Genomic DNA, 54,184 nt, shown 5'->3' with positions numbered 1-54,184 from the left:
GCCGCCGCCACTTCGCCCGCATTGGTGCCCGGCGGCATCGCGGCCATCACGACCGTCTCGAACACGCCGACGCCACCCGGGACGTGGCTCATCACGCCGACCATCGTCGCTGCGGCATAGATCGCAAGGAAGGTGACGAAATCCGGCGTGCCCGCAGGCATCAGGACGTAAAGCGTCAGCGCCGCCATGGTCGAATTCGAACAGCGCGACGACCATCTGTCCGGTCAGGATCTTCGCATTCGGCATCGACAACTCGAACCGGCGCAGTTTCAGCGTCTTGCCCGAAAAGGCCAGCGCATAAAGCAGCCCGAGCGTGCCGCCCCCGCCCAGCAGCGCCAGCAGGCGGATCGTGCCTTCGGAAAGCGGGATCAGCCCGGTGAGCGCGCCGGGGTGCAGCGACAGCGCGAAAACGCCGACAAGGCTCAGCCCCGTACCCATCGCGATCGCGATATAGGAGGCGAGCGCCGCCACCTCGAACGCATTGAGGCCGAAGGCGGAATAGATCCGGTAGCGCACCGCGCCCCCCGACAGGACCGAGACCCCGATCGTATTGCCGAAGGCATAGCCCAGGAAACCACCAAGCGCGACGACCCGCAGCGGCAGCTTTTTCTCCAGGAATATCAGCGCCCAGAAGTCATAACCGATCAGCGCCATATAACCGAGCGCCGTCGCCCCGAAGGCCACCCCCAGCACATGCCACGGCGTCGCGCGCATCTGACGCAGGATGTCGCCCGGATTCACCGGCGCCAGAAGGTGATGCAGCGCGTAAAGGCCAAGCCCGAACAGCCCGAGCCCCACCAGCGCCGGCACGATATGGCGCAGCCTGCCGCCTTTGCCGGACCCGCTCATGCGGTGCGCCTCCCTCATTCCATTCCTGTCCCTGAGTTGCAAAATTCCCCGGCAGAGGCAAGCCTCAGGCCGCCTGCCGGATCGGGAACTCGGCCAGAGCAGCGGCCTGTTCGGGGCTCAGCGCCTCGGGCGCGACGACATAGGTGTGGATCGAAAAGCACACCAGCCGCGTCACCGGCAGCCGCAAGAGTACCTGCCGCTCGACCCGGATGAAGGGCAGATCGCCGCCCGGCGTATGGCCCATGGCCTCGGTGCGGGGGTTGTGCAGCGCGGCGTTGGAATGATGCGCCGTGCCCCGCATCAGGGGCCGCCCGGGCTGCACCCCATCCATCAGCCGCTGCACCCGGGCGCCGATGTCCTCGGTATATTTCGCGACGGGGCGGTGAATGCCCATCATCGCGCGGCCGAATTTCTCGGTGAGCGTCCAGCCCGCCGGAAAGCACAAAACCGCACCGACGAGGACATGCCCCTGCGGCCCCTCGCGCATCAGACACAGGTCTTCCTGCACCAGCCGCCCGAGGGTTTCGAGCGGTCGTGCCCGGTCGGGTGTCACCGAGAGGCCATCGGGGCGGCGGATCGTCGCGCCCTGCGTGAACCCCGCGGGCAGATGAGCCAGCACCAGATCGAACAGCTCCTCCGCCGCAGGGCGCGCGGTTTCGTCGAGCGCAAGGACACGCCCCGGATGCCGCGCGATCAGATCGTCGCGCAGCGCCATCTGCCCGGCATAGGCATCGTCCACCTCCAGCCAATCCGCCATGCCGACCGGCACCACCCCCGGCAGGCGGCGGGTGCGCGGATCGGCCCAGGGGGCAAAGGACAGGCGGGTCTGGCGAATTTGGCTCATGGGGCGCGGCTGTAATCCGAGGTCATCGTATAGTTCTTGCGCGGGCCGCGCACCCGCCATTCCGCACGCCACAGCGGCCATGCGGCGAAATCGTAGCGCACGCGGTAATCGTCCGGGTCGCACCAATGGCTGGCTTCGGGCGCGTCGGGGGCGAAATCGTGGAAGGGGCGGCCATCGGCGAAGGCCACGGCGATGCGCCCGCCCTGCTGTGTCCAGAGATAGCGCCGCGCCGCCGGGAACTGTGCTCCGCCGAGCATCAGCACCCCGCTTTCGGCCCAGACCCCATCCGCCAGCACGGCGCGGCCGGTGAACTGCCCCACCTGCCCCGCAAGCCGGTCGTCGATCTGCCGCCGGATCAGCCATTCGCCTTCGAAATCCGCCAGAGTCCTCATGCCCGCTTCCTATCCCGGATCCGCGCGCGGGAGAAGCCTTGCCCCATGGGCGCGCGCGGTCTAGAAGCCCGGCAACCCCCATAACCGAGAGGCCCGCCATGATCCCGCGCTATTCCCGCAAAGAGATGGTCGACATCTGGGAACCCGCCACGAAATTCAAGATCTGGTATGAGATCGAGGCCCATGCCTGCGATGCTCAGGCAGAGCTCGGCGTGATCCCGAAGGCAAACGCGCAAGCCGTCTGGAAGGCGAAGGACGTGGAGTTCGACGTCGCCCGGATCGACGAGATCGAAGCGGTGACGAAACATGACGTGATCGCCTTCCTGACCCATCTGGCGGAGCATATCGGTTCGGACGAAGCGCGCTTCGTGCATCAGGGGATGACCTCTTCGGATGTGCTCGACACCACGCTGAACGTGCAACTGGTGCGGGCGGCGGACATTCTGCTTGCCGATCTGGACAAGGTTCTGGCGGCGCTGAAGAAGCGCGCCTATGAGCACAAGGACACCGTGCGGATCGGCCGCTCGCACGGCATTCACGCCGAACCCACGACGATGGGCCTGACCTTCGCGCGGTTCTATGCCGAGATGGACCGCAACCGCGCGCGGCTCGCGCGGGCGCGGGAGGAAGTGGCGACGGGCGCGATTTCCGGCGCGGTGGGGACCTTCGCCAATATCGACCCGCGGGTCGAGGAACATGTCTGCGCGATGATGGGGCTGAAGCCCGAACCGATCAGCACGCAGGTGATCCCGCGCGACCGGCACGCGATGTTCTTTGCCACGCTGGGCGTGATTGCCTCGTCGATGGAGAATATCGCCATTGAAATCCGCCACATGCAGCGCACCGAGGTTCTGGAGGCGGAGGAATTCTTCTCCCCCGGCCAGAAGGGTTCCTCGGCGATGCCGCACAAGCGCAACCCGGTGCTGACCGAAAACCTGACCGGGCTGGCGCGGCTGGTGCGGATGGCGGTGGTGCCCGCGATGGAGAATGTGGCGCTGTGGCACGAGCGTGACATTTCGCATTCGTCGGTGGAACGCGGGATCGGCCCGGACACCACGATCACGCTCGATTTCGCGCTGAACCGTCTGGCGGGCGTGATCGAGAAGCTGGTGATCTATCCCGAGAACATGTTGAAGAACATGAACAAGTTCAAGGGTCTGGTGATGAGCCAGCGGGTGCTTCTGGCGCTGACGCAGGCCGGTGTGTCGCGCGAGGATGCCTATCGTCTGGTGCAGCGCAACGCGATGAAGGTTTGGGAACAGGGCGCGGATTTCAAGACCGAACTGCTGAACGATCCGGATGTGACCAAAGCCCTGAGCCCCGCGGAGATCGAGGAAAAATTCGACCTCGGCTATCACACCAAGCATGTCGACACGATCTTCCGGCGGGTCTTTGGCGCGTAACGGAAGCGTGATGCGGAGATCGTGGTGATTCGTGGTCAACTTTCCCTTTCAGGAAAGGAGACGACCATGAAGACCACGATCCTCGCGACACTGGCGCTGGCGTTCCTGCCGGCCCTTGCCTTTGCCGATTGCCCCTATCGCGAAAAGACCGCGATGGCCTGTCCCGCCGGGCAGCACTGGGATGGCAGCACGCATCAATGCGTGTCGACCAACAGTTGACGGAGCGGCGCTAACCCGGCCTTAACGCAACCCTGTCAGCCTGCCCCCAAGGATAAGTCGTTGGAGGTCCAGGTGCAGGTTCTGGCGCATATGAAGACGGATTCGATGGCGGAGCGGGGTGCCCTCCGGCCTATGTTGTCTGCCCGGCAGAAGGCGGCGGTGATCGTCCGCCTTCTCAGCACGGAAGGGGTGAATATCCCGCTGTCCGATCTGAGCGACGAAACGCAGACGCTGCTGACCGGGCAGATGGCGCAGATGCGCGCGATCGACCGGGAGACGCTGAAGGAAGTGGTGGACGAGTTCTGCGAGGAACTGGATCGGCTCGGGCTGACCTTCCCGAAGGGGCTCGACGATGCGCTGAACATGCTGGACGGGCAATTGTCGAACACCGCGAGCAGCCGTCTGCGCCGGATGATCGCCAACAGCGCGGGATCGGATCCGTGGCAGCGGATCTCCGGGCTGCCGGTCGAGGTACTGGCGCAGGTGCTGCTGGACGAAAGCCCGGAGGTCGGGGCGGTGGTGCTGTCGAAACTCTCCGTCGCCAAGGCGGCTGATCTGCTGGGCAAACTGCCCGGCGACAAGGCGCGGCGGATCGCCTATGCGGTTTCGCTGACGGGCAGCGTCGCGCCGCAGACGGTCGCGCGGATCGGCGTGGTGCTGGCGCAGCAGCTCGACTCCCTGCCCGAGAAAGCCTTCGACACCGGCCCGGTGGAGCGGGTCGGCGCGATCCTGAACCATTCTGCCTCGGCTGTGCGCGATTCGGTTCTGGAGGGGCTGGAACAGGAAGATCAGGCCTTTGCGGAGCAGGTGAAGAAGGCGATCTTCACCTTCGTGCTGATCCCGGAGCGGATCGCGGCACGCGACATCCCGAAGGTGTTGCGCGGCGTCGATCAGGCGGTTCTGGTCACTGCCCTCGCCTCGGCCCTGCAACCGGATGCTCCGGACAATGCGGTCGCGGAATTCATCCTCGCCAATATCTCGCAGCGCCTAGCCGCCAGCCTGCGGGAGGAGGTCGAGCAGAAAGAAAAGGTCAAGGAAAAGGACGCCGAGGCGGCAAAGGCGGCCATCGTCGCGGCGATTCGCGATCTGGAGAGCGCTGGAGAAATCAGCTTCATTCTCGGGGAAGACGAGTAGGAGGCGTTCCTTGCAGGTTCCGGAATCCTGGAATTGTATGAGCCGCTCCCGTGCCGCCATGGGTCCAGTTGTGATGTATGGCTGGCACGGGAGGCCTGCGATGATACGCGCCGAAGCCGGAGTGTACTCATGACTGTTCCCATCGGGATCAGCGGAGCTTCGGGCGCTTCGGGCGCTTCGGGCGCTTCGGGCGCTTCGGGCGCTTCGGGCGCTTCGGGCGCTTCGGGCGCTTCGGGCGCTTCGGGCGCTTCGGGCGCTTCGGGCGCTTCGGGCGCTTCGGGCGCTTCGGGCGCTTCGGGCGCTTCGGGCGCTTCGGGCGCTTCGGGCGCTTCGGGCGCTTCGGGCGCTGAAACGGTGCGCAATGTCGTCCGGGTGGTCAAGATCTGCGGTAGCGGCACAATCGAAACCGTTGGGTATCTGTGGAAACACGACACGGCTCACGGTCGCTTCACCGGCCCGGTCAAGATCAAGGGCACGACGATCACCTCCAGCCTCAGGGGCTTGAGCTGCCGCCCGGAAGAGGGGGACTGGGGCCGCTGTGATGTTGGAAGCGAAGCCGCCGGCGAGCTCAATGGATTCGATAGAGTGCGGGCTCTCCTTCGGCGCGGGGTGATGCGGATCATGCTTCTCAACCACCCATGCCGAAACGACCATCGTCCACGAGGCCGACCGCCGCAGATTGCGGCCTGAATTTCCGGTTCTCTTGATCGGCTCCGGTCCGACAAATCGTCAGACACCTCTCCTGCATGCCGCAATCAGCACCGAATCGAGGATCATGGATGCTCTCCATAGCCATACCGACGAGCATCCCAGGCCGGACCACCATCGCAAGAAGTTCAACTGCGGGTGCCGTCACGGCGGTGATAATCCTGACCGGCGCGGTGAGGACGGTCGGAGAGGCGTTACCGGAACGCGAGGTCGACTCGGCGGATCCGCGATTCGGGCTCCGGCACCCAACGCCTCCACGGCGGACCTGGCCTTCATCTCCCCTCTGAACCGGCTCTTCATCTCCACCTTGCACTTGGCCCGAATCTCTACCATCGACCGGACCCTGGCCCCGGAAAGAACCATGACGCAGCCGACGAAATTCTGCGCAAGGGCGCAAGGCTGCGCTGCACGACCGGTCCCGGATATTTCAATCGACTTCAGCCATGTTCGACAATTCACGGGCTTTGCGCTGAAACAGGTGGGCATCACGTGCGGCACGCTGGTGCGGGCTGTTCAGGAAATGAATGGGCCCCATGGCAGATGGCGGATGGCGGATGGCGGATGGCGGATGGCGGATGGCGGATGATGTCGGCACCATGGGGCACCTGTTGCAATGACCTTCGGTAATGGCGAGGCGAACGGAAAATCATGACCAACTCTGTGGCTATCTGGCTCGCCGCGCTGATCCTGCTGCTGCTCGTGGTCGATGGCGCGCTCAACCACTGGGCTGCGACAATTTTTCTGTCAGGAAAGACGCTCGACCTTATTGAGTGGGTGGCGTTCTGGCGCTGATTACGGCAGTGTGCGCGTGACCTTTCACGCGCAATCAATCTGTTAGCGCAAAAGGCATTTAATCGCGGGTGAGCCAGAGGAGGCAGTCATGACGGTCAAGGTGGCAATCAACGGGTTCGGGCGGATCGGGCGCAATGTGCTGCGCGCGATCATTGAGTCGGGTCGGACCGACATCGAGGTGGTGGCGATCAACGACCTGGGCCCGGTCGAAACCAACGCGCATCTGTTGCGCTTCGATTCGGTTCACGGTCGTTTTCCGGCCGAAGTGACCACGGGCGATGACTGGATCGACGTCGGTCGCGGACAGATGAAGGTCACCGCGCTGCGCAATCCGGCGGAACTGCCGTGGTCGGGCGTCGATGTGGTGATGGAATGCACCGGTATCTTCACCTCGAAGGAGAAGTGCCTGGCCCACCTCGAAAACGGCTCGAAGCGCGTTCTGATCTCGGCCCCCGGCGACGGCGCGGACAAGACCATCGTCTTCGGCGTGAACGACAAGACGCTGACGAAGGATGACATCGTTGTCTCGAACGCGTCCTGCACGACGAACTGCCTCAGTCCGGTGGCCAAGGTTCTGAACGATGCGATCGGCATCGAAAAGGGCTTCATGACCACGATCCACAGCTACACCGGCGACCAGCCGACGCTGGACACGATGCACAAGGATCTCTACCGCGCCCGCGCGGCGGCGCTGAGCATGATCCCGACCTCGACCGGCGCGGCGAAAGCGGTGGGCCTGGTCCTGCCGGAACTGAAGGGCAAGCTGGACGGCGTGGCCATCCGTGTGCCGACGCCGAACGTCTCGGTCGTCGATCTGGTCTTCGAAGCGAAGCGCGCGACCTCCGTCGAGGAAGTCAACGCCGCGATCAAGGCCGCTGCGGACGGCCCGCTGAAGGGCGTTCTGGGCTACACGATGTTCAAGAACGTCTCGGTCGACTTCAACCATGACAGCCATTCGTCGATCTTCCACATGGATCAGACCAAGGTCATGGACGGGACGATGGTGCGCATCCTGACGTGGTATGACAACGAGTGGGGCTTCTCCAACCGGATGTCCGACACGGCCGTCGCCATGGGGAAACTGATCTGACATATCTTGCCGCCTGCGGGCCTTGGGTCCGCAGGTGACGAATGACGGTTCAGACGATTCCGTCCTGCGATAACGCGGGGCGGAATTTTTCATTCCCGGTTCTGATGAAGCAGTCTGGCACGCGGAAACGCCACGGGTTCGCCTCGCCGCCCGGGACGATACCACTGAGCGTAGGTGAAGCTGTTCGTGAACTGTCCTGCCTCCGGGCCTTCCGGCTGCATCACCCCCCCCGCAGCCAACGACCGCGGAACCTGTTTTGACGCAATAGAAACGCCCCGGAAGGGGCAGTTTCTATTTTCGCGAAAGGGGATGGTGGGCGATAACGGATTTGAACCGCTGACATCTTCGATGTGAACGAAGCGCTCTACCGCTGAGCTAATCGCCCCCTTGCGCGCCTTCTAGCGTCCCGTTCCGGGGGACGCAAGCGCAGAAATGCACGAAACATATTTTCTCTGAAATCCAGCGCCGGGAGGTGATGCCACGGGCCTGTGCGTGGACAAAACGAAGCCACCCCTCCCGTGAAAACATATGCCGGGGCCTGAAATGGCGGCCCCGGGACGGGTCGTCAGCGCCGCGCGAGAGCGTCCACCAGAACCGATTTCAGGACGTCGCGCGGAACATCCGAGGTCACGAAGGCCTCGCCGATTCCCCGGGCGAGGATGAAGCGCATCTTGCCGTCCAGAACCTTTTTGTCCTGCGCCATCAAGGTGATCAGCCCATCGGCATCGGGCAACTCGCCCGGGATGTCGGACAGGTCCGTCTTCATCCCCATCGCCTTCAGATGCGCACGCACGCGCGACGGCGCCTCCTGCGAACACAAGCCGAGCCGCTGGCTGAGTTCAAAGGCCAGTGCGCAACCGATCGCCACGCCCTCGCCATGCAGCAGCCGGTCACCATAACCCGTCGCCGCCTCCAGCGCGTGACAGAAGGTATGGCCCAGGTTGAGCAGCGCCCGGTCCCCCTCCTCGGTCTCGTCGCGGGCGACGATCTCGGCCTTCATCTCGACCGAACGCTTCACCGCGCGCAGCCGCGCCGCAGTATCCCCGGCGGCCAGCTTCGGCCCCATATCCTCCAGCCATTCAAAGAACAGCGGATCGCCCAGCAGACCGTATTTCACCACCTCGCCATAACCGGCCAGAAAATCGCGCGCGGTCAGCGTGCCCAGCAGGTCGATATCGGCCAGCACCAGCGACGGCTGATGAAAGGCCCCGATCAGGTTCTTCCCCGCCGCGACGTTGATCCCGGTCTTGCCGCCGACGGAACTGTCCACCTGCGCGAGCAGCGTCGTCGGGATCTGCACGAATCGCACGCCCCGGCGCAGCACCGCCGCCGCGAATCCCACCAGATCGCCGATCACCCCGCCACCGAAGGCGATAACGATGTCCTTGCGCTCGACCTTCTGCGCCAGCAGCCATTCGCAGGCGCGCTCGAAATGCGGCCAGCTCTTCGTGCCTTCGCCGGCGGGCAGGGTCAGCGCCTCCATCTGCACATCACCAAGGCCGGCGCGCAGCGCATCGAGATGCAGCGCCCCCACGGTTTCGTCGGTGATCACCGCCACGCGCGGACGGCGCAGCAGCGGCGCGATCTCCGCCCCGGCCCGCGCCAGCAGCCCCGTCCCGATCCGCACGTCATAGGCCCGTTCGCCCAGTTCGACCCGCACCGTTTCCCGCATCATGTCTCTCCGATCACTCCCGGCTGCGCCTTCAGCGTGCCGATCACCTTTTCCGCCATCTGTTCGATCGACAGCGCGGGCTCCGCCTCCACGGCCAGTTGCGCCAGCGCATAGACCGGCGCGCGCTGTTCCAGCAGCCCCGCCAGCGTTGCCTTCGGATTCGCCGTGCGCAGCAGCGGGCGCGTGTTCTTGTGCCGCACCCTGCGCCAGAGCAGGTCCAGATCCGCCTTCAGCCAGACCGAGACGCCATGCCGCGCGATCAGATCCCGGTTCGCCCCCGCCAGGAACGCCCCGCCCCCGGTCGAGATCACCGCCGGGCGGTCCGATAGCAGCCGGGCGATCACCTCGGTCTCGCGCGCACGGAAGAACGGCTCGCCGTCGCGGGCGAAAATCTCGGCGATGGACATCTTGGCGGCGTTGACGATTTCCTCGTCGCTGTCGACGAAGGGCACACCCAGCATCCGCGCCAAAGCAGTGCCGACAGCGGTCTTGCCTGCCCCCATCATGCCCACCAGCACGACCGGCTTCAGCAATGCACCCTGCCCCATTCTTGCGATTCCTCCGCGCGACCACTTGCGCAATCGTGATTTTCCTGTCCCTGAATGGCGTGAACTTCTCGGAAATGCCATATATAATCGTCGGCGCATCCGCGGCATCCGTCCGTCCGGAGCCGAAGGACAACGAAAACAACAACGACAAACGAGAGACTTACATGGGGCGCATTCTTCTGGCGATCGCAATTCTTCTTGTCCTGGGGATTCTGGGCGTGATCGGCTATGCCTATCTGGGCGACATGACGCCTGCCTCGCAGCAGCAGCGGCTGGAGGTCACCCTGCCCGGCATGACGGCGCCCGGAGGAACGGGTGGCAACTAAGCCGATGCGGGGTCTTGGGCGGCTGTTTCTGGTGCCGGGGCTGGTGCTTCCGCTTGGCGCACTGGCCGAGGACCGGCCGATGTCCGCCATCGACTGGCTGTCGCGTTCCGTGGCAAAGCCCCCCGCCGTCGCGCCATCGAACGGATCGGTGTCGCTGCGCGCGCCGGTGCCGGGCGAACCGCCGGTCAGCGGCGTCACCGACGAGCCGGTTGCGGTCAGCCCGCTGGACGCTTCGGCGGGCAATGCCAATGCGATCGGGCTGGTTTCCGCCGCGCGCTCGGGCCTTCCCGCCGATCTGTGGGGCGACACGCCGGAGGCCGACCTTGCCGCGCAGTTGCGCAAGGAGCGGGTGGACACCCTGCCCTCGGTCCAGGCGTTTCTGATGGAACTGCTGCTCGCCGAACTCGACCCGCCCCGGATCCCGGCTCCGGGTGGGCGCAATGTGCTGTTCCTCGCGCGGGTGGACCGGCTTCTGGACATGGGCGCGCTGGATCAGGCGATGGCCCTGCTGGAACAGGCGCCCTCGAACGATGCCGAGATCTTCCGCCGCCGGTTCGACGTGGCGCTTCTGCTCGGGCAGGAGGACAAGGCCTGCGAGATCATGACGGACACGCCTGCGGTGGCGCCTTCGTTCCCGGCGCGGATCTTTTGCCTTGCGCGGCGGGGGGACTGGAACGCCGCCGCGCTGAGCTATCAGACCGGGCGCGCGCTTGGCCAGATCGACGACGAGATGGCCGGGTTGCTGGAGCGGTTCCTGGACCCCGAACTGGCCGAGGAGGAGGCGCCGTTGCCGCCGCCGACCCGGCCGACGCCGCTGGTGTTCCGGATGCTGGATGCGATCGGCGAGCCGATGCCCACGGGCACGCTGCCGGTGGCCTTCGCGCAGGCGGATCTGCAATCTCATTCCGGCTGGAAGGCGCAGATCGAGGCGGCCGAGCGGCTGACCCGGGTGGGGGTGCTGTCGCCGAACCAGTTGTTGGGCCTTTACACGCAGGAAAAGGCGTCGGCCTCGGGCGGGGTCTGGGACCGGGTGACGGTGATTTCCGGGCTCGACCGGGCCCTGACGGCGGGGAAGACCGCGCGGGTGGCGCAGTTGCTCCCCGCCGCCTGGGACGCGATGCAGTCGCAGGAGCTGGAACCCGCGCTGGCCGATATGTTCGCCGAACGGCTGGCGGCGCTGGACCTGCCGGACGAGGCCGGGCGCCTGACCTTCCGGCTCGGGCTGCTGACGCGCGACTATGACGATGTGGCGCGGGCCCGGACGCCCGAGGATCCGGACGAGGCGCTGCTGCGCGGCATCGCGCTTGGCGATACCTCGGGTGCGCAGGCACAGGACCGGCTTGGGCTGATGCTGAAACGGGTGTTCGATGCCTCGCCCTCCGGCCCCGATCTTCCGGCGAACCGGCGGGGCGCGGCGCTGCTGAACGCGATCGACGACATCACCGAGGGCGCGAAGGGTGATTACCGGCGGGTGGAAAGCGGCCTGTCGCTCCTGCGGCGCGGCGGGTTGGAAACGGTGGCGCGGCGGACGGCGATCGAACTGGTGGTGCTGGAGCGCGACGGATGAGCCCGCCCGATGCCCGCTGGATCTCCACCTTTCTGGAGGCCGAGGCCGCCGAGGCCGGGGCTGCACGCAATACGGTGCTGTCCTATGGCCGGGATCTGGCGGATTTCCTGTCCTTCACACAGTCGCGGGGGCTGGCGCTGGCGGATCTGACGCGGGCCGACATTGAAGCCTATCTGATCCGTTGCGAGGCCGAGGGGCTGGCGAAATCCACCCGCGCGCGGCGGCTGTGTTCGATCCGGCAGCTTTACCGTTTCGCCTATGAGGAGGGCTGGCGCGCGGATAATCCGGCGCTGCGGATCGCCGGGCCGGGCAAGGCGCAGCGGCTGCCGAAGACCCTTGCGATCGAGGAGGTCGATGCCCTGCTTGAGGCGGCGGGCACCGTCGGGCGGACCGAGGCCGACCAGATCCGCAACCGCTGCCTGATGGAACTGCTTTACGCCACCGGAATGCGGGTGAGCGAACTGGTTTCCTTGCCCGTCGCGGCGGCGCGGGGTAATCCGCAGATGCTGCTGGTACGCGGCAAGGGCTCGAAGGAACGGATGGTGCCGCTGAGCCCCCCCGCGCGCGAGGCGCTGGCCGCCTGGCTGAAAACCCGGGACGCGGCGGAGGAAGAGGCCCGGCTGAAACGGCGCGCGACGCCCTCGCGCTTCCTGTTTCCCTCGGGGTCGAAGGAAGGCTTCATGCCGCGCCAGACCTTCCACGCGCTGATCAAGGACATCGCCGTTGCCGCGAATGTCAGCCCGGCGCGGGTGACGCCCCACGTCCTGCGCCATGCCTTCGCCACCCACTTGTTGCAGGGCGGCGCCGATCTGCGCGCGATCCAGATGCTGCTGGGCCATGCTGATCTGTCGACGACCGAGATCTACACCCATGTTCTGGAGGAACGCCTGCGCGCGCTGGTGCTTGACCATCACCCGCTGGCGAAGCCTTGAATGACGCGCGCCGCCCGCGCATAGTGCCGCCCCATGGACAACTCCCTAGACCTCGTGTTCTGGCTGACCGCCGGGGCGATCCTTTGCCTGCTGCTGCTGTCGGCGTTCTTCTCCGCCTCCGAAACGGCCCTGACGGCGGTCAGCCGCCCGCGCCTGCGCGCCCGGGCCGATCGTGGCGACAGGGCGGCGGAGACCGCGCTTTCTGTGGTCGAGGACAGCGAACGGCTGAGCGGCGCGATCCTGCTGGGCAGCAATGTCGTGAATATCCTGTCGGCCGCCCTGGCGACGGCACTGTTCACGCGGGCCTTCGGGTCTTCGGGCGTCGCGCTGGCCACGCTGCTGGTGACGGTGCTGGTGCTGATCTTCGCCCAGATCCTGCCAAAGACCTATGCGGTTTCCTTCGCCGAACCGGTGGCCGTCCGGGTCGCCCGCCCGATCCGGGGGCTGATCCGCGTGCTGGCGCCCGTGGTCTCCGTAGCGCGTGCGATCGTGCGGCTGATCCTGCGGATCTTCGGCCTGCGGGCGGATGCCGAACAGATGTTTTCGATCAAGGAGGAGATCGCCGACGCCCTTGCCATCGGCGCCGAGGAAGGCACCGTCGACAAGGAGGAGCGCGACCGGCTGCTGGGCGCGCTCGACCTCGACAACCGCACCGTCGCGGAAATCATGCGCCACCGCAGCCAGATCGAGATGCTGGATGTCGAACAACCGCCCGACGATCTGTTGGCGGCGGTGCTGAATTCGCCCTACACCCGGCTGCCGCTCTACAAGGGAGAGCGCGAGAATGTGGTCGGCGTGATCCATGCCAAGGATCTGCTGCGCGCCGTCGACAGGTTCTTGCGCACGGGTGATGGCAAGCTCGATTCGATTGAGGATCTGGACGTGATGAAGGTGGCGATGAAGCCCTATTTCATCCCCGACACCACGCCACTGAACGAGCAGATGCGTGAATTCCTCAAGCGCCGGATGCATTTCGCGCTGGTGGTGGACGAATATGGCGACCTGCGCGGGCTGGTGACGCTGGAGGACATCATCGAGGAAATCGTCGGCGAAATCACCGACGAGATGGACCCGAAAGCGGACCGGCAGCTTCGCCCCACCGAAACCGGCGATTATGTCGTCGACGGCGCAATGACGATCCGCGACCTGAACCGGGAGACCGACTGGACCCTGCCCGATGACGAGGCGAACACCATCGCGGGCCTTGTCATCCACGAGGCCCAGACCATCCCCGAGGAAGGCCAGGTCTTCGCCTTCCACGGCTTCCGCTTCGAGGTCATGAGCCGCAAGGACAACCGCATCCTGCGCCTGAAGGTGACACCGCTGCGGCCCGCGTGACCGGCCTTGCGCCGATGCGCGGTGTCGGCGCGGGAAGCCGTGCTAAAGGGCCATGACCTCGGCGACCAGGGCCTGCACCTCGCCGCTGGCCGGGCCGTTGCGCGGCGCTTCGACCACGCCCAGCCCCTGCCCCAGCGTTTCGGCATAAACCACCCGATGCGCCAGCGCGACCGGCAGCAGATCGCCCTCCAGCGCCGAGGCCGCCGCGCGCACCTCGCCATCCAGCCGCGTCCCGCCACGCACCCGGTTCAGCACCAGCTTCGGCCGTTTCCCCTCGCGCCGCGCCAGATCCAGCACCCCTTCGGTCGCCCAGAGGTCAACCAGGCTCGCCGCGATCGGCACCACGATCACATCCGCCTCGCGCAGCGCGGGGCGCAGGTCGCTGTCCACCTTGGGCGGAGTGTCGATGATGATGACATCCACCAGTTTCCTCAGCTTTTCGACCTCGTAGCTGACGCCCCAGGCGGAAGAGGTGGAGAATTCCAGCCCCGCCGCGCCCAGCGTTTCGCGCCGGGTCATGAACCAGCGGCCGAGCGAACCCTGCGGATCGGTATCCAGAAGCGCCACCCGCAGCCCCTGCCGCAGGAGCGCGGTCGCCATGTTCACGGCCAGCGTCGTCTTGCCGGCGCCGCCCTTCTGCTGCGCCACAGTGATCACCTTGCCGACCATTACCCGCCCCCTCCGCACCCGGAATGCCGCGTCGCAGCATAGCCCGAGTCGCCTCCCTTTGCATCCCCGTTGCGGCGATGGAGCCAGATAAGTGCCCGCAACGCAATGCCGCCCATTGCCGCGCGCGGAAAGCCATGTCACGAAACCATGACAGATTTGTTGCATTGCCGCAAAAACCGCGCAAGTGTTGACGTGCCGATCAACAAAACCGGCGCAAAGGTGCCCGTGTCGCAAGACTGTCACAGAAGGCGCCTACGCCATCCGAGCCCGTCCCGGGCCCGGAATCCGATAGGGGAGAAGATGAGAATGAGCATTTATCCGATGCGTTGGCTGACCGCCTGCCTCGCCGGAGCCGCGACCCTGATGGCCACCACGGCCCTGGTCCAGGCGCAGGATCTGGCCGCGCTGGAGGCCGCCGCGAAGAAGGAGGGGATGCTGACCACCATCGCCCTGCCGCATTCGTGGTGCGGCTACGGCGGCGTGATCGAAGGCTTCAAGGCCAAATACCCCGAAATCAAGGTGAACGAGCTGAACCCCGATGCCGGTTCGGCGGATGAGCTGGAGGCGATTCGCGCCAACAAGGGCAACACCGGCCCGCAGGCGCCCGATGTGATCGACGTCGGCCTGTCCTTCGGCCCGCAGGCACAGGCTGAGGGGCTGCTCGCGCCCTACAAGGTCGCCGCGTGGGACGAGATCCCGGCCGAGGTGAAGGATCCCGAGGGCAATTGGTATGCCGGTTACTACGGCGTTATGTCCTTCATGGTGAACAAGGATCTGGTGGATACCGTTCCCACCGACTGGTCGGACCTGCTGAAGCCCGAATATGCGGGTCAGGTGGCTCTGGCGGGCGATCCGCGCGCCTCGAACCAGGCGATTCTGGCGGTGCTGACGGCGGGTCTCGCCGAAGGTGGCAAGCCGGGGAAGGAAGCGGGCGAAAAGGGTCTTGAGTTCTTCAAGAAGCTGAACGCCGCGGGCAATTTCGTTCCCACCATCGGCAAGGCCGGCACGCTCGCGCAGGGCGCGACGCCGATCGTTATCGCCTGGGACTATAACGCGCTGGTCTGGCGCGACGGGTTGCAGGGCAACCCCCCGGCCGAAGTCGTCGTTCCGGCGTCCGGCGTTCTGGCGGGCGTTTATGTTCAGGGCATTTCCGCCCATGCGCCGCATCCAAACGCGGCGAAGCTGTGGATGGAATACCTTTACTCCGACGAAGGCCAGACCGCCTGGCTGAAGGGCTACTGCCACCCGGCGCGGTTCAACGCGATGTCGGCGGCGGGCAAGATCCCGAAGGACTTGCTCGACGCGCTGCCGCCCGCCGAAGCCTATGCCAAGGCCTATTTCCCGACGCTCGACGAGCAGGAGGCGAACAAGGAAGCGGTCACCGGCGGCTGGGACAAGGTCGTCGGCGCGAACGTGCAGTAACGCGGGTGCCGCGCCTTTCGGGGCGCGGCGCTCCCCATTTGAACCGGACCGTTCCGCGTGCGTGACACCCCTCCCCCCAAGGCCCGCCTGCCGCTGGCCTGGCTCGGGCTTTTGCCCTTTGCCCTGTTCATCCTGCTGTTCCTGATCGCGCCGACGATGAAGATCGTCATCGGCGCCTTCCAGACGCCCGACGGCGGCTTCACGCTGGAAAACCTGCGCGGGCTGTTCACCCCCTCGATCCTGTCGAGCTACTGGATCTCGATCAAGATCTCGGTCGCCTCCTCGCTGCTCGGCTGCCTCGTCGGCTTCCTGATCGCGGCGGCGGTGGTGCTGGGCGGGCTGCCAAAGCCGATCCGGGCGCCGCTGCTGACCTTTTCCGGCGTCGCGTCGAATTTCGCGGGCGTGCCGCTGGCCTTCGCCTTTCTGGCGACGCTGGGGCCGCTCGGGCTGATCACCGTCTTCCTGAAAACGCAGTTCGGGATCAACCTGCGGGCGATGGGGTTCAACATCCTCAGCTTCTGGGGCCTGACGATCACCTATCTGTTCTTCCAGATCCCGCTGATGATCCTGATCATCACCCCCGCGCTCGACGGGCTGAAGCGCGAATGGCGCGAGGCGTCGGAATGCCTGGGCGCGACGGCGGCGCAATACTGGCGGATGGTGGCGCTGCCGATCCTGTTTCCGGCGATCCTGGGCACCTTCGCGCTGCTGTTCGCCAATGCCTTCGGGGCCATCGCCACCGCCATCGCGCTCACCGGGTCCAGCCTGAACATCGTGCCGATCATGCTGTTCGCGCAGATCCGGGGCGATGTTCTGGGCAATCCGCATCTGGGCTATGCGATGGCGCTTGGCATGATCATCGTCACCGGCGTGGCGAATGTGATCTACATCTGGCTGCGGATGCGGTCCGAAAGGTGGCTGAAATGAAGAAGGCGGCGGCCTGGTCCATCCTGATCCTGGGGATGCTCTATTTCATCCTGCCGCTGATCGGCATGGTGGAATTCTCGCTGTCGATGAAACGCGGCATATACAGCCTTGAGGCCTATCGCGTCGTTCTGGCCGATCCGCAGTTCCGCGCGACCTTCGGCTATTCGGTGCTGATGGCGGTGCTGACCATCGTCTTCGGCGTGCTTCTGGTGGTGCCGACGGCGTTCTGGGTGCAGCTGAAGATGCCGTGGCTGCGGCCGTGGATCGAGTTCATCACCCTGATGCCGCTGGTCATTCCGGCCATCGTCATCGTCTTCGGCTATATCCGGCTTTACAACACCTCTAGCTGGCTGCCGCTGACCGGCACGACCTTCGGCACCAATGTGCTGCTGCTGGTGGGCTATATGACACTCTCGCTGCCCTATATGTATCGCGCCATTGATACCGGGCTGCGCACGATCGACGTGGCAACCCTGACCGAGGCGGCACAGTCGCTCGGCGCCGGTTGGGTGACGATTCTGGCGCGGGTGATCCTGCCCAATACGCTGGTCGCGGTGCTGTCGGGGGCCTTTGTCACCTTCGCCATCGTGATGGGCGAATTCACCATGGCGGCGCTGCTGAACCGTCCGGCCTTCGGCCCCTATCTGCAACTGATGGGCGCGAACCGCGCCTATGAGCCCTTCGCGCTGGCCACCATCGCCTTCGTCATCACCTGGGCCTGCATGGGGCTGATCCAGCTCGTCACCCGTTTCTCCAAATTCGACAAGGCGCGCGCATGACCTTCCTGTCCCTCCGGAATCTCCAGAAATCCTTCGGCGCGACGCGCGTGGTCAGGGATTTCAACCTCGACGTGGAAAAAGGCGAGTTCATTTCGCTGCTCGGACCCTCGGGCTGCGGCAAGACCACGGTGCTGCGCATGGTCGCGGGGTTCGAGGTGCCGACCTCGGGCAATATCGTGATCGACGGCAAGGACGTGACCGCCCGCCGCCCGAACCAGCGCAACATCGGCATGGTGTTTCAGGCCTATGCGCTGTTCCCGAACCTGACCGTGGCGCAGAACGTGGGCTTCGGGCTGAAGGTCAAGGGCACCCCCGCGCGGGAGATCGCGCAGCGGGTGGAGGAGATGCTGGCACTGATCGGCCTGCCGGACCTTGGCGGGCGCTATCCGTTTCAGCTTTCGGGCGGGCAGCAACAGCGGGTGGCACTGGCCCGTGCGCTGGCGCCGAAGCCGCATGTGCTGCTGCTCGACGAGCCGCTCTCGGCGCTCGATGCGAAGGTCCGGGTGAGCCTGCGCAACGAGATCCGCGCGATTCAGCGCGACCTCGGCATCACCACGATCTTCGTCACCCATGACCAGGAAGAGGCACTGTCGATGTCCGACCGCATCGTGGTCATGCACGCGGGCATCGCCGATCAGGTCGGCACGCCGTTCGAGATCTACAACCACCCGGCGACGAAATTCGTGGCGGGCTTCGTCGGCACGCTGAACACGCTCGATGCCGAGGTGCTGGACCCCGAAACCGGCCGGATCCGCATCGCGGGGACGGAAACCATCCTGCACCGCCCGTTGCCGGCTGGCCGGGTGTCGCTGGGCCTGCGTCCGGAGGCGGTGAGCCTTGGCCAGAACGGCCATGACATCGGCCTGACCGGGCGGATCGCGGAGGTGGATTTCCTCGGCTCGGTGATCCGGCTGCGGGCGGAACTCGGGGGGCAGATGATCGCCTTCGACACGTTCAACACCTCGGTCGGCGTGCCGCCGAAGGTGGGAGAGACCGTGGTTCTGGGGCTGCGCAGCGCTGATCTGATGGTGATCGGCGACTGAGGTTGCGGTCGGCGGCGGGACGTGATCCCCTGACCGAAAGGAGTAGCCCATGCGAGTCATCCCCGCCTTCGTCCTTCCCGTCCTGCTCATGGCCTGCACCCTGCCCGATAGTCCGGGCAGCGCGCGGCAGGATTACGAGACCTATTGCGCCACCTGCCACGGCACCGGCACCACCCCCGGCCCGCTCGCGCGGGAAATGAAGCTGAACCCGACACCGCTGGCCGATCTGACGCAGATGAATGAAGGCAATTTCCCCGAGGCGCGGGTGATGTCGAAGATCGTCGGCTATCGCGAGCATGGCCGCGTGGTCGGCGCGCAGCCCGGCCAGATGCCCGCCTTCGACGAGATGCTTGAAGGGCGGACGGTGCTGTATGACACCGGCGACGGGATCGACACGCCCACACCCCTGCGGCTGGTCCGGCTGATGGAATATATCAAGAGCATTCAGGAATAGTCTGGCCTGCGGCCCGGCACTGTGGCATCTTCTGCCAAAGGGCCGGGAAACGGCCGCAGGCATGGGGCAGCAGCATGACCCGCAAGGGCAGTCCGTTCATCTTCGTTTTCTTCTTCTTCGCCTTCGTTCTGGGGTTCTACTTCACCTTCGCGGCGTTGCAGGGCAACTACGGCATGTTCCGGCGGGTTCAGATCGACGCGGAAATCGCCAGCCTGACGGCGGAGCGCGACGCGCTGAAGGCCGAGGTGGGGCGGATGGCGAATCTGACCCGGCGGCTGTCCGACGATTTCCTCGACCTCGACCTGCTCGACGAACGCGCGCGCGAAGTTTTGGGCACCGTGCGCCCGGACGAAATCGTCATCCGCTGAGCCCCCGTTCACGGCCTCCGGCCCGCGCCATTCCGCGCGGGCTTTTGCATGTCTGCGGGCATCGGTGATTGCGTCTCGGGGCGCCTTGCTGTAAGGAATGGTTTAATGTTGAACTATTTCGGCAATGGGGAGGAAGCCAGATGGCTGCTCGCAAGCCCACCGAGACCGCCGCGCCCGAAGGTGCGAATGTCTCGAAGGACGATCTTCTGAAATACTACCGCGAAATGCTGCTGATCCGGCGGTTCGAGGAAAAGGCCGGCCAGCTTTATGGCATGGGTCTGATCGGCGGGTTCTGCCACCTGTATATCGGGCAGGAAGCGGTGGTCGTCGGGCTCGAAGCCGCGGCGAAAGAGGGCGACAAACGCGTCACCTCCTACCGCGACCACGGCCATATGCTCGCCTGCGGCATGGATCCGAAGGGCGTGATGGCGGAACTCACCGGGCGCGAGGGCGGCTACAGCCGCGGCAAGGGCGGCTCGATGCACATGTTCTCGAAAGAGAAGCACTTCTACGGCGGGCATGGCATCGTCGGCGCACAGGTGCCGATCGGCACCGGGCTGGCGCTGTCGGACAAATACAAGGGCACGGATAACGTCACCTTCACCTATTTCGGCGATGGCGCGGCGAACCAGGGCCAGGTCTACGAAGCCTATAACATCGCGGAACTGTGGGAACTTCCCGTGGTTTATGTGATCGAGAACAACCAATATGCGATGGGCACCTCGGTCAAGCGCTCGACCAAATCGCAGACGCTGTTCGGCCGCGGCATCGCCTTCGGCATCCCGGGCGAACAGGTCGATGGCATGGACGTGCTGGCGGTAAAGGCGGCGGGCGAAAAGGCCGTGGCACATTGTCGCGCAGGCAACGGGCCGTATATCCTCGAAATGATGACCTACCGCTATCGCGGGCATTCGATGTCCGACCCCGCGAAATACCGCACCCGCGAAGAAGTGCAGAACGTCCGGGAACATCACGACGCGATCGAGCATGTCCGCGCGCTGCTGGTGGACGGCGGTCATGCGACCGATGACGACCTGAAGGCGATCGACAAGGACATCAAGGCGATCGTCAACGAGGCCGCCGAATTCTCGAAGGAAAGCCCAGAGCCCGCGCTGAGCGAACTCTGGACCGACATCTACGCGTGAGGGACTGACCGATGGCAACCGAAATTCTGATGCCCGCCCTGTCGCCGACGATGGAGGAAGGCACGCTCTCGAAATGGCTGGTGAAGGAGGGCGACACCGTTTCCTCCGGCCAGATCATCGCCGAAATCGAAACCGACAAGGCGACGATGGAATTCGAAGCGGTCGATGAAGGGACCGTGGCGAAGATCCTGATCCCCGAAGGCACCGCCGGCGTGAAGGTCAACACCCCGATCGCCGTCCTGGCCGATGAGGGCGAAAGCGCCGCCGATGCGGTGAAATCCGCGGTCTCCCCCGTGGCGGCCGCCCCTGCCCCGGTCGCGGCGGCTGCCGCCCCCGTGGCGGAGCCGGTCGCGGTGGTGTCGAAGGCTTCGCCCGACTGGCCCGAAGGCACGCCGATGAAGACGCTGACCGTGCGCGAGGCGCTGCGCGAGGCGATGGCCGAGGAGATGCGTGCGAACGAGAACGTCTTCCTGATGGGCGAGGAAGTCGCCGAATATCACGGCGCCTACAAGGTCTCGCAGGGGCTGCTCGAAGAGTTCAGCGCGAAGCGGGTGATCGACACGCCGATCACCGAACATGGCTTCACCGGCATCGCCGTCGGCGCGGCCTTTGGCGGCCTGCGTCCGATCGTCGAATTCATGACCTTCAACTTCGCGATGCAGGCGATTGACCAGATCGTCAACTCGGCGGCGAAGACGCTGTACATGTCCGGCGGTCAGATGGGCTGCCCGATCGTGTTCCGTGGCGCGAATGGCGCGGCGGCCCGCGTGGGGGCGCAGCACTCGCAGGATTACGCGGCCTGGTATGCCTCGGTCCCCGGCCTGAAGGTGGTGATGCCTTATTCGGCAGCCGATGCGAAGGGCCTGCTGAAGACCGCGATCCGCGACAACAACCCGGTGGTCTTCCTCGAAAACGAAATCATGTATGGCAAGTCCTTCGAAGTGCCGGACCTGCCCGATTTCACCATCCCCTTCGGCAAGGCCCGGATCTGGCGCGAGGGCACGGATGTGACGCTGGTCACCTGGGGCATCAGCGTGGGCCATACGCTCGACGCCGCGGACAAGCTGGCGGAGCTGGGCATTTCGGCCGAGGTGATCGACCTGCGCACCCTGCGCCCGGTGGATTACGACACGGTTCTGGCCTCGGTGATGAAAACCAACCGCTGCGTCACGGTGGAGGAAGCCTGGCCGGTGGCCTCGTTCTCGCACCACCTGTCGGCGGTGATCATGGAGCGCGCCTTCGACTATCTGGACGCCCCGGTGATCAACTGCACCGGCAAGGACGTGCCGATGCCCTATGCCGCAAACCTCGAAAAGCTCGCGCTGGTGACGGTGGACGAGATCGTCGAGGCGGTCAAGAAAGTCACCTACCGCTGAGGGGTATGAGAGATGGCAACCGAAATTCTGATGCCCGCGCTGTCCCCGACGATGGAGGAAGGGACGCTTTCGAAATGGGTCAAGAAGGAAGGCGATACGGTCAAGTCGGGCGACATCCTCGCCGAGATCGAGACCGACAAGGCGACGATGGAGTTCGAGGCGGTCGATGAGGGCGTTCTCGGCAAGATCCTGATCCCCGAAGGCACCGCCGGCGTAAAGGTCAACACCCCGATCGCCGTCCTGCTGGAAGAGGGCGAGGATGCGAGCGCCGTGCCCGCACCCAAGGCCGCCGCCGCTCCGGCGCCGAAGGCCGAAGTGGCTGCGGCGGCCCCGGTGGCTGCGGCTCCGGCTGCGCCGAAGGCCGGCGGGCAGCGGATCTTCGCTTCGCCCCTCGCCCGTCGGATCGCGGCGGAAAAAGGTCTGGACCTGAGCGCGGTGAAGGGCTCCGGCCCGCATGGCCGGATCGTCAAGGCGGATGTCGAAGGCGCGCAACCCGCGCCGAAGGCGGCCCCGGTGGCAGTGGCTGCGGCTCCGGCCGCTCCGCAGGCGGCTCCGGTGTCGAACGTCGCGAAGCTCTACGAAGGCCGTGCGTATGAGGAAGTCACCCTCGACGGCATGCGCAAGACCATCGCCGCGCGGCTGACCGAAGCGAAGCAGACCATCCCGCATTTCTACCTCCGCCGCGAGGTGAATCTGGATCCGCTGCTGGCCTTCCGCACCGAACTGAACCAGAAGCTCCACGCCCGGGGGGTGAAACTCTCGGTCAACGACTTCATCATCAAGGCCTGCGCGCTGGCGTTGCAGGAGGTGCCGGATGCCAATGCCGTCTGGGCGGGCGACCGGATCCTGAAGATGAAGGCGTCGGATGTCGCGGTCGCCGTGGCGATCGAGGGCGGGCTGTTCACGCCGGTGCTGCGGGATGCGGAAACGCGCTCGCTCTCGGCGCTGTCGACGCAGATGAAGGATCTGGCGAAACGGGCGCGCGACCGCAAGCTGGCACCGCAGGAATATCAGGGCGGCAGCTTCGCGATCTCGAACCTCGGCATGTTCGGCATCGACAGTTTCGATGCGGTCATCAACCCGCCGCATGGCGCGATCCTGGCCGTGGGCGCGGGGATCCGCAAACCCATCGTCGGCAAGGATGACCAGATCGAAGTGGCGACGATGATGTCGATGACGCTCTCGGTCGACCACCGGGTGATCGACGGGGCGCTTGGCGCGAAGCTGCTGGCGGCGATCGTCGAGAACCTTGAGAATCCGGTGGCGATGCTGGCCTGAACCGCGCGGCATCCCAGTCATGGCCCGCTCCCTTCCGGGGGCGGGTTTTTTCACATTTGCATGATTTGTATCAAATCATGCGGCGCGCATTCCGGTTAGCCTTGGGAAAATTCGAGGAAGCCATATGCGACTGACCATAAGAACCAATCTCGCCATGCGCACCTTGATGTTCTGCGCCGTCAACTCCGGACGTATCGTGCGCAAACATGACATCGCAGCGGCCTGCAACGCCTCCGAGAATCACTTGGCGCAGGTCGTCAACACGCTGGCGCAGGAGGGGTTCATCGAGACCCAGCGGGGACGTTCCGGTGGCCTGCGTCTTGCGCGCCCGATGGAGGAGATCTGCGTCGGGCAGGTTCTGCGCACCTTTAAATCGACCCTGCCCTTTGCCGAATGCTTCGATCCGGCGGCGAACACCTGCCCGCTGCGCGAGGCCTGCCTGTTCCGTGGCGCACTTGAAGCGGCGGTCGAGGCTTTCTATGCGGCGCTGGACAAATGGACATTGGCCGATCTGGTCACCGACAATCTGGCGCTGGAACGGCTGTTGCAAATGCCCGGTACGCGGACGATGGCCATCTGCGGGCGCCCGGCGGCTTTCCCGGAATCCTCCGGTGTCGCCGACATGGCAGAATTGTAACATCCTCGCGAGAGCACCCCGCGCCGCCTGCGTCCGTCTTGACGGAAGGTGGTTGCTCAGCCTAACTGCCTATTTAGGTCGCAGTTTTCAAACCGCCTTATTTCAAGGCAAATGCGACCTGAATGAGGCACGCAATGCAGAACTCGCAACAGATGGGCGCGCAACAGCAGGCGACCCAATCGGCTGTGCAGCAGCCGGGCGCGCAGACGGCCCCCGTGGCACAGCAACAGGCTCAGGCGCCGAAACCCGCGCAACAGGGCGCGGCGCAGATCCGGGATTGGGCGTCGATCTGAGCCCCGCGATCTGATCCCCAGAATGGGTGACAGCCCGCGCCGACATCCGCGATGTCGGCGCTTTTGCATATCCGGAAATGCAAAGGGCCACCTCCTTCTGGAAGCGGCCCGATCCGAGCGAAATCGCGGGCCTTAGCCGACGAGTTCCAGTCCCGAGAAGAAGAAGGCGATTTCCTGCGCCGCGGTTTCCGGAGCATCCGAACCGTGGACCGAGTTTTCGCCCATCGACAGTGCGAATTCCTTGCGGATGGTGCCGTCTGCGGCCTGCGCCGGGTTGGTCGCGCCCATCACTTCACGGTTTTTCAGGATGGCGCCTTCGCCTTCCAGAACCTGCACGACGACCGGCTCGGACGCCATGAACTCCACCAGTTCGCCGTAGAAGGGGCGGTCCTTGTGGACTTCGTAGAACTTGCCGGCCTGTTCCGGGCTCAGCTTGATGCGCTTCTGCGCGACGATGCGCAGGCCCGCTTCCTCGAATTTCGCGTTGATCTTGCCGGTCAGGTTGCGGCGGGTCGCGTCGGGCTTGATGATGCTCAGCGTGCGTTCGATGGCCATGAGGGGAGCCTTTCCAAAATGCCCCGGGGTTTGTCTGCCCGGTCAGGTTTCACGCGCGACTGCTACCATGGCCGCTTGCGCTTGAAAACCCCCGCTGCCGCGCATGAACCGTTGACGGCACGCATGGGCTCGGGCAGGACTGCGCCATGCTGAAGATAACTGACATCTCCTATGCGGTCGAGGGCCGCCCCCTGTTCGATCACGCTTCGGCGGTGATCCCGGACGGCCACAAGGTCGGCCTTGTCGGTGCGAATGGCGCCGGCAAAACCACGCTGTTCCGCCTGATCCGGGGCGAGCTTGCGCTGGAATCGGGAGAGATTTCCCTGCCCTCGCGCGCGCGCATCGGCGGCGTGGCGCAGGAGGTGCCGTCGTCAGCCACCTCGCTGATCGACACGGTGCTTGCGGCCGACACCGAGCGCAGCGCGCTGATGGCCGAGGCCGCAACCGCGACCGACCCGCACCGCATCGCGGACATCCAGACCCGGCTGGCCGACATCGACGCCTGGTCCGCCGAGGGGCGCGCTTCGGCGATCCTGAAGGGGCTGGGGTTCGATGCCGAGGCGCAGCTACGCCCCTGCTCGGACTTCTCCGGCGGCTGGCGGATGCGGGTGGCGCTGGCGGGGGTGTTGTTCGCGCAGCCGGACCTGCTGTTGCTGGACGAACCGACGAACTATCTCGACCTCGAAGGGGCGCTGTGGCTCGAAAGCTACCTGGTGAAATATCCCCATACGGTGGTGATCATCTCGCACGACCGGGAGTTGCTGAACCGCGCCGTGGGGTCAATCCTGCATCTGGAAAACCGCAAGCTGACGCTGTGGAACGGCCCCTACGATCAGTTCGCCCGGCTGCGCGCGGCGCAACGCGCCAATCAGGCCGCCGAGGCGAAGAAGCAAGACGCCCGCCGCGCCCATCTGCAAAGTTTCGTCGACCGCTTCAAGGCCAAGGCCACCAAGGCCGCGCAGGCGCAGGCACGCGTCAAGATGCTGGAGAAGATGGAGCCGATCACCGCGCCCGAAGAGGCCGCGAAGGTTGCCTTCAGCTTCCCGTCGCCCGAACAGCTGCACCCGCCGATCATCGCGCTGGAAGGCGCTTCGGTGGGCTATGACAAGCCGGTGCTGCGGCGGCTGAACCTGCGTATCGACCAGGATGACCGGATTGCGCTTCTGGGTCGGAATGGCGAGGGGAAATCCACGCTTTCCAAACTGTTGGCGGGCAAACTTCAGGTGATGGATGGAGCGATTACCCGGTCATCGAAACTGCGGATTGGTTATTTCGCACAGCATCAGGTGGATGAGCTCGACCTGAACGCCACGCCGCTCGTGCATCTGCAACGGCTGCGGCCGGAGGAGCATCAGTCCAAGCTGCGCGCCCGGCTGGCGGGGTTCGGCCTGTTCGCCGATCAGGCCGAGACCGAGGTGCGCAAGCTCTCGGGCGGGCAGAAGGCGCGGCTGTCGCTGCTGCTCGCCACGCTCGACGCGCCGCATCTGCTGATCCTCGACGAACCGACCAACCACCTCGACATCGAAAGCCGGGAGGCGCTGGTTGAGGCGTTGACCGCCTATTCCGGCGCCGTGGTGCTGGTCAGCCACGACATGCACCTGCTGGGGATGGTGGCGGATCGGCTGTGGCTGGTGAAGGCTGGTCAGGTCGCGCCCTATGCCGGGGATCTGGAACAATACCGGGCCGAGCTTCTGGCGGGCGATCCGGCGGAACGCCCCGCGCCGAAGAAGGACAAGCCCGCGAAACCCTCGCGCGATGCGGTTCTGGCACTCCGGGCCGAGGCGCGCAAATGCGAGGAGCGTGTCAAAAAGCTCTCGGAAATGATTGAAAAGCTGGATGAAAAGCTCGCCGATCCCGGGCTTTACGAAGCCGCGCGGGCGGTGGAGCGGGACAAGTGGCTGCTCAAGCATGCCGAGGCGCGCGAGGCGATGAGCCGCGCCGAAGACCTCTGGATTCAAGCGCTCGAAGCCCTCGAAGCCGCGGAGCAGGACTGACATGCAGCGGATCATCATCGACACCGACCCGGGGCAGGACGATGCCGTCGCCATCCTGCTCGCCCTCGCCAGTCCGGAGATCGAGGTTCTGGGCGTGACCTGCGTTGCGGGCAATGTGCCGCTGGCGCGGACCGCCCGCAATGCCCGCGTGGTGCTGGAACTCGCCGGGGCCGACATCCCGGTCTTCGCGGGGTGCGACCGGCCGATCACGCGCGACCTGCTGACGGCGGAACATGTCCATGGGCCGAGCGGGCTTGACGGCGCGGACCTGCCTGAACCCACGCTGCCGCTGCAACCACAACATGCCGTCGATTTCCTGATCCACACGCTGCGCCGCGAACCACCCGGGACGGTGACGCTGTGCCCGCTTGGCCCGCTCACCAATATCGCCACGGCGTTGCGACGCGCGCCGGACATCGCGCCGCGGATCCGGCAGATCGTGCTGATGGGCGGCGCCTATTTCGAGGTGGGCAACATCACCCCCGCCGCCGAATTCAACATTCATGTCGACCCAGAAGCGGCGGAAATCGTTCTGAAAAGCGGCGTTGACGTGGTGATGGTCCCGCTCGACGTCACGCATCGGGTGCTCACCACCCGCGCCCGGATCGCGGCGATCCGCGCCATCGGCACGCGGGTGGCCGGGGTGGTCGCCGACTGGCTCGCCTTCTTCGAGCGGTTCGATGAAACGAAATACGGATCGGATGGCGCGCCGCTGCATGACCCCTGCGTCATCGCCTGGCTGCTGCGCCCGGACCTGTTCGCGGGCCGCCGGATCAATGTCGAGATCGAAACCCAATCGCCGCTGACCCGGGGCATGACCGTGGCCGACTGGTGGCGCGTCACCGATCGGGCGCCGAACGCGACCTTTCTGGGCCAGGTCGATGCCGAGGGGTTCTATTCCCTGCTCACGGAACGGTTGGCGCGGCTGCGGCCCTGACCTATATTGGCGGCATGACCCTGCCCTTTGACAACAGCTATGCCCGCCTGCCGGAACGGTTCTTTGCCCGCCAGCCACCGGTTCCGGTTGCCGCGCCCGCGCCGCTTGCGGTGAACCGGGCGCTGGCCGAACGGCTTGGCCTCGATCCCGACTGGCTGGAAAGCCCTCAGGGCACCGCTGTTCTGGCCGGGAATGCGGTGCCCGAGGGGGCCGCGCCGCTGGCGCAGGCCTATGCCGGGCATCAGTTCGGCGGCTGGGTGCCGCAGTTGGGCGATGGGCGGGCGGTGCTGCTCGGGGAAATCGTCGCTCCCGATGGCGCGCGGTTCGACCTGCAACTGAAGGGCGCCGGGCAGACACCGTTTTCGCGCCGGGGCGACGGGCGGGCTTGGCTTGGGCCGGTGCTGCGCGAATATGTCGTGTCGGAGGCGATGGCGGCGCTTGGCCTGCCGACCACCCGCGCGCTGGCGGCGGTGACCACGGGCGAGCAGATCTGGCGCGACGGCTTCCCCCGGCCTGGCGCGGTTCTGACGCGGATCGCGCGCAGCCATATCCGCGTCGGCACCTTCCAATATTTCGCGGCGCGCGGCGATACCGAGGCGCTGCACCTGCTCACCGATCACGTCATCGCCCGGCATTATCCGGGGGCCGAGGGGCCGCTCGGGCTGCTGGATGCTGTTGTGGCGGCGCAGGCGCGGCTGATCGCGGGGTGGATGTCGGTGGGTTTCATCCATGGCGTGATGAATACCGACAACATGGCGGTTTCGGGCGAAACGATCGACTATGGCCCCTGCGCTTTCATGGATGCCTATCACCCGGCGCGGGTGTTTTCGTCGATTGATCAGTTCGGCCGCTATGCCTATGCCAATCAAGCACAAATCGCGGCGTGGAACCTCGCGCAGCTGGCCACCTGCCTGTTGCCGCTGATGGGCGAAGGCGCGGTCGAGGCCGCCACCAACTCGGTTCAGGGGTTCGTGCCGGTGTTTCAGGCCGAATGGCTGCGCCGCTTTGGCGCCAAGATCGGCATCCAACAGGCCACCGATGCAGACCGCCCGCTGATCGAGGGGCTGCTCGGGCGCATGGCCTCGGAAGGCGCCGATTTCACCCGCACCTTCCGGGGCCTGATCACCGGCACCGCGCGGGATGAATTCACCGACCCGGCGGCCTTCGACACCTGGGAACCGGGCTGGCGCGCCCGGATCGCGCAGGAGCCCGCCGGCCTGATGGAGGCCGCGAACCCGGTGCGGATCCCGCGCAACCACCGGATCGAACAGGCGATCGAAGCCGCCGTTGCGGGCGACCTCACCCCGTTCCACCGCCTGAATGACGCGCTCGCCACGCCTTATGTGCCGGACCCGCGGTTTGCGGATCTGGAAGCCGCGCCCCGGCCCGAGGAAATCGTCAGCCGCACCTTCTGCGGAACCTGAACAACGCCGCATAACGCACGGATAACATGACCTTCCGCATCGCTTCCTATAACCTGCACAAATGCGTCGGCACGGATGGCAAGCGCGATCCGGAGCGGGTGCTGAGCGTGATCAACGCGCTCTCTGCCGATGTCGTCGCGTTGCAGGAGGTCGACCGGCGGATGGGCAACCGGCCCGCCGCGCTGCCTGCCGATCTGATCGCGCGGGAGACCGATTTCCGGCTGGCCGACCTGCCCCGCACCGGCCCCGAATCGCTGGGTTGGCATGGGCAGGCGGTGCTGCTGCGCAAGGATGCGAAGGTGCTCGATACAGCCGGGTTCGACCTGCCGGGGCTGGAGCCGCGTGGCGCATTGCGGCTGTTGGTGGCGCCGCCGCAGGATCCGCCCTTTCTGCTGATCGCCGCGCATCTGGGCCTGCGCCGCACCGACCGGCGCGACCAGTGGACCCGCATCGCGCATGAGATGATGGCCGCGCGCTCCCCGGCGCTGGTGATCGGGGATTTCAACGAATGGTCGCAGCGCAACGGGTTCGAGGCGCTGCACGGCTATGACCTCCACCTGCCGGGGCCGAGCTATCCGTCCCGCGCGCCTCTCGGGCGGCTTGACCGGCTGGTGACAAGCCCGGGGCTGCGCGTGCTGCGGATGGGGGTGTTCGACAGCCCGCTCGCGCGGCGCGCCTCGGACCACCTGCCGATCTGGGCCGATCTGAGCACGCGCTGATTGTCCCGGGCACAATCGCCCGCTGGACCGCGCGCCGCGCTTCGGGCAGATCCGGAGGGACATTCGCCGGGAGACGGATATGGAAAACCTGCGCGGCAGCCTGCTGATGGTCGCCTCGATGCTGGCCTTCGCGCTTGAGGACACGGCCATGAAGGGGCTGAGCGTGGATCTGCCGGTGGGGGAGCTGCTTTTGCTGCTCGGCGGCCTCGGGGGCGGGGCCTTCGCGGTGGCGACATGGATCAGCGGGCGGCGCCTGACGGAGCGGGCGCTGTTCACCTTCCCCGTGATGCTGCGCAGCTTTTCCGAACTCGCTACCGCGATGCTCTACCTCGCCGCGCTGGCCAGTATCCCGCTCGCACAGGCCTCCGCGATCCAGCAGGCGACGCCGCTTGCGGTCACGATGGGCGCGGCGCTGTTCCTGCGCGAACAGGTCGGCTGGCGGCGATGGCTCTCGATCGGGGTCGGGTTCATCGGCGTGCTGATCGCGCTGCGGCCGGGGACGGATTTCTCGCCGATGGCGCTCTGCGCGGTGTTTTCGGTGTTCTGGCTGGCGGTGCGCGATGTGGTGACGCGCAAGGTTCCGGCCTCGGTCTCCTCGCTGCAACTGGCGACGCTGGGGTTTCTGGCGGTGGTGCCTGCGGGGGCGTTGGTGCTGCTGATCGAGGGGCGCGCGCTGGTGCCGCCGACCCCGGCGCAATGGGGCCTGATCTGCGGCGCCGTGCTGTGCGGGGTGGTCGGCTATTACATGCTGATCGCCTCGGTCCGGATCGGCGAAATGTCGGTCATCACGCCCTTCCGCTACACCCGGCTGATCTTCGCGCTGATCCTCGGCTGGCTCGCCTTCGGCGAGGCGCCCGATGCCGCGACGCTGATCGGCGGGGCGGTGATCGTCGGCTCCGGGCTCTATGTGCTGTGGCGGCAGGCGCGCAGAATGGCCACTGTCCGTCGCTAACAGGTGCGGCGCCCCTTTTCGCAGGCGGGGCCCCGGGGTATAGGTTCAACCGAAACGCTTGACCGGAGATCTTCCATGAGCACGATCATCGACATCCACGCGCGCGAAATCCTCGACAGTCGCGGCAACCCGACCGTCGAGGTCGACGTGATCCTCGAAGACGGCACGCTGGGCCGTGCCGCGGTTCCGTCGGGCGCCTCGACCGGCGCACACGAAGCGGTTGAACGCCGCGACGGCGACAAATCCCGCTACATGGGCAAGGGCGTTCTCGAAGCCGTCATGGCCGTGAACGGCGAAATCGCCGAAAATCTGGTGGGCGAGGACGTGACCGAACAGGTCGCCATCGACCGCATGATGATCGAACTCGACGGCACGCCGAACAAGGGCCGGCTGGGCGCGAATGCCATCCTCGGCGTCTCTCTCGCCTGCGCGAAGGCCGCGGCCGATTTCACCACGCAGCCGCTCTACCGCTACGTCGGCGGCACCTCGGCCCGCGTCCTGCCGGTTCCGATGATGAACATCATCAACGGCGGCGAACATGCCGACAACCCGATCGACATTCAGGAATTCATGATCATGCCGGTCAGCGCGGGCAATATCCGCGACGCCGTGCGGATGGGTTCCGAAGTGTTCCACACGCTGAAAAAGGAACTGTCGTCCAAGGGCCTGTCGACCGGCCTCGGCGATGAGGGCGGCTTTGCGCCGAACATCGCTTCGGCACGCGAGGCGATGGACCTGATCCTGAAGTCGATCGAAAAGGCGGGCTACAAGCCGGGCGAAGATATCTACCTCGCGCTCGACTGCGCCTCGACCGAATATTTCAAGGGCGGCAAGTATGAGATGAAGGGTGAGGGGCTGTCGCTGACCTCGGCCGAAAACATCGACTACCTGGCGAAGCTGGTGGCCGATTATCCGATCATCTCGATCGAAGACGGCTGCGCCGAAGACGATTGGGAAGGCTGGAAGCTGCTGACCGACACGCTCGGCGGCAAGGTGCAGCTGGTGGGCGACGACCTGTTCGTGACCAACCCGGCGCGTCTGGCCGAGGGGATCCAGAAGGGCGTCGCCAATGCGATGCTGGTGAAGGTGAACCAGATCGGCACGCTGACCGAAACGATGCAGGCCGTCGAAATGGCGCATCGCGCGCGCTACACCAACGTCATGTCGCACCGTTCGGGCGAAACCGAGGATGCGACGATCGCCGACCTCGCCGTGGCGACCAACTGCGGCCAGATCAAGACCGGCTCGCTCGCGCGCTCCGACCGGCTGGCGAAATACAACCAACTGATCCGGATCGAGGAAATGCTGGGCGAAACCGCCGAATACGCGGGCCGTTCGATCCTGAAGTGACCCTTGCCGCGCGCCCCACACCGGGGCGCGCGTCTTCCCGAAATACCCGAACCCGGGCGCTATTTCGCCTGCGGATAGGTGATGATCGACAGGTAGCGCGCCGGGAGTTGCACCAGGCTTTCCGGTCCATGCGGCGCATCCGCGTCGAACAGCAGGCTGTCACCCGGTTCCAGCCGGAAGATCTGCTCGCCGTGGCGATAATCCACCACCCCCTCCAGCATATAGAGCATTTCGATCCCCTCATGCTGAAAGGTCGGGAAACGGTCGCTCTCGGCATCCAGAACGATCAGATAGGGTTCCACCACCACGCCCGAATTGTTCGAGCCGATATGGCCCAGAAGGTGATATTGATGCCCGGCGCGGGTGCCCGCGCGTTCGATCTCGACGCCCTGCCCGGCCTTGACATGCATCGCGCCGCGCGGTTCCTCGTAGCCCGAGAACAGTTGCACCAGCGGCACCCGCAGTGCATTCGCCAGCGCCTGCAACGTCGTCAGCGAGGGCGAGATCACTCCGTTCTCGATCTTCGACAGCATCCCCACCGACAGGCCGGTCTGCTGCGCCAGATCGGATCCCGTCATCCGCTGGCGCTTGCGCAATTCGCGCACCTGACGCCCGATCGCCACTTCGAGGTTCTTCTCCCGCATCTCCCGCAGGGCATGGGGGTTCTGCGACAGGCGTTGGTTCGCCTTCGGTGTTTCGTTCATTCCGTTTTCCTCTGGGGAAATTCACCTGAGTGTCACGGAAATCCCGGCAGGGGTCAAGCGCGCGTCAGAACTCGACCTCAAGTTCCGCGATTTCCTCCGGCTCGGCCAGCGCCGCCGCAGTCCATTCCTGCATCGGCGCCCAGTCGAGGATGGTCTCGACATAATCCTCCAACCGGGTTTCCAGGGGCACAGCATAGGTCCGGAACCGGGTGCAGACCGGCGCATACATCGCATCGGCCACGCTCGGCGCGGCGCCGAACAGGAACGGCCCGCCATGGCGCGCCAGGCATTCGCGCCAGATCATCCTGACCCGCTCGACATCCGGGCGCGCACCGGAAAAGATCTTGAACCGCTCGTGCCGCGCCTTCAGGTTCATCGGCAGCGCCGAACGCAGGTTGTAAAAGCCCGAATGCATCTCTCCCGAAATCGACCGGCACTGTGCACGCGCGGCCGTGTCGGCGGGATAGAGCCCGGCCTTCGGGAAGGTCTCGTGCAGATATTCGGCAATCGCCAGCGTGTCCCAAACCTCGACCGCGCCATGGGTCAGCCGGGGCACCAGCACCGTGGGCGTGAGCAGCAGCAGTTCCTGCCGCGCGCCCGCATCCTGCAAATCGACCGGCTGCTCCTCGAAAGCGATGCCCGACATCTTGCACAACAACCAGCCGCGCAGCGACCAGGACGAGTAGTTTTTCGATGAAATCGTAAGCGTTGCCTGTGTCATGGGCTCCTCCGGATGGGAACAGACTGCACCTTGGTCCAATTCCGTCGCAGGGTATCGGGGGCTACCTTGGCCGCCTGCCGACAGGAATCGGGAAACGCATCATGCTTTATGCAACCTACCAGGGTCTTGATGATTTTTTCGCCCCTTTGCGAACCGCGGCGAATCTGGCCCTGTCCTTCAGCCCGCGCCCGCAGGGGCCCTTCGCCGGGCTGATGCGCCAGCACTCCGCCGCGCTGGAAATGGTCAGCCGGTTCCGGCTGCATCACCGGCGCCCGAAATTCAACATCGGCTCCGTCAGGGTCGACAACCGCGATGTTCCGGTGCGCGAGGAAGTCGTGCTCGACCTGCCCTTCGGCAAGCTGCTGCACTTCCGGCGCGACATCGACACGCCGCAGCCGAAGGTGCTGGTGACCGCGCCGCTCTCGGGCCATTTCGCGACGCTGCTCGAAGGCACGGTGCGGACACTCCTGCGCGACCATGACGTCTATATCACCGATTGGGCCAATGCGCGCGACGTGCCGGCCTCTGCCGGGGCCTTCGGCGTCGAGGATTATATCGCCTATCTGATCCGCTTTCTGGAGGAGATCGGCCCCGGGGCGCATATCCTCGCCGTCTGCCAGCCCTGCGTGCAGGCGCTCGCCGCCGTGGCGGTAATGTCCGAAGACGGCAACCCGGCGGCGCCGCGTTCGATGGTGCTGATGGCCGGTCCGATCGACGTGCGCGAAAGCCCGACCCAGGTGAACCGGCTGGCGCATGAAAGGCCGCTCGACTGGTTCGAGAAGAACGTGATCGCCACGGTGCCGCTGCGCTACCCGGGGGCCGGGCGCCGGGTCTATCCGGGTTTCGTGCAACTGACCGCCTTCATGATGATGAACATGGACCGGCATCGGGACCAGCACCGCAAACTCTATGACCATCTCGCGGCGGGCGAGGTGGAAGAGGCGAAGAAGATCAAGGAGTTCTACGACGAATATTTCGCCGTACTGGACCTGACCGCCGAATTCTACCTGGAGACGATCGAGCGCGTGTTCCAGAAGGCCGAGCTTGCCACCGGCACGTTGATGTGGCGCGGGCGGCGCGTGAACCCGGGCGCGATCCGCAAGACCGCGCTGCTCACGGTCGAGGGCGGGCGCGATGACATCTGCGGCCTGGGCCAGACCGCGGCGGCCCATGACCTGTGTTCCGCGCTGCGCCCGCATCTGAAGCGCCACCACATGCAGGCCAATGTCGGCCATTACGGCACCTTCAACGGCCGCAAATGGGAGAACGAGATCTATCCCGTCGTGCGCAACACGATCCTGGCGATGGACTAGCTATTCCCGGTTCAGCGCCACCACCGGATCGAGCTTCGCCGCCGCCCGGGCGGGCAAGAACCCGAAGGTGATGCCGATCAGCGTCGAGGACAGGAAGGCCACCACGATCGCCACCCCCGAAAACGCCAGCCGGATTTCGGAGGTCAGCGCCCCGATCACCTGCCCCAGCCCGACCGCCGTCAGGATGCCCAGCACCCCGCCGACAAGGCAGACCAGCACCGCCTCGATCAGGAACTGGCTGACGATATCCGCCCGCCGCGCGCCCACCGCGACACGCACGCCGATCTCGCGCGTGCGTTCGGTCACCGAGACCAGCATGATGTTCATCACCCCGATCCCGCCGACGACCAGCGAAATCACCGCGATAGCCGCGATCAGCAAGGTCATCGTCTGCATCGTGGAGGTCAGCGTCGAGCGGATCGTGTCGCTGTTCTGGAGCCAGAAATCCTCGGATCCATGCCGCTGGATCAACAGTTGGGTGATCCGTTCCTGCGCGTCCTGCATGTCGTAGTTGTCGGCGATGCGCACGCCGATGCTGCTCAGGTAGCTCTGCCCGGTCACCCGCGACATCACCGTGGTATAGGGCAGCCAGACGTTGAGCGCCGTCGGCCCGAAGGTCGCGCCCCCCGCCCGCACGACACCAATCACCCGCGCCGGAACCTCGCCGATCATCAGCACCTGGCCGATCGGATCCGCCCCGCCCGGAAAGAAGGTGCTGCGAGCGTCTTCGTCGATCACCGCGACCTGGGACAGCGCCTGCACGTCGCTGTCGTCGAAAATATCGCCATCGACCGTGGTATAGTTGTGGACCGAGAAATAATCGCCGCTGACACCATTGATCTGCGTCGTCGCGCTGACACTGCCAACCACGACCGTCCGCGACATGTTCACCGCAGGCGAGGAGCCGAGCGCATAGTCCTGCTGCGCGATCGCGCGTGCGTCCGAAGGCATCAGCGTCCGGATCCGCCCCGAATCCCGCCGCCCGAAGCCCGATCCGGGGCGGACCGTGATGGTGTTCGTCCCCAGCGAGGAGATGTTTTCCAACACCTTTTCCTGCGACCCGTTGCCAAGCGCCACCACCAGCACCACCGAGGCGATGCCGATGATGATGCCGAGCATGGTCAGGAAGCTGCGCACCCGATGCGCAAGCATCGCCTTCAGCGCCATATGGAAGGATTCCCCCTGCCGACGCAGCGCCGCCGCCAGACCGGTGCCGGGCTTTGGCGGCGCGGGCAGCGGCTCGGGGATGGGGCTGGTGGCGCCGTTGTCGGCGATGATCCTGCCGTCCGAAATTTCGATCACCCGATGCGCATGGGCCGCGACCTTCGGGTCGTGGGTCACCACGATGATCGTATGCCCCTGCCGGTTGAGATCGAGCAGAAGCTGGATCAGTTCCTCGCCGCTGCGGGTATCGAGCGCGCCGGTCGGCTCGTCGGCAAGGATCACCTCGCCGCCGTTCATCAGCGCGCGGGCAACGGAAACCCGCTGCTGCTGCCCGCCCGAAAGCTCGCCCGGGCGGTGGTCCATCCGCTCGGCGAGGCCCAGCTTGCGCAACAGCTCCTCCGCCCGCAGCCGCCGCCTGCCCCGCGCCTCGCCCGCGTAAATCGCCGGAATTTCGACGTTTTCCACCGCATCGAGATCGCCCAAAAGCTGATAGCGCTGAAAGATGAAGCCGAAATGCGCGCGCCGCAATTGCGCCTGTTCGTCGGGTTCCAGTTCGGCCACGTCGCGCCCGGCGAACCGGTAGCTGCCCGTGCTCGGCCTGTCGAGCAGCCCGAGGATGTTCATCAGCGTCGACTTCCCGGACCCGGACGCGCCGATGATCGCCACCAGCTCGCCCGCCCGGATGTCCAGATCGACGCCCTGCAACACCGGGATCGTCTCATCCCCCGCCTGAAAGCTGCGGCCGATGCCACGCAGCGAAATCAACGGCTGCGTCATCTCAGAACCCCATCGGCGTCATCCGCCGCGGCACGCCCGAGGCCGTGGCGGGCGCGCGCGAGCCCAGAACAACGCGGTCGCCCTCCTTCAGGCCGGTGCGGATTTCGGCGGTCACCCGATCGTTCAGGCCAACCTCGACGGGCGTGCGCGTGGTGCCGGTCAAGCCCGCGACATCGACGTAATAGCTCCGCCCCTCGCGCCGCAGCGCCGATGCGGGCACCGTCAGCACGTCCTCCGCCCGGTCGAGTACAATGGTGACCTGCGTCGTCATGCCGATGCGCAGCGTGTGGTCCGGGTTCGGCACCTCCAGGATGCCGTTGTAGTAAATCGCGCTGTCGGTGGCGATCGTGTCGCTGTCCTTGATCGCCGAGGGTGCCGGTTCGAGCGCGGTGACCTTCGCGCGGAACACCTCGCGCGGGGCGCCGAGGATGGTGAAGGTCGCGTTCATCCCGGGCTTCACGCTGACCACATCGGCCTCCGAGATTTCGGCCTTGACGATGACGGTATCCAGATCGGCCAGCTTCACCATCGTCGGCGCCTGCTGCGTGGCGTTGACGGTCTGGCCCTGCTGGACGTTCACCGCCACCACCGTGCCCGCGATCGGCGCGGTGATCGTGGTGCGGCCAAGCGCGATTTCGGCATTGCCCACGGCGATCTGCGCATTGGCCTTCTGCGCGTCGAGCGCATCCAGATTGGCGGTATAGACCTCAAGGTCCGCCTCCGCCGTTTCCAGCGTCTGCTTCGAACTGTAATCCGATTTCGCCAGCCGGCGCTGCCGTTCCAGTTCCAGTTCCGCCTTGCGCTGATTGGCCTGCGTCGCGGCGATCTGCGCCTGGATATTGGCAAGGTTGGCCTTCGCCTGGGCGACGTTGTTTTCCTGATCGCGCGAGTTCGATCTGCACGATCAGGTCGCCCGGCTTGACCGTATCGCCGAGCGCCACGGCCAGCGTCTCGACCTGCCCGGATACGCGGCCGCCCACGCTGACCAGTTGCTTCGCCTGAATCTGCCCCGTCGCCAGCACCGCAAGCTGCACCGTTCCACGGGTGACCTGCGCCGTCTGGGGCGCGCTGGCCTTGTCGGAGGCGCCGCCCCGGCCCCAGGTCCAATACCCGCCCGCCGCCAGAACCGCCGCCACAAGGGCGATCACGACCCAGTTTCTTGTTTTCATCTCGTCTCAGCCTGAAACACTGTCTTTGCTGGGCCGAACGGCGGGGCCCGCGCTTTCCGTCGCTTATCCCGCATCCGTGATCGCGGGGCCAGCCCCGGCGGCGCGGATTCGGGCGTTTCCGGCCCGGATGCCCGCGCAGGCATCTTGTCTTTGCCCAGGATTATTCTTATCAATTCAGTCAACTATATATCCCGCGCGAAGACCCACAGGAGAGACCAATGTCCGAATCCCTGCCCCCCGAGCGGATCCGCGCCCTGCGCGCCGAGGATCCGAAGGCCCGCGCCCGCGATTTCGCCACCCGCCACGGCCTGAGCGAAGCAGCGCTGGTTGCGGCGCATGTCGGGCATGGCGCGGTGGCGATCGACCCGCATCCGGATCGGCTGATGCCGCTGATCCACGATCTGGGCGATGTGCTGGCGCTGACCCGCAACGAAAGCTGCGTGATCGAAAAGCGCGGCACCTATGTCGAATATCACTCCGGCAATCACGCGCAGATGGTGCTGGGGCCGGAAATCGACCTGCGGATCTTTGCCCGCCACTGGCTGCATGCCTATGCGGTGGCGGAGGGTGACAAGCGGTCGGTTCAGGTATTCGATGCGGCGGGCGATGCGGTCCACAAGGTGCATCTGAAGCCCGAATCCGATGTCGCGGCCTTTGAGCGGCTGGTAGCCGCGCTGCGCCTGGACGATCAGGCCGATACCGTCACCGTCACCCCGCGCGTCCCGCCCGAAGGCGCCAAGGGCGACCCGGCCAAGGCCGAGACCCTGCGCGCCGAATGGGCCGAGCTGACCGATACGCATCAGTTCCTGGCGATGGTGTCGCGGCTGAAGATGTCGCGGCTCGGGGCCTATCGGATGGCCGGGGAGCCGCTGGCGCAGCCGCTCGCCCCCGCCGCGGTTCAGGCGCTGCTCGAAGGTGCCGCCGCGCAGCAGGTGCCGCTGATGATCTTCGTCGGCAACATGGGCTGCATCGAAATCCACGGCGGCCCGGTGAAGGATGTCGTGCTGATGGGGCCGTGGGTGAATGTGATGGATCCGCGCTTCAACCTGCATCTGCGCGCCGACCATATCGCCGAGGTCTGGCTGGTGGACAAGCCCACCCGCCACGGCGCGGTGCTCTCGGTCGAGGCGTTCGACAAGGACGGCGCGCTGATCGTGCAGATCTTCGGCTCGCGCAAGGATGGCGGGATTCCGGAATTCAACGCGCTGGCCCGGTCGCTGCCGCGCCCGGCGGAGGTGGCATGATGCGCTGGCTGGTTCTGGCTGCGCTGCTGGGCACACCCGCGCTGGCTGAACCGCAGCGCGTCGTGTCGTTGGGCGGTGCGGTGACGGAAATCGTCGTGGCGCTTGGAGCGCAGGGGGATCTGATCGGGCGCGATACCACGTCGGAATATCCGGCCTCCGTCACCGCGCTGCCCGATGTCGGCTATGTCCGCGCGCTGAACCCCGAAGGGGTGATGGCGCTTGGCCCCGACCTGATCCTGGCCGAGGACAATGCCGGGCCGCCGGAGGCGATCACGGTCCTGCGCGCGGCGGGCATCCCCTTCGTGCAGCTTCCCGATCCGCATACGCCCGAGGGCGTGGTCGAGAAGATCGCGCGGGTCGGCGAGGCCCTTGGCCGCAAGGCCGAGGCGGACCGTCTCGCCGCCGATTTCCGCGCCCGGATGGCCGCGATCCCGGCCCGCGAAGGCCCGCCGAAGCGGGTGCTGTTCATCCTGAGCACGCAGGGCGGCAAGGTGATGGCCGGGGGCGAGGGCACTTCGGCCGAGGCAATCATCCGGCTGGCGGGGGCCGAAAGCGTCGCCACCGGCTTCAAGGGCTACAAGCCGATGACCGACGAAGCCATTCTGAACGCCGCGCCGGATGTGATCCTGATGATGGACCGCGAAGGCGCGCTCGATGACGTGCTGGCCCAACCCGCGCTGGCCTCGACACCGGCGGCCAAGGCGGGCGCGGTGGTGCGGATGAACGGGATGCTGCTTCTGGGCTTTGGCCCGCGCCTGCCGGAGGCGGTCGAACAGCTGAATGCGGCGCTTTATGGCGGCTGAGATGTCTGTCGCCCTGCCGCTCCGCGACAACCGCGCGCATCGGGTGCGGATCGGGCTGGTGGCCTTGCTGGTGCTGGTCTGCCTCGCCTCGGTGGCGGTGGGGGCATCGGGGGTGTCGCCGGTGCGGGTGCTGGGCGATCTGGTTTCGGGCCGGGGCGTGGCGCTGCTCGATAAGGTCGTGCTGCTCGACATCCGGCTGCCCCGTCTGGCGATGGGGGCGCTGGTGGGGGCGGCGCTCGCGGTCTGTGGCACGCTGTTGCAGGGGCTGTTCCGCAATCCGCTGGCCGATCCGGGGATCATCGGCATCAGTTCGGGCGCGAGCCTTGGCGCGGTCGCGGCCTTCGTACTGGGTGGGCTGATCCCGGGGGCGGCGCTGCTTGGCGCGTGGCTGGTGCCGATCATGGCGGCGGTTACGGCCTGGGCCACGGTGACGCTGCTCTATCGGGTGGCAACGCGGGGCGTGCAGACCTCGGTCGCGACGCTGTTGCTCGCCGGGATCGCGCTGGCGGCGATGGCCTCGGCGCTCACCGGGATCATGGTCTATCTGGCCGATGACCGGCAGTTGCGCGACCTGACCTTCTGGAGCATGGGCTCGCTCGCCGGGGCGAGTTGGCACAAGATCGGCCTTGGCGCGGTTCTGGTGGCGCCGGTGCTGCTGCTCGCGCCGCGTCTGGCGGCGGGGCTGAACGCGCTGGCGCTTGGCGAGGCGGCGGCCGCACATATGGGCACGGATGTCGAGCGGCTGAAGCGGCACACGGTGCTGGCGGTCGCGGCGGCGGCGGGGGCTTCGGTCGCGCTGTCGGGCGGGATCGGTTTCGTCGGCATCGTCGTGCCGCATCTGCTGCGGCTGGCGAACGGGCCGGATCACCGGCGGCTGCTGGTCGATGCGGCGCTGCTGGGGGCGGCGCTGCTGATCGCGGCGGATATGGTCGCGCGGTTGATCGTGGCACCCGCCGAACTGCCGATCGGGATCGTGACGGCCATTCTCGGCGCACCGGTGTTCCTGTGGATCCTGATGCGGCGGCGCGGTTTCGGAGGACTTTGAATGCTGCGGATTTCGGGTCTTTCGGTGCATCTGGGCCGGCGTGCGGTGATCGGGGGGCTGGACCTTGCGGCCCTGCCCGGCGCGGTGACGGTGATCCTCGGGCCGAACGGTTCGGGCAAATCGACGCTGATCCGCGCGGCGACGGGGGAGCTTCCCTATACCGGCTCGATCACGCTGGCGGGGGAGGAAATCCGGGCCGCCCCGGCCTGGCGGCTGGCGGCGCGGCGGGGCGTTCTGGAACAGGCGACGCAGGTCGCCTTCCCCTTTACCGTGGCCGAAATCGTCCGCCTTGGCCTGCAATCGGGCCTTGCGGCGGGGCGCGAGGGGCTGGTGATGCAGGCGCTGGCCGAGGTCGGCATGGCCGATACCGCCGCCCGTCCCTTTCACGAACTCTCCGGTGGGCAGCAGGCGCGCGTCCACCTCGCCCGGGTCCGCGCGCAGGTGTGGGAGGCCGTGGATGCGGAGGGTCCGCGCTGGCTGTTCCTGGATGAACCCGTCGCCGCGCTCGACATCGCGCATCAACTGGCGGTGATGCGGATCATGCGCGACTTTGCCGATGCGGGCGGCGGCGTGGTGGCGGTGATGCACGACCTCAACCTGTCTGCGATGATCGCGGATCGGATGGTGCTGCTCTCCGAAGGCCGGATCATCGCCGAGGGTCCACCCGATGCGGTGATCAGCGACGGGCCGCTGTCGCGCGCCTATGGCTGTGCGCTGCGGGTGGGTCAGGTGCCGGTGTCGGGCCCGTGGCTCCTGCCGCAGGCCGCGCGGATCTGATCGCGGAAGGCCCCCGGTGCCTGCCCCGTCCAGCCCCTGAAGGCGCGGTGGAAGGCGCCGGGTTCGCTATAGCCGAGGTCGGTGGCGATGGCGGCGATGGGGGCGTCCGTCTCGCGCAGCAGCCGTTCGGCATGGGCGCGGCGGAGCGCATCGCGGAGCGCGGCGAAGCTCTGCCCCTCGGCGGCCAGACGGCGGCGCAGCGTGGCGGGCGAAAGGCCCATCTCCGCCGCCACCGCCCCGACCCCCGGCCATTGCCCCGGCAGCCGCGCCCGCACCCGCGCCGTCAGCCCCTGATCATGCCGGTAGCGCAGCAGGATATTCGCCGGGGCGCCGCGCAGGAACGCCTTCAGCGCGCGTTCCGAACGGCTCACCGGCAGGGCCAGATGTTTCGCGTCGAAAGCCATCAGGCTTTGCCCGGCGCCGAACCGCACCGGCGCCCCGAAGAATTGCAGGTAATCGGCACGGTTCTCCGGCGCCTCACAGGAAAAATCCACCCGCAGCAAGGGGATGCGCCGCCCGACCAGCCAGCACGCCAACCCCATCAGCAGCAGCCACCATGTCCGCGTCGCAAAGGCCCCGGCGGGGCTGAGCGCCACCTCTGCCGTGCCGCCCGCCACCCGCAATTCACCCGCGGGCGCGTCCAGCACCACGTTCAGGAACCGGATCGCCCGGCGCAACGCGCGTTCGAGATTTCCCGCATGCAGCACCGCATGCCCCATCAGCGCGAAACTCCCCGGCCGCATCGGCCGCGCGCCAAGGCCGAAGAATTCATCCCCCGTCTCGGCCGCAATGGCCAGCCACAGCCGCCCGTAATGCTCGGGGCTCACCGGCGCGCCGGGAGTGATGCCCACCCGCGCCAGCAGCCGCGCGGGATCCGGCGCGCAGGCCAGCGCGTCGGCGACGAATCCGGGGGTGATCGAGCGTCTTTCCATCATGGCATTTCCGCTCATCCATTCTGCGCGCGGATGTCATTGTCCGCAATGCCCGACGCGCTACTCTGACCCGAATGAGGGAGGATGTCATGCAGATCGAGAACCGGGTGATCCTGATCACTGGCGCGGGCTCCGGCCTGGGCGCGGCGGTGGCGCGGATGGCGGTGGAAGCGGGGGCGAAGCCCGTGCTTCTGGACGTGAACGAAGAAGCGGGCGCCGCGAAGGCCGCCGAACTGGGCGCGCTTTTCGTCCGGACCGATGTCACCTCCGGCCCCGAGGGCGAGGCGGCGGTTCAGGCGGCGCTGGCGGCGCATGGCCGGATCGACGTTCTGGTGAATTGCGCGGGCATTGCGCCGGGCGAAAAGATCCTGGGCCGCAACGGGCCGCATGCGCTCGACAGCTTTGCCCGCGCGGTGACGATCAACCTGATCGGCAGTTTCAACATGCTGCGGCTGGCGGCGGCGGCGATGACGGAAGGCGGGGTGATCGTCAACACCGCCTCGATCGCGGCCTATGACGGGCAGATCGGACAGGCGGCCTATGCGGCATCGAAGGGCGGAGTCGCGGCGCTGACGCTTCCCGCCGCGCGGGAACTGGCGCGGCACGGCATCCGGGTGGTGACCATCGCGCCCGGCATTTTCGCGACACCGATGATGGCCGCGATGCCGCAAGACGTGCAGGATACGCTCGGCGCCTCAGTGCCCTATCCGTCACGGCTGGGGAACCCGGCGGAATATGCCGCGCTGGTGCGCCACATCGTCGAGAACGACTATCTGAACGGCGAGGTGATCCGCCTCGACGGCGCGCTGCGCATGGCCGCGAAATGAGGAGGGAACGGATGGAAGAGATCGTCATCACCGGCATGGCCCGCACTCCGATGGGCGGGTTTCAGGGCGATTTCGCCAGGGTTCCGGCGGCGGAGCTGGGCGCGGCGGCGATCCGCACGGCGCTGAACGGGCTTGATCCGGAGGCGGTCGGGGAGGTCGTCATGGGCTGCGTCCTGCCCGCCGGTCAGGGGCAGGCCCCCGCGCGACAGGCGGCGCTGAAGGCCGGGCTGCCGCTCTCGGCGGGCGCGACGACGGTGAACAAGATGTGCGGATCGGGGATGAAGGCCGCGATGCTGGCGCATGACCTGCTGCGCGCGGGCAGTGCCGATGTGGTGGTGGCGGGCGGGATGGAGAGCATGTCGATGGCGCCCTACCTGCTGCCGAAGGCGCGCGCGGGCTACCGGATGGGGCATGGCGAGGTGAAGGACCACATGTTCCTTGACGGGCTGGAGGATGCCTATGACAAGGGCCGCCTGATGGGCACCTTCGCCGAGGATTGCGCCGAAGCCTATCGGTTCACCCGCGAAGCGCAGGACGATTTCGCGCTGGCCTCGCTCGCGCGGGCGCAGAAGGCGATTGCGGAGGGCTGGTTCCGGGCGGAAATCACGCCCGTTGGCGAGGTGGATACCGACGAACAGCCCGGCAAGGCGCGGCCCGACAAGATCCCCACGCTCCGCCCCGCGTTCCGCAAGGACGGGACGGTAACCGCGGCGAATGCCTCGTCGATCTCGGACGGCGCGGCGGCGCTGATGATGATGACGGCGGCGGAGGCCGGGGCGCGGGGGCTGACGCCCATCGCCCGCGTGGTGGGCCATGCCACCCATGCGCAGGAGCCCGCGAAATTCGCCACCGCGCCGATCGGGGCGATCCGGAAGCTGTTCGCCCGCACCGGCTGGACGGCGGCGGATGTGGACCTGTTCGAGATCAACGAAGCCTTCGCGGTGGTGACGATGGCGGCGATGCGCGATCTGAACCTCGACCACGATCGGGTCAATGTCCACGGCGGGGCTTGCGCGCTTGGCCATCCGATCGGGGCATCCGGGGCGCGGGTTCTGGTCACGCTGCTGGCCGCGCTGCGCACCCATGGCCTGCGGCGCGGCGTTGCCAGCCTGTGCATCGGCGGTGGCGAGGCGACGGCCATGGCGGTGGAGCTGATCCCATGATCCTGACCGGGGAACAGGAGGCGCTGCGCGAGGCGGCGCGGGCCTTCGCGCAGGGCGTCCTTGCCCCCGGCGCCGCCGCGCGCGACCGCGACCACAGCTTTCCGGTGGCGGAGATCCGGCAGATGGGGGAACTCGGCTTCATGGGGATGCTGGTGCCCGAAACCTGGGGCGGGTCGGAGACCGGCACCCTCGCCTATGCCTGCGTGCTGGAGGAGATCGCCGCCGCCGAAGGGGCCGTGTCCACCATCCTGTCGGTCCATTCCTCGGTCGGCTGCGTGCCGATCCTGCGCTTCGGGACCGAGGAGCAGAAGCGCCGGTTCCTGCCGAAGATGGCGGCGGGCAACTGGATCGGGGCCTTCGCGCTCACCGAACCGCATGCCGGGTCGGATGCCTCCGCGCTGCGGACCCGGGCGCGGCGGGAGGGCGACCATTACGTCATCGACGGCACGAAACAGTTCATCACCAGCGGCAGGAACGGCAATGTGGCGATCATCTTTGCCGTCACCGATCCGGCGGCGGGGAAGAAGGGAATTTCGGCCTTTATCGTGCCCACCGATACGCCGGGCTATGAGGTCGTTTCGGTCGAGCACAAGCTGGGGCAACATGCGTCGGACACCTGCGCGCTGGCCTTCAACGCGATGCGGGTGCCGGTGGAAAACCGGCTGGGCGCGGAGGGCGAAGGCTACCGGATCGCGCTCGCAAACCTCGAAGGCGGGCGGATCGGCATCGCGGCGCAATCGGTGGGCATGGCGCGCGCGGCGCTCGACGCGGCGGTGGCCTATGCCAGGGAGCGCGAGAGCATGGGGTGCAGGATCATCGAGCATCAGGCGGTGGGGTTCCGGCTGGCGGATATGGCCACGCGGCTCGCGGCGGCGCGGCAGATGGTCTGGCACGCTGCCAGCCTGCGCGACGCGGGGCGGCCCTGCCTCGCGGAGGCGTCGATGGCGAAGCTGTTCGCGTCGGAGACCGCCGAACAGGTCTGTTCCGCCGCGATCCAGACGCTCGGTGGCTATGGCTACCTGTCGGATTACCCGGTCGAACGGATCTACCGCGACGTGCGCGTGTGCCAGATCTACGAGGGCACATCGGACATCCAGCGGCTGGTGATCGCGCGCGGGCTGTGATTGCCGTTGCCTGTGCCCCGAAAAAGGCGCAATCAGCGGGCAAACGGAGGTGCCCATGTCCATCGACCTGAACGGTCTGGCGCTGTCGCCGGACCTGTCCGACCTGATGCAACGCCTGACGGGCGTGGCCGCGCGGATGAGCCGCGTGATCGCGCGCAACGGCATCACGCAGGATCTTGCCGCCGCGCGGGGCACCAATGCCGATGGCGACGGGCAAAAGGCGCTCGACGTGATGGCGGATGAGGCGTTCAAGACCGCGCTCGAAGGCTCGGCGGTGGCGTTCTTCGCCTCCGAGGAGGACGAGGATTTCGTCACGCTGGGCGATGGCGGGCTGGCGCTGGCAATCGACCCGCTGGACGGGTCGTCGAATATCGCGGTGAACGTGTCGATCGGCACGATCTTTTCCGTCTTCCCGGCGGCGGCCACGGTGCGGGACAGTTTCCTGCGCCCGGGGCGGGAGCAGATCGCGGCGGGGTTCTTCATCTACGGGCCGCAATGCGCGCTGATCGCGACCTTTGGCGCGGGCGTGCTGAAATGGGTGCTGGACCCCGATACCGGGCGGTTCGAGCGGCTGGCGGACCTTGCACCCCTGCCCCCGGATACAACGGAATATGCGATCAACGCCTCGAACCAGCGGCACTGGACCGCGCCGATTCAGGCCTATGTGGCCGATCTGGTGGCAGGGGCCGAGGGGCCGCGCGGGCGGAATTTCAACACCCGCTGGATCGCCTCGCTGGTGGCGGAGACCTATCGGATCCTGCACCGGGGCGGGGTGTTCCTGTATCCCGGCGACAACCGCAGGGGCTATGAACAGGGGCGGCTGCGGCATGTCTACGAATGCGCGCCGATTTCACTGGTGATCGAGCAGGCGGGCGGCGTGGCGACGGATGGGGTGCATCGGATCCTCGACATGGTGCCCACGGCTCTGCATGCCCGGACGCCCTTCGTCTTCGGGACGGCGGCGAAGGTGAAGCGGATCGCGCTTTATCACGAACGCCCCGCGGACGCCGCGCATATCCCGGACGACCAGCTCTGACTTGACCCAACGGGACGGGCGCGCCATATCCGCCCTGCCCCCACAGGAGACCCTCATGACCTTCGACCGTTCGATCAAGATCGCGCCTTCGATCCTCTCCGCCGATTTCGCGAATTTCGGCGCCGAAATTCAGGCGATCGAGGCGCAGGGCGCCGATTGGGTTCATGTCGATGTGATGGACGGCCATTTCGTGCCGAACCTGACCTTCGGCCCGCCGCTGGTGAAGGCGATCCGCCCGCATATCAAGACGGTGATGGATGTTCACCTGATGATCGCGCCGGTGGATCCCTATATCGACGCCTTCGCCGAGGCGGGGGCCGATGTGATCTCCGCGCATCTGGAGGCCGGGCCGCATATCCACCGCACGCTTCAGGCGATCCGGGGCGCGGGCTGCAAGGCCGGGCTGGCGATCAATCCGGGCAGCGGGATCGACGGCATCGAATATCTGCTCGATATGGTGGATCTGGTCTGCGTGATGACGGTGAACCCCGGCTTCGGCGGGCAGAAGTTCATCCATTCGCAGATCGACAAGGTAAGGGCGTTACGCGCGATGATCGGCGACCGGCCGATCCATATCGAAATCGACGGCGGCATCACGCCGGAAACCGCGCCTCTGATGGCGGCGGCGGGGGCCGATGTGCTGGTCGCCGGTTCGGCGGTGTTCAAGGGCGGCTCGGTGCAGAACCCCGCGCCCTATGGCGAAAACATCCGCGCGATCCGCGCGGCGGCGGAACGGGAGGCTGTGGCATGAAAACGGCGGTGATCTTCGATCTGGACGGAACGCTGATTGATTCCGCGCCGGATATTCATGCGACGGCGAATGCGGTGCTGGCGCTGCACGGGTTTGCCGCGCTGAGCCTCGCGCAAGTGCGCGGCTTTGTCGGGCGGGGGGTGCCGCATCTGGTGGCGCGGCTGCTCGAAGCCTCGGGCGCCGATCCGGAGGGGCCGCTCCACGCCGAAATGGTGTGCGAATTCAACGACCGTTACGTTGATGCGGTGACCCTGACGGTGCTTTATCCCGGCGTGCGCGAGACGCTGGAGGCGCTGGCCGCGGCGGGTCATCCGCTCGCGATCTGCACCAACAAGCCTGTCGCGCCGACCGAGGCCGTCCTGTCGCATTTCGGCCTGTTGCCGCTGTTTGCCGCCGTTGTGGGCGGCGACAGCCTGCCGCAGCGCAAGCCCGATCCGGCGCCGCTGCATCAGGCGCATTTCCTGCTCGGCAAGCCGCCCGCCCTGTTCGTCGGCGACAGCGAGATCGACGCGGAAACCGCCGAACGCGCCGGTTTCGGTTTTGCGCTGTTCACCGAAGGCTACCGCCATACCGCGGTGCAGGATCTGCCGCATCGGGTGGCCTTCAACGATTTCGCGATGCTGCCGGGTATCGTCGCGCAATGGGGCGCATGACTTTGCGTCCCGGCCGGGCTACACACCCATAAATGTCAGGAGAAACCGATGGACCTGCACCAGATCACGCCCGAAATCACCGTCGCGCCGCAGATCACCCCCGATGAGGTCGCCGAGGCCGCGCGGCTTGGGTTCCGCACGCTGATCGACAACCGCCCGGACGAAGAGGCCGGTCCCGGGTTTGACAGCGCCGCGATGGCGGCGGCGGCCGAGGCGGCGGGCCTCGCCTTCCACTACCTGCCCTATTATCCCGGAGAGCTGACGCAGGAACTGGCCGATGCCTTTGCCGAGGTTCTGGCCGGGGCCCAGACACCGGTCCTTGCCTGGTGCCGTTCGGGCACGCGCTCGTCGCATCTGTGGGCGCTGTCCGAGGCCGGGCGCCGTCCGGTGGCGGAGATCGTCGATCTGGCGGCACGGGCGGGGTATGACCACCGCGGCCTCGTGCCCCTCCTCGAAGCGCAGGCGGCAATTCGCTGAACGAACACGCAAATTTCGCGTGCGGGCCGACATTTCTTGCCGAATCCCGAATATCGGTATTTCGTGAAGCACCACGCTGGCGCATCTGGTGCCAGCGCATTTTTCCTGGAGACGGCCATGCTCGACCATCTCGAAAAAATTCTCATGACGAATGATATCGAGGCGATCTGGACCCAGCATTGCCGGATGATGGCGCAATATGGCTTCGACCGGTTGATCTATGCCTTCCTGCCGTTCCGGGATGCGCCCGGGCGCGATGACGTTGCCGATGCGCTGTTCCTGTCGAACCACGATCCGGACTATCTGCGCTGTTACCTCCAGAACAACAGCTATCTGGAATCGCCGATGGTCAAGTGGATGATGCACAACACCGGCGTTCGTTCCTGGGGTGATATCCTGCGGCAGATGGAACAGCGCACCCTGACGCCCGAGGAGCGCGCCCGACTGGAAATGAACAGAGCCTTTGGGGTCACCGCGGGTTATTCGATCACCTTTGAAGACAGTTCATCGCGTTCGACGGGCGGCATCGGGCTTTGCGCCGAGCGGGGCCTGACACAGGCGGAGGTGGACGATATATGGTCCCGGCATGGCCGCGAACTGATGGTGCTGAACTCGGTCCTGCATCTGAAGATTTCAACGATGCCGCTGGTGACGGCGCGGCGTGCGCTGACCGCACGGCAGCGCGAAGTGCTGGAATGGGTCGCGGATGGCAAGACGACGGCCGACATCGCCCTGATCATGGGGCTGACGGTGGCCACGGTCGAAAAACACCTCCGCCGCGCGCGTGAGGTTCTCGATGTGGAAACGACGGCGCAGGCGGTTCTGAAGGCCTCGATGCAGAAACAGCTTTTCCAGCGCAACAACCACAGCGGTGCCATCGCTCCGGCCCGCCAGACTGGAGCCGCGAAGTAAGGAAAGCCCTACTGGCTCGAATCTCCGCCGCAGCGTCTTATATGCGCGTTCCGTGAGTGGTGGCTTCGGCCAGGAACAGGGGCAAAAGCCGAGTATTGATCCGGTGATTGTCCCACACCGGGTTTTCCGGTGCGGTTCAGGCGGCTGCATTTCCAGCCGTCTGACCGTTTTTCGCGGAAAATCTGTGTGTCGGTGAAGATTGTGCCTGATCTTGACACAATAAGTTCGCCTCCATGTCACAGTCTTTGCAAAATGCAAAACGCCACCCCGAAGGGTGGCGCGGTCTTGCAGCATCCGGAAGGATCAGGCGCCGGCCATCGTCTTGGCGACTTCGGCGGCGAAATCCTCTTCCTTCTTCTCGATGCCTTCACCCACAGCGATACGCTCATAGGCGACGATCTCGACACCGGCTTCCTTCGCGGCCTGCGCCACGGTGATATCCGGGTTGATCACGAATTTCTGGTTCAGCAGGGTGCTTTCTTCCAGGAACTTCTTCATCCGGCCCGGGATGATGTTGTTGTGGATCACCTGCTCGGGCTTCGGCTTCGCGGCGGCGGCGTTTTCTTCCAGCGCCTTCGCGGTCTGCACTTCCAGTTCGCGTTGCAGAACCGCCGGATCGAGCGATTCTTCGTTCAGCGCAGCCGGAGCGGTCGCGGCGATGTGCATCGCGATCTGCTTGCCGATGCCGTTGTCGGTGCCCTTCAGCGCGACCAGAACGCCGATCTTGCCCATGTCGGGGCCAGCAGCGTTGTGGACGTAGGAAACGACGACATCGCCCTCGACACCCGCCATCCGGCGCAGGGTCATGTTTTCGCCGATCACGGCGATCGCATTGGTGATCGCATCGGCCACGGTCTTGTCACCGATCTTGGCGTCTTTCAGCCCTTCCAGATCCGGAGCGTCCAGCGCGGCCTTGGCGATGTCCGAAGCCAGCTTCTGGAAATCAGCGTTCTTGGCAACGAAGTCGGTTTCCGAGTTCACTTCGACCGCAACGCCCTTGCCACCATTGACGGCGACGCTCACCAGGCCCTCGGCCGCAACGCGGTCGGCCTTCTTCGCGGCCTTCGCCAGGCCCTTCGTGCGCAGCCAGTCGATCGCGGCTTCGATGTTGCCTTCGACCTCGGTCAGAGCCTTCTTCGCATCCATCATGCCTGCGCCGGTCAGTTCGCGCAGTTCTTTCACCATTGCAGCGGTGATCGCCATAGCGGCCTCCTCGAAATTGGATATGGGCGCGTTCAACCACGCCCGAATGTCAGTTCAATGACACGCGCGGGGCCCCACGGAACGCGGGGCCGCCACGGGCAAGGCTCAGGCCTCGACTTCTTCTTCGACCGGGGCTTCTTCCAGCGCGCCGAGGTCAACGCCAGCCGCGCCCATTTGCGCGGTCATGCCGTCCAGAGCCGCACGGCTCATCAGGTCGCAGTAGAGGCCGATCGCGCGGGCCGCGTCGTCGTTGCCCGGGATGATGTAGTCCACGCCCTTCGGCGAGCAGTTGGTGTCGACGACGGCGACGACCGGGATGCCCAGCTTCTGCGCTTCGGCGATGGCCAGGTCTTCCTTGTTCACGTCGATGACGAACAGCAGGTCCGGCAGGCCGCCCATTTCACGGATCCCGCCCAGCGAGGCTTGCAGCTTCGCCTGTTCGCGTTCCATGTGCAGTTTTTCCTTCTTCGTCAGGCCTTCGGCGCCCGACGCAAGAACTTCGTCGATGTTCTTCAGACGCTGGATCGACTGCGACACGGTTTTCCAGTTGGTCAGCGTGCCACCGAGCCAGCGGTGGTTCATGTAGTATTGCGCGCATTTTTCAGCGGCTTCGGCCACGGCGTTCGACGCCTGACGCTTGGTGCCGACGAACAGCACACGGCCGCCACGGGCCACGGTGTCGCGCACGACTTGCAGCGCCGCGTCCAGCATCGGCACGGTCTGGGTCAGGTCGATGATATGGATGCCGTTGCGCTCGCCATAGATGAACTCGCCCATGCGGGGGTTCCAGCGTTGCGTCTGGTGGCCGTAGTGAACGCCAGCTTCAAGAAGCTGACGCATCGAGAAATCGGGAAGCGCCATGTTCCATTTCCTTTCCGGTTTGCGCCTGAGCGGAGGATTTAGGGATCTCTCCCAACCGGTGGACCTGCGGGGATGTCTCCCCCGGAAGGCCCGCCTCCGCCTGTGAAGTGCGCGTCCTATAGCGATGATCGGCCCGGATGACAAGCGCCGCCTTTGCAATTCCGTTCCGCCTTGCGCAACCCCGCGCGAAGGGGCACGAATGCGGCATGAACACGCCAGACATCCTTTGTATCGGATCCGTCCTGTGGGACATCATCGGCCGCGCGCCGGTGCATATGCGGATCGGCGCCGATGTGCCGGGGCGGATCACCCGCGTGCCGGGCGGTGTCGCGATGAATATCGCGATGACGCTGACGCGGTTCGGGTTGCGGTCTGCGGTGCTGACGGCGATCGGGCGCGATCCGCAGGGCGACGAGCTGATCGAGGCGGCCCGGGTTCTGGGCATCGACTGCACCCATGCCTATCGCTCGGACGACCTGCCGACGGATCGTTATATGGCGGTCGAGGGCGCGAATGGCCTGATTGCCGCCATTGCGGACGCCCATTCGCTGGAGGCCGCGGGGGACAAGATCCTGCGCCCGCTGGCCAATGGCCGGCTGGGCACGCCCGAGGCGCCGTGGTCCGGTCCGGTCGCGCTCGACGGCAACCTGACCGAGGCGCTCCTGGCCGAAATCGCGCGCTCGCCGCTCTTTGCCCGGGCGGATCTGCGCGTGGCCCCGGCGAGCCCGGGCAAGGCCGAGCGCCTGCGCCCGCTGCTGGGTCATCCGCGCGCAACGCTTTATGTCAACCTCGCCGAGGCGGGCGTGCTGTGCCAACAGGATTTCGCCTCTGCCTTCGACGCCGCCGAGGGGCTGGTGTCGCGCGGCGCCGCGCGCGTGCTGGTCACCGACGGCGCGCGCACCGCCGCCTGCGGCAGCGCCGAGGGCGTCTTGACCGCCTGCCCGCCCGCCGTCATGGTCACCCGCGTGACCGGCGCGGGCGACACCTTCATGGCGGCGCATCTGGTCGCCGAACGCCGGGGCGCCACCCGCGCCGAAGCGCTCGACCGCGCCCTGACCGCCGCCGCCCGCTACGTCTCAGGAGACATCGCCACATGAACGCCCCCCTGACCTTTGCCCCCGAAGTCCGCGCCGCACTGGATGCCGGGAGGCCGGTCGTCGCCCTCGAATTGACGATCATCACCCACGGGATGCCCTTCCCGCAGAACATCAAGACCGCCCGCGCGGTCGAGGCCGAGGTCCGCGCGAACGGCGCCATCCCCGCCACCATCGCCGTGATGGACGGCCGGATCCACATCGGCCTGACGGCGGAGGAACTGGACCGGCTGGCACAGGCCAAGGGCGTGATGAAGGTCAGCCGCGCCGATATCGCCGTCTGCCTCGCGCGCGGGGCCTATGGCGCGACGACGGTGGCCGCCACGATGATCTGCGCCGCGCTCGCCGGGATCAAGGTCTTCGCCACCGGCGGCATCGGCGGCGTGCATCGCGGCGCGGAGCAGACCTTCGACATTTCCGCCGACCTCGCAGAACTGGGCCAGACCGCGGTGACGGTGGTGGCCGCCGGGGCAAAGGCGATCCTCGACATTCCGAAGACGCTCGAAGTGCTTGAAACGGATGGGGTTCCGGTCATCGCCTTCGGTCAGGACGAGATGCCCGCCTTCTGGTCCCGCAACTCCGGCCTGAAGGCGCCGCTGCGCGCCGATAGCGCCGCGGAGATTGCCGCCTCGCATCTCATGCGCGGGCGGCTCGGCCTGCCCGGCGGGCAATTGGTGGCGAACCCGATCCCCTTTGAGGCCGAAATCCCGCGTGAGGAAATCCTCCCCGCGATCGAGGAAGCCCTGACCGAGGCCGAGGCCCGGGGCGTGGCGGCAAAGGAGGTGACGCCCTTCCTGCTGCAACGGGTGTTCGAGATCACCGAGGGCCGCTCGCTGGTGGCAAACATCGCGCTGGTTCTGAACAACGCCCGGCTAGCCACGGAAATCGCGAAGGAAATCGTGAAGGCCGGTTGACGGCCCGGGCGGCGGCATGCAGCCGCCGCTTCAGTCGAACAGCCCCACCAGATCGACCGAGGCGCGCGTGCCGATCGCATCGGCATGCTCCGTCAGGAAGCGGTCCGCCGCCACATGACCCGCCGCCTTCAGCCGGTCGAGCGTGCCCACCGTGGGGATCATCTTCGTCGTCGCCGACATTTCGTTCATCGTCTTGTCGTCGGCGACCATGTGGATCAGCACATCCTTCATCGCGCCCTCGGGCATCCGCCCTTCGGAAATCAGCCGACGGACGAAACTGACCGCGCGCAATTCCCGCAGCAGCGAGGAGTTGAACGAAATCTCGTTGATCCGCTCCTCGATCTCCGACGGCGTTTGCGGCACCCCCTCGCGCAGCAGCGGGTT

59 protein-coding genes and 1 tRNA gene (2 of these 60 only partly in view) are annotated in these 54,184 nt (G+C 66.3%); 43 read left to right on the top strand and 17 right to left on the bottom strand.

What is annotated here, in order from left to right:
• From QM789_RS10000 to QM789_RS09990, 3 genes are all read right to left on the bottom strand, one after another.
• On the bottom strand, positions 1 to 849 hold the 5' portion of the coding sequence (locus QM789_RS10000; RefSeq protein ID WP_420351773.1) for a lysylphosphatidylglycerol synthase transmembrane domain-containing protein. 255 nt of this gene lie to the left of the window's left edge; the window shows 849 of its 1,104 coding nt (coding positions 1-849); its start codon is at positions 847 to 849; the stop codon falls past the left edge of the window.
• Positions 850 to 913: 64 nt separating this feature from the next.
• Entirely contained in the window at positions 914 to 1,693 is a 780-nt protein-coding gene (locus QM789_RS09995; protein WP_420351772.1) for a heme-dependent oxidative N-demethylase family protein, read from the bottom strand.
• The gene (locus tag QM789_RS09990; RefSeq protein ID WP_420351771.1) at positions 1,690 to 2,085 is read right to left on the bottom strand and encodes a DUF6314 family protein; all 396 of its coding nucleotides are present in this window, start codon (positions 2,083 to 2,085) and stop codon (positions 1,690 to 1,692) included. Before QM789_RS09990 ends, QM789_RS09995 begins: the two co-directional genes overlap by 4 nt.
• A 98-nt stretch (positions 2,086 to 2,183) precedes the next feature.
• On the opposite strand from QM789_RS09990, the gene purB reads away from it, so the two are divergent.
• From purB to gap, 7 genes are all read left to right on the top strand, one after another.
• Entirely contained in the window at positions 2,184 to 3,488 is a 1,305-nt protein-coding gene (purB, locus tag QM789_RS09985; protein ID WP_420351770.1) for an adenylosuccinate lyase, read from the top strand.
• A gap of 66 nt (positions 3,489 to 3,554) precedes the next feature.
• On the top strand, positions 3,555 to 3,707 hold the full coding sequence (locus QM789_RS09980) for a hypothetical protein (RefSeq protein ID WP_420351769.1): 153 nt from the start codon (positions 3,555 to 3,557) through the stop codon (positions 3,705 to 3,707).
• A 60-nt stretch (positions 3,708 to 3,767) separates the two neighbouring features.
• Positions 3,768 to 4,841, top strand: a complete 1,074-nt coding sequence (locus QM789_RS09975) for a flagellar motor switch protein FliG (RefSeq protein ID WP_420351768.1) — start codon at positions 3,768 to 3,770, stop codon at positions 4,839 to 4,841.
• Positions 4,842 to 4,970: 129 nt separating this feature from the next.
• Positions 4,971 to 5,531 carry a hypothetical protein gene (locus QM789_RS09970; RefSeq protein ID WP_420351767.1) on the top strand — a complete coding sequence of 187 codons (561 nt, stop codon included), beginning with the start codon at positions 4,971 to 4,973 and terminating at the stop codon, positions 5,529 to 5,531.
• Between the two features lie 379 nt (positions 5,532 to 5,910).
• On the top strand, positions 5,911 to 6,135 hold the full coding sequence (locus QM789_RS09965; RefSeq protein ID WP_420351766.1) for a hypothetical protein: 225 nt from the start codon (positions 5,911 to 5,913) through the stop codon (positions 6,133 to 6,135).
• Positions 6,136 to 6,197: 62 nt separating this feature from the next.
• Positions 6,198 to 6,341 (top strand): hypothetical protein, encoded by a 144-nt coding sequence (locus QM789_RS09960; protein ID WP_420351765.1) that lies wholly within the window; start codon positions 6,198 to 6,200, stop codon positions 6,339 to 6,341.
• Between the two features lie 88 nt (positions 6,342 to 6,429).
• Positions 6,430 to 7,431 (top strand): type I glyceraldehyde-3-phosphate dehydrogenase, encoded by a 1,002-nt coding sequence (gene gap / locus QM789_RS09955; RefSeq protein WP_420351764.1) that lies wholly within the window; start codon positions 6,430 to 6,432, stop codon positions 7,429 to 7,431.
• Between the two features lie 310 nt (positions 7,432 to 7,741).
• Here the strand turns inward: gap and QM789_RS09950 are convergent.
• The 3 genes from QM789_RS09950 to QM789_RS09940 form a co-directional block, all read right to left on the bottom strand.
• A tRNA-Val gene (locus QM789_RS09950) sits at positions 7,742 to 7,816 on the bottom strand.
• Between the two features lie 180 nt (positions 7,817 to 7,996).
• Entirely contained in the window at positions 7,997 to 9,106 is a 1,110-nt protein-coding gene (gene aroB / locus QM789_RS09945) for a 3-dehydroquinate synthase (protein ID WP_420351763.1), read from the bottom strand.
• A complete protein-coding gene (locus QM789_RS09940; RefSeq protein ID WP_420351762.1) occupies positions 9,103 to 9,651 on the bottom strand; it encodes a shikimate kinase in 549 nt (182 codons plus the stop codon). The genes aroB and QM789_RS09940 overlap by 4 nt, the downstream gene beginning before the upstream one ends.
• Before the next feature lie 164 nt (positions 9,652 to 9,815).
• On the opposite strand from QM789_RS09940, the gene QM789_RS09935 reads away from it, so the two are divergent.
• Genes QM789_RS09935 through QM789_RS09920 form a run of 4 tightly spaced genes read left to right on the top strand, consistent with a single transcriptional unit; the run spans position 9,816 to position 13,814 of the window.
• On the top strand, positions 9,816 to 9,977 hold the full coding sequence (locus QM789_RS09935) for a hypothetical protein (RefSeq protein WP_420351761.1): 162 nt from the start codon (positions 9,816 to 9,818) through the stop codon (positions 9,975 to 9,977).
• Positions 9,967 to 11,544: a hypothetical protein gene (locus QM789_RS09930; RefSeq protein WP_420351760.1), complete on the top strand. Its 1,578-nt coding sequence runs from the start codon at positions 9,967 to 9,969 to the stop codon at positions 11,542 to 11,544. Before QM789_RS09935 ends, QM789_RS09930 begins: the two co-directional genes overlap by 11 nt.
• Positions 11,541 to 12,476: a site-specific tyrosine recombinase XerD gene (locus tag QM789_RS09925; RefSeq protein WP_420351759.1), complete on the top strand. Its 936-nt coding sequence runs from the start codon at positions 11,541 to 11,543 to the stop codon at positions 12,474 to 12,476. Before QM789_RS09930 ends, QM789_RS09925 begins: the two co-directional genes overlap by 4 nt.
• Before the next feature lie 33 nt (positions 12,477 to 12,509).
• Positions 12,510 to 13,814, top strand: a complete 1,305-nt coding sequence (locus tag QM789_RS09920) for an HlyC/CorC family transporter (protein ID WP_420351758.1) — start codon at positions 12,510 to 12,512, stop codon at positions 13,812 to 13,814.
• A gap of 42 nt (positions 13,815 to 13,856) precedes the next feature.
• On the opposite strand, the gene parA is transcribed toward QM789_RS09920, so the two are convergent.
• Positions 13,857 to 14,483, bottom strand: a complete 627-nt coding sequence (gene parA / locus QM789_RS09915) for a ParA family partition ATPase (protein ID WP_420351757.1) — start codon at positions 14,481 to 14,483, stop codon at positions 13,857 to 13,859.
• 306 nt (positions 14,484 to 14,789) lie between these two features.
• Between parA and QM789_RS09910 the strand changes: the two genes are divergently transcribed.
• From QM789_RS09910 to QM789_RS09860, 11 genes are all read left to right on the top strand, one after another.
• Positions 14,790 to 15,905, top strand: a complete 1,116-nt coding sequence (locus tag QM789_RS09910) for an ABC transporter substrate-binding protein (protein ID WP_420351756.1) — start codon at positions 14,790 to 14,792, stop codon at positions 15,903 to 15,905.
• 57 nt (positions 15,906 to 15,962) lie between these two features.
• Positions 15,963 to 16,832: an ABC transporter permease gene (locus QM789_RS09905; protein WP_420351755.1), complete on the top strand. Its 870-nt coding sequence runs from the start codon at positions 15,963 to 15,965 to the stop codon at positions 16,830 to 16,832.
• Positions 16,829 to 17,611 carry an ABC transporter permease gene (locus QM789_RS09900; protein WP_420351754.1) on the top strand — a complete coding sequence of 261 codons (783 nt, stop codon included), beginning with the start codon at positions 16,829 to 16,831 and terminating at the stop codon, positions 17,609 to 17,611. Before QM789_RS09905 ends, QM789_RS09900 begins: the two co-directional genes overlap by 4 nt.
• Complete coding sequence (locus QM789_RS09895) at positions 17,608 to 18,654, top strand: ABC transporter ATP-binding protein (protein WP_420351753.1); 1,047 nt, start codon at positions 17,608 to 17,610, stop codon at positions 18,652 to 18,654. The genes QM789_RS09900 and QM789_RS09895 overlap by 4 nt, the downstream gene beginning before the upstream one ends.
• A gap of 49 nt (positions 18,655 to 18,703) precedes the next feature.
• Complete coding sequence (locus QM789_RS09890) at positions 18,704 to 19,108, top strand: c-type cytochrome (protein WP_420351752.1); 405 nt, start codon at positions 18,704 to 18,706, stop codon at positions 19,106 to 19,108.
• A gap of 74 nt (positions 19,109 to 19,182) precedes the next feature.
• Entirely contained in the window at positions 19,183 to 19,476 is a 294-nt protein-coding gene (locus QM789_RS09885) for an FtsB family cell division protein (RefSeq protein WP_420351751.1), read from the top strand.
• A 140-nt stretch (positions 19,477 to 19,616) separates the two neighbouring features.
• Positions 19,617 to 20,621: a pyruvate dehydrogenase (acetyl-transferring) E1 component subunit alpha gene (gene pdhA, locus QM789_RS09880; RefSeq protein WP_420351750.1), complete on the top strand. Its 1,005-nt coding sequence runs from the start codon at positions 19,617 to 19,619 to the stop codon at positions 20,619 to 20,621.
• Positions 20,622 to 20,632: 11 nt separating this feature from the next.
• Positions 20,633 to 21,997, top strand: a complete 1,365-nt coding sequence (locus QM789_RS09875; RefSeq protein WP_420351749.1) for a pyruvate dehydrogenase complex E1 component subunit beta — start codon at positions 20,633 to 20,635, stop codon at positions 21,995 to 21,997.
• Positions 21,998 to 22,009: 12 nt separating this feature from the next.
• Entirely contained in the window at positions 22,010 to 23,275 is a 1,266-nt protein-coding gene (locus QM789_RS09870; protein WP_420351748.1) for a pyruvate dehydrogenase complex dihydrolipoamide acetyltransferase, read from the top strand.
• A gap of 124 nt (positions 23,276 to 23,399) precedes the next feature.
• The gene (locus QM789_RS09865; RefSeq protein WP_420351747.1) at positions 23,400 to 23,912 is read left to right on the top strand and encodes an RrF2 family transcriptional regulator; all 513 of its coding nucleotides are present in this window, start codon (positions 23,400 to 23,402) and stop codon (positions 23,910 to 23,912) included.
• A 134-nt stretch (positions 23,913 to 24,046) separates the two neighbouring features.
• Positions 24,047 to 24,205, top strand: a complete 159-nt coding sequence (locus QM789_RS09860) for a hypothetical protein (protein ID WP_420351746.1) — start codon at positions 24,047 to 24,049, stop codon at positions 24,203 to 24,205.
• 132 nt (positions 24,206 to 24,337) lie between these two features.
• Here QM789_RS09860 and ndk read toward each other — a convergent pair whose 3' ends face one another.
• The gene (gene ndk / locus QM789_RS09855; protein WP_420351745.1) at positions 24,338 to 24,760 is read right to left on the bottom strand and encodes a nucleoside-diphosphate kinase; all 423 of its coding nucleotides are present in this window, start codon (positions 24,758 to 24,760) and stop codon (positions 24,338 to 24,340) included.
• Between the two features lie 146 nt (positions 24,761 to 24,906).
• Here ndk and QM789_RS09850 point away from each other — a divergent pair, with 146 nt between their 5' ends.
• From QM789_RS09850 to eno, 6 genes are all read left to right on the top strand, one after another.
• Entirely contained in the window at positions 24,907 to 26,754 is a 1,848-nt protein-coding gene (locus QM789_RS09850; RefSeq protein WP_420351744.1) for an ABC-F family ATP-binding cassette domain-containing protein, read from the top strand.
• A 1-nt stretch (position 26,755) separates the two neighbouring features.
• On the top strand, positions 26,756 to 27,691 hold the full coding sequence (locus QM789_RS09845; protein WP_420351743.1) for a nucleoside hydrolase: 936 nt from the start codon (positions 26,756 to 26,758) through the stop codon (positions 27,689 to 27,691).
• 14 nt (positions 27,692 to 27,705) lie between these two features.
• Positions 27,706 to 29,115 carry a protein adenylyltransferase SelO gene (locus QM789_RS09840; RefSeq protein WP_420351742.1) on the top strand — a complete coding sequence of 470 codons (1,410 nt, stop codon included), beginning with the start codon at positions 27,706 to 27,708 and terminating at the stop codon, positions 29,113 to 29,115.
• Between the two features lie 26 nt (positions 29,116 to 29,141).
• Positions 29,142 to 29,834 carry an endonuclease/exonuclease/phosphatase family protein gene (locus tag QM789_RS09835; protein ID WP_420351741.1) on the top strand — a complete coding sequence of 231 codons (693 nt, stop codon included), beginning with the start codon at positions 29,142 to 29,144 and terminating at the stop codon, positions 29,832 to 29,834.
• Positions 29,835 to 29,913: 79 nt separating this feature from the next.
• On the top strand, positions 29,914 to 30,786 hold the full coding sequence (locus QM789_RS09830) for a DMT family transporter (protein ID WP_420351740.1): 873 nt from the start codon (positions 29,914 to 29,916) through the stop codon (positions 30,784 to 30,786).
• Between the two features lie 75 nt (positions 30,787 to 30,861).
• Positions 30,862 to 32,136 carry a phosphopyruvate hydratase gene (gene eno / locus QM789_RS09825; RefSeq protein ID WP_420351739.1) on the top strand — a complete coding sequence of 425 codons (1,275 nt, stop codon included), beginning with the start codon at positions 30,862 to 30,864 and terminating at the stop codon, positions 32,134 to 32,136.
• A 59-nt stretch (positions 32,137 to 32,195) separates the two neighbouring features.
• Here eno and QM789_RS09820 read toward each other — a convergent pair whose 3' ends face one another.
• Both QM789_RS09820 and QM789_RS09815 read right to left on the bottom strand, forming a co-directional pair.
• Positions 32,196 to 32,840, bottom strand: a complete 645-nt coding sequence (locus QM789_RS09820; RefSeq protein WP_420351738.1) for a helix-turn-helix domain-containing protein — start codon at positions 32,838 to 32,840, stop codon at positions 32,196 to 32,198.
• 64 nt (positions 32,841 to 32,904) lie between these two features.
• Positions 32,905 to 33,561: a glutathione S-transferase gene (locus QM789_RS09815; protein ID WP_420351737.1), complete on the bottom strand. Its 657-nt coding sequence runs from the start codon at positions 33,559 to 33,561 to the stop codon at positions 32,905 to 32,907.
• A 101-nt stretch (positions 33,562 to 33,662) separates the two neighbouring features.
• Here QM789_RS09815 and QM789_RS09810 point away from each other — a divergent pair, with 101 nt between their 5' ends.
• On the top strand, positions 33,663 to 34,874 hold the full coding sequence (locus QM789_RS09810) for a polyhydroxyalkanoate depolymerase (RefSeq protein ID WP_420351736.1): 1,212 nt from the start codon (positions 33,663 to 33,665) through the stop codon (positions 34,872 to 34,874).
• Here the strand turns inward: QM789_RS09810 and QM789_RS09805 are convergent, their stop codons facing one another.
• Genes QM789_RS09805 through QM789_RS09795 form a run of 3 tightly spaced genes read right to left on the bottom strand, consistent with a single transcriptional unit; the run spans position 34,875 to position 37,984 of the window.
• The gene (locus tag QM789_RS09805) at positions 34,875 to 36,815 is read right to left on the bottom strand and encodes a MacB family efflux pump subunit (RefSeq protein WP_420351735.1); all 1,941 of its coding nucleotides are present in this window, start codon (positions 36,813 to 36,815) and stop codon (positions 34,875 to 34,877) included.
• A gap of 1 nt (position 36,816) precedes the next feature.
• Positions 36,817 to 37,641, bottom strand: coding sequence for an efflux RND transporter periplasmic adaptor subunit (locus QM789_RS09800; RefSeq protein WP_420353282.1), 825 nt, complete (start codon positions 37,639 to 37,641; stop codon positions 36,817 to 36,819).
• Positions 37,523 to 37,984: a biotin/lipoyl-binding protein gene (locus tag QM789_RS09795; RefSeq protein WP_420351734.1), complete on the bottom strand. Its 462-nt coding sequence runs from the start codon at positions 37,982 to 37,984 to the stop codon at positions 37,523 to 37,525. Before QM789_RS09795 ends, QM789_RS09800 begins: the two co-directional genes overlap by 119 nt.
• Before the next feature lie 218 nt (positions 37,985 to 38,202).
• Between QM789_RS09795 and QM789_RS09790 the strand changes: the two genes are divergently transcribed.
• From QM789_RS09790 to QM789_RS09775, 4 genes are read left to right on the top strand one after another with little or no spacing between them, the layout of a single operon-like run.
• Entirely contained in the window at positions 38,203 to 39,228 is a 1,026-nt protein-coding gene (locus QM789_RS09790) for a hemin-degrading factor (protein WP_420351733.1), read from the top strand.
• Positions 39,225 to 40,031, top strand: a complete 807-nt coding sequence (locus QM789_RS09785) for a heme/hemin ABC transporter substrate-binding protein (protein WP_420351732.1) — start codon at positions 39,225 to 39,227, stop codon at positions 40,029 to 40,031. Before QM789_RS09790 ends, QM789_RS09785 begins: the two co-directional genes overlap by 4 nt.
• A gap of 1 nt (position 40,032) precedes the next feature.
• Positions 40,033 to 41,076 (top strand): FecCD family ABC transporter permease, encoded by a 1,044-nt coding sequence (locus tag QM789_RS09780; protein ID WP_420351731.1) that lies wholly within the window; start codon positions 40,033 to 40,035, stop codon positions 41,074 to 41,076.
• Positions 41,077 to 41,853 carry a heme ABC transporter ATP-binding protein gene (locus tag QM789_RS09775; protein ID WP_420351730.1) on the top strand — a complete coding sequence of 259 codons (777 nt, stop codon included), beginning with the start codon at positions 41,077 to 41,079 and terminating at the stop codon, positions 41,851 to 41,853. It abuts the gene before it with no gap.
• Here the strand turns inward: QM789_RS09775 and QM789_RS09770 are convergent.
• Positions 41,802 to 42,785 carry an AraC family transcriptional regulator gene (locus tag QM789_RS09770; RefSeq protein ID WP_420351729.1) on the bottom strand — a complete coding sequence of 328 codons (984 nt, stop codon included), beginning with the start codon at positions 42,783 to 42,785 and terminating at the stop codon, positions 41,802 to 41,804. The two genes, QM789_RS09775 and QM789_RS09770, sit on opposite strands and share 52 nt — an antisense overlap.
• 89 nt (positions 42,786 to 42,874) lie before the next feature.
• Here QM789_RS09770 and QM789_RS09765 point away from each other — a divergent pair, with 89 nt between their 5' ends.
• The 8 genes from QM789_RS09765 (at position 42,875) to QM789_RS09730 (ending at position 49,728) form a co-directional block, all read left to right on the top strand.
• Entirely contained in the window at positions 42,875 to 43,612 is a 738-nt protein-coding gene (locus QM789_RS09765; protein ID WP_420351728.1) for an SDR family NAD(P)-dependent oxidoreductase, read from the top strand.
• A gap of 11 nt (positions 43,613 to 43,623) precedes the next feature.
• On the top strand, positions 43,624 to 44,775 hold the full coding sequence (locus QM789_RS09760; RefSeq protein WP_420351727.1) for an acetyl-CoA C-acyltransferase: 1,152 nt from the start codon (positions 43,624 to 43,626) through the stop codon (positions 44,773 to 44,775).
• Positions 44,772 to 45,899 (top strand): acyl-CoA dehydrogenase family protein, encoded by a 1,128-nt coding sequence (locus QM789_RS09755; RefSeq protein ID WP_420351726.1) that lies wholly within the window; start codon positions 44,772 to 44,774, stop codon positions 45,897 to 45,899. Before QM789_RS09760 ends, QM789_RS09755 begins: the two co-directional genes overlap by 4 nt.
• 55 nt (positions 45,900 to 45,954) lie before the next feature.
• The gene (locus QM789_RS09750) at positions 45,955 to 46,935 is read left to right on the top strand and encodes a class 1 fructose-bisphosphatase (protein WP_420351725.1); all 981 of its coding nucleotides are present in this window, start codon (positions 45,955 to 45,957) and stop codon (positions 46,933 to 46,935) included.
• 55 nt (positions 46,936 to 46,990) lie between these two features.
• On the top strand, positions 46,991 to 47,686 hold the full coding sequence (rpe, locus tag QM789_RS09745) for a ribulose-phosphate 3-epimerase (protein WP_420351724.1): 696 nt from the start codon (positions 46,991 to 46,993) through the stop codon (positions 47,684 to 47,686).
• Positions 47,683 to 48,339, top strand: coding sequence for a phosphoglycolate phosphatase (gene gph / locus QM789_RS09740; protein WP_420351723.1), 657 nt, complete (start codon positions 47,683 to 47,685; stop codon positions 48,337 to 48,339). The genes rpe and gph overlap by 4 nt, the downstream gene beginning before the upstream one ends.
• Positions 48,340 to 48,387: 48 nt before the next feature.
• A complete protein-coding gene (locus QM789_RS09735) occupies positions 48,388 to 48,816 on the top strand; it encodes a TIGR01244 family sulfur transferase (RefSeq protein ID WP_420351722.1) in 429 nt (142 codons plus the stop codon).
• A gap of 117 nt (positions 48,817 to 48,933) precedes the next feature.
• Complete coding sequence (locus QM789_RS09730; protein WP_420351721.1) at positions 48,934 to 49,728, top strand: helix-turn-helix transcriptional regulator; 795 nt, start codon at positions 48,934 to 48,936, stop codon at positions 49,726 to 49,728.
• Between the two features lie 303 nt (positions 49,729 to 50,031).
• On the opposite strand, the gene tsf is transcribed toward QM789_RS09730, so the two are convergent.
• Both tsf and rpsB read right to left on the bottom strand, forming a co-directional pair.
• Entirely contained in the window at positions 50,032 to 50,931 is a 900-nt protein-coding gene (tsf, locus tag QM789_RS09725) for a translation elongation factor Ts (protein WP_420351720.1), read from the bottom strand.
• A 105-nt stretch (positions 50,932 to 51,036) separates the two neighbouring features.
• The gene (gene rpsB / locus QM789_RS09720; protein ID WP_420351719.1) at positions 51,037 to 51,792 is read right to left on the bottom strand and encodes a 30S ribosomal protein S2; all 756 of its coding nucleotides are present in this window, start codon (positions 51,790 to 51,792) and stop codon (positions 51,037 to 51,039) included.
• A 206-nt stretch (positions 51,793 to 51,998) separates the two neighbouring features.
• On the opposite strand from rpsB, the gene QM789_RS09715 reads away from it, so the two are divergent.
• Together QM789_RS09715 and QM789_RS09710 are read left to right on the top strand one after the other, a co-directional pair.
• The gene (locus QM789_RS09715) at positions 51,999 to 52,889 is read left to right on the top strand and encodes a PfkB family carbohydrate kinase (RefSeq protein WP_420351718.1); all 891 of its coding nucleotides are present in this window, start codon (positions 51,999 to 52,001) and stop codon (positions 52,887 to 52,889) included.
• On the top strand, positions 52,886 to 53,800 hold the full coding sequence (locus tag QM789_RS09710; protein ID WP_420351717.1) for a pseudouridine-5'-phosphate glycosidase: 915 nt from the start codon (positions 52,886 to 52,888) through the stop codon (positions 53,798 to 53,800). The genes QM789_RS09715 and QM789_RS09710 overlap by 4 nt, the downstream gene beginning before the upstream one ends.
• A 30-nt stretch (positions 53,801 to 53,830) precedes the next feature.
• Here the strand turns inward: QM789_RS09710 and QM789_RS09705 are convergent, their stop codons facing one another.
• Positions 53,831 to 54,184, bottom strand: the end of a protein-coding gene (locus QM789_RS09705; protein ID WP_420351716.1) for a patatin-like phospholipase family protein. The gene runs 696 nt beyond the window's last position; 354 of the gene's 1,050 nt are visible here — the last part of the coding sequence; its start codon lies off the right edge, out of view; its stop codon occupies positions 53,831 to 53,833.

It is taken from the genome of Paenirhodobacter sp. (assembly GCF_047600745.1).
In the GTDB taxonomy this organism is placed as follows: Bacteria; Pseudomonadota; Alphaproteobacteria; order Rhodobacterales; family Rhodobacteraceae; genus Rhodobacter.
Note: the sequence above shows the minus strand (reverse complement) of the source record. Positions and strands in the feature narration are given on the sequence as shown.

What these genes read in the sequence shown, in the direction of transcription:
- QM789_RS09995 (WP_420351772.1), bottom strand. Translation starts at nt 1,693, where the DNA reads ATGAGCCAAATTCGCCAGACCCGCCTGTCCTTTGCCCCCTGGGCCGAT.
- QM789_RS09990 (WP_420351771.1), bottom strand. Translation starts at nt 2,085, where the DNA reads ATGAGGACTCTGGCGGATTTCGAAGGCGAATGGCTGATCCGGCGGCAG.
- purB (WP_420351770.1), top strand. Translation starts at nt 2,184, where the DNA reads ATGATCCCGCGCTATTCCCGCAAAGAGATGGTCGACATCTGGGAACCC.
- QM789_RS09980 (WP_420351769.1), top strand. Translation starts at nt 3,555, where the DNA reads ATGAAGACCACGATCCTCGCGACACTGGCGCTGGCGTTCCTGCCGGCC.
- QM789_RS09970 (WP_420351767.1), top strand. Translation starts at nt 4,971, where the DNA reads ATGACTGTTCCCATCGGGATCAGCGGAGCTTCGGGCGCTTCGGGCGCT.
- QM789_RS09965 (WP_420351766.1), top strand. Translation starts at nt 5,911, where the DNA reads ATGACGCAGCCGACGAAATTCTGCGCAAGGGCGCAAGGCTGCGCTGCA.
- QM789_RS09960 (WP_420351765.1), top strand. Translation starts at nt 6,198, where the DNA reads ATGACCAACTCTGTGGCTATCTGGCTCGCCGCGCTGATCCTGCTGCTG.
- gap (WP_420351764.1), top strand. Translation starts at nt 6,430, where the DNA reads ATGACGGTCAAGGTGGCAATCAACGGGTTCGGGCGGATCGGGCGCAAT.
- aroB (WP_420351763.1), bottom strand. Translation starts at nt 9,106, where the DNA reads ATGATGCGGGAAACGGTGCGGGTCGAACTGGGCGAACGGGCCTATGAC.
- QM789_RS09940 (WP_420351762.1), bottom strand. Translation starts at nt 9,651, where the DNA reads ATGGGGCAGGGTGCATTGCTGAAGCCGGTCGTGCTGGTGGGCATGATG.
- QM789_RS09935 (WP_420351761.1), top strand. Translation starts at nt 9,816, where the DNA reads ATGGGGCGCATTCTTCTGGCGATCGCAATTCTTCTTGTCCTGGGGATT.
- QM789_RS09925 (WP_420351759.1), top strand. Translation starts at nt 11,541, where the DNA reads ATGAGCCCGCCCGATGCCCGCTGGATCTCCACCTTTCTGGAGGCCGAG.
- QM789_RS09920 (WP_420351758.1), top strand. Translation starts at nt 12,510, where the DNA reads ATGGACAACTCCCTAGACCTCGTGTTCTGGCTGACCGCCGGGGCGATC.
- parA (WP_420351757.1), bottom strand. Translation starts at nt 14,483, where the DNA reads ATGGTCGGCAAGGTGATCACTGTGGCGCAGCAGAAGGGCGGCGCCGGC.
- QM789_RS09910 (WP_420351756.1), top strand. Translation starts at nt 14,790, where the DNA reads ATGAGCATTTATCCGATGCGTTGGCTGACCGCCTGCCTCGCCGGAGCC.
- QM789_RS09900 (WP_420351754.1), top strand. Translation starts at nt 16,829, where the DNA reads ATGAAGAAGGCGGCGGCCTGGTCCATCCTGATCCTGGGGATGCTCTAT.
- QM789_RS09895 (WP_420351753.1), top strand. Translation starts at nt 17,608, where the DNA reads ATGACCTTCCTGTCCCTCCGGAATCTCCAGAAATCCTTCGGCGCGACG.
- QM789_RS09890 (WP_420351752.1), top strand. Translation starts at nt 18,704, where the DNA reads ATGCGAGTCATCCCCGCCTTCGTCCTTCCCGTCCTGCTCATGGCCTGC.
- QM789_RS09885 (WP_420351751.1), top strand. Translation starts at nt 19,183, where the DNA reads ATGACCCGCAAGGGCAGTCCGTTCATCTTCGTTTTCTTCTTCTTCGCC.
- pdhA (WP_420351750.1), top strand. Translation starts at nt 19,617, where the DNA reads ATGGCTGCTCGCAAGCCCACCGAGACCGCCGCGCCCGAAGGTGCGAAT.
- QM789_RS09875 (WP_420351749.1), top strand. Translation starts at nt 20,633, where the DNA reads ATGGCAACCGAAATTCTGATGCCCGCCCTGTCGCCGACGATGGAGGAA.
- QM789_RS09870 (WP_420351748.1), top strand. Translation starts at nt 22,010, where the DNA reads ATGGCAACCGAAATTCTGATGCCCGCGCTGTCCCCGACGATGGAGGAA.
- QM789_RS09865 (WP_420351747.1), top strand. Translation starts at nt 23,400, where the DNA reads ATGCGACTGACCATAAGAACCAATCTCGCCATGCGCACCTTGATGTTC.
- QM789_RS09860 (WP_420351746.1), top strand. Translation starts at nt 24,047, where the DNA reads ATGCAGAACTCGCAACAGATGGGCGCGCAACAGCAGGCGACCCAATCG.
- ndk (WP_420351745.1), bottom strand. Translation starts at nt 24,760, where the DNA reads ATGGCCATCGAACGCACGCTGAGCATCATCAAGCCCGACGCGACCCGC.
- QM789_RS09850 (WP_420351744.1), top strand. Translation starts at nt 24,907, where the DNA reads ATGCTGAAGATAACTGACATCTCCTATGCGGTCGAGGGCCGCCCCCTG.
- QM789_RS09845 (WP_420351743.1), top strand. Translation starts at nt 26,756, where the DNA reads ATGCAGCGGATCATCATCGACACCGACCCGGGGCAGGACGATGCCGTC.
- QM789_RS09840 (WP_420351742.1), top strand. Translation starts at nt 27,706, where the DNA reads ATGACCCTGCCCTTTGACAACAGCTATGCCCGCCTGCCGGAACGGTTC.
- QM789_RS09835 (WP_420351741.1), top strand. Translation starts at nt 29,142, where the DNA reads ATGACCTTCCGCATCGCTTCCTATAACCTGCACAAATGCGTCGGCACG.
- QM789_RS09830 (WP_420351740.1), top strand. Translation starts at nt 29,914, where the DNA reads ATGGAAAACCTGCGCGGCAGCCTGCTGATGGTCGCCTCGATGCTGGCC.
- eno (WP_420351739.1), top strand. Translation starts at nt 30,862, where the DNA reads ATGAGCACGATCATCGACATCCACGCGCGCGAAATCCTCGACAGTCGC.
- QM789_RS09820 (WP_420351738.1), bottom strand. Translation starts at nt 32,840, where the DNA reads ATGAACGAAACACCGAAGGCGAACCAACGCCTGTCGCAGAACCCCCAT.
- QM789_RS09815 (WP_420351737.1), bottom strand. Translation starts at nt 33,561, where the DNA reads ATGACACAGGCAACGCTTACGATTTCATCGAAAAACTACTCGTCCTGG.
- QM789_RS09810 (WP_420351736.1), top strand. Translation starts at nt 33,663, where the DNA reads ATGCTTTATGCAACCTACCAGGGTCTTGATGATTTTTTCGCCCCTTTG.
- QM789_RS09805 (WP_420351735.1), bottom strand. Translation starts at nt 36,815, where the DNA reads ATGACGCAGCCGTTGATTTCGCTGCGTGGCATCGGCCGCAGCTTTCAG.
- QM789_RS09795 (WP_420351734.1), bottom strand. Translation starts at nt 37,984, where the DNA reads ATGAAAACAAGAAACTGGGTCGTGATCGCCCTTGTGGCGGCGGTTCTG.
- QM789_RS09790 (WP_420351733.1), top strand. Translation starts at nt 38,203, where the DNA reads ATGTCCGAATCCCTGCCCCCCGAGCGGATCCGCGCCCTGCGCGCCGAG.
- QM789_RS09785 (WP_420351732.1), top strand. Translation starts at nt 39,225, where the DNA reads ATGATGCGCTGGCTGGTTCTGGCTGCGCTGCTGGGCACACCCGCGCTG.
- QM789_RS09780 (WP_420351731.1), top strand. Translation starts at nt 40,033, where the DNA reads ATGTCTGTCGCCCTGCCGCTCCGCGACAACCGCGCGCATCGGGTGCGG.
- QM789_RS09775 (WP_420351730.1), top strand. Translation starts at nt 41,077, where the DNA reads ATGCTGCGGATTTCGGGTCTTTCGGTGCATCTGGGCCGGCGTGCGGTG.
- QM789_RS09770 (WP_420351729.1), bottom strand. Translation starts at nt 42,785, where the DNA reads ATGGAAAGACGCTCGATCACCCCCGGATTCGTCGCCGACGCGCTGGCC.
- QM789_RS09765 (WP_420351728.1), top strand. Translation starts at nt 42,875, where the DNA reads ATGCAGATCGAGAACCGGGTGATCCTGATCACTGGCGCGGGCTCCGGC.
- QM789_RS09760 (WP_420351727.1), top strand. Translation starts at nt 43,624, where the DNA reads ATGGAAGAGATCGTCATCACCGGCATGGCCCGCACTCCGATGGGCGGG.
- QM789_RS09755 (WP_420351726.1), top strand. Translation starts at nt 44,772, where the DNA reads ATGATCCTGACCGGGGAACAGGAGGCGCTGCGCGAGGCGGCGCGGGCC.
- QM789_RS09750 (WP_420351725.1), top strand. Translation starts at nt 45,955, where the DNA reads ATGTCCATCGACCTGAACGGTCTGGCGCTGTCGCCGGACCTGTCCGAC.
- rpe (WP_420351724.1), top strand. Translation starts at nt 46,991, where the DNA reads ATGACCTTCGACCGTTCGATCAAGATCGCGCCTTCGATCCTCTCCGCC.
- gph (WP_420351723.1), top strand. Translation starts at nt 47,683, where the DNA reads ATGAAAACGGCGGTGATCTTCGATCTGGACGGAACGCTGATTGATTCC.
- QM789_RS09735 (WP_420351722.1), top strand. Translation starts at nt 48,388, where the DNA reads ATGGACCTGCACCAGATCACGCCCGAAATCACCGTCGCGCCGCAGATC.
- QM789_RS09730 (WP_420351721.1), top strand. Translation starts at nt 48,934, where the DNA reads ATGCTCGACCATCTCGAAAAAATTCTCATGACGAATGATATCGAGGCG.
- tsf (WP_420351720.1), bottom strand. Translation starts at nt 50,931, where the DNA reads ATGGCGATCACCGCTGCAATGGTGAAAGAACTGCGCGAACTGACCGGC.
- rpsB (WP_420351719.1), bottom strand. Translation starts at nt 51,792, where the DNA reads ATGGCGCTTCCCGATTTCTCGATGCGTCAGCTTCTTGAAGCTGGCGTT.
- QM789_RS09715 (WP_420351718.1), top strand. Translation starts at nt 51,999, where the DNA reads ATGAACACGCCAGACATCCTTTGTATCGGATCCGTCCTGTGGGACATC.
- QM789_RS09710 (WP_420351717.1), top strand. Translation starts at nt 52,886, where the DNA reads ATGAACGCCCCCCTGACCTTTGCCCCCGAAGTCCGCGCCGCACTGGAT.